The 56,352-nt window shown below is 61.4% G+C and carries 53 protein-coding genes, 1 pseudogene and 1 riboswitch (1 of these 55 cut by a window edge); of the genes and pseudogenes, 25 read left to right on the top strand and 29 right to left on the bottom strand.

What is annotated here, in order from left to right; genetic code table 11:
• Positions 1–624, top strand: the 3' portion of a protein-coding gene (locus AFERRID_RS10695) for an MFS transporter (protein WP_232027521.1). Its footprint begins 711 nt before the window's first position; the window shows 624 of its 1,335 coding nt (coding positions 712–1,335); its start codon lies beyond the left edge, outside the window; it ends in the stop codon at positions 622–624.
• Between the two features lie 128 nt (positions 625–752).
• On the opposite strand, the gene hflD is transcribed toward AFERRID_RS10695, so the two are convergent.
• Genes hflD through gluQRS form a run of 5 tightly spaced genes read right to left on the bottom strand, consistent with a single transcriptional unit; the run spans position 753 to position 6,474 of the window.
• Positions 753–1,418, bottom strand: a complete 666-nt coding sequence (hflD, locus tag AFERRID_RS10700) for a high frequency lysogenization protein HflD (RefSeq protein ID WP_113526707.1) — start codon at positions 1,416–1,418, stop codon at positions 753–755.
• A 40-nt stretch (positions 1,419–1,458) separates the two neighbouring features.
• A complete protein-coding gene (gene glnD / locus AFERRID_RS10705; RefSeq protein WP_126605175.1) occupies positions 1,459–4,044 on the bottom strand; it encodes a [protein-PII] uridylyltransferase in 2,586 nt (861 codons plus the stop codon).
• A gap of 2 nt (positions 4,045–4,046) precedes the next feature.
• Positions 4,047–4,856, bottom strand: coding sequence for a type I methionyl aminopeptidase (gene map / locus AFERRID_RS10710; RefSeq protein WP_126605176.1), 810 nt, complete (start codon positions 4,854–4,856; stop codon positions 4,047–4,049).
• An 18-nt stretch (positions 4,857–4,874) separates the two neighbouring features.
• On the bottom strand, positions 4,875–5,573 hold the full coding sequence (gene sfsA / locus AFERRID_RS10715) for a DNA/RNA nuclease SfsA (RefSeq protein WP_113526704.1): 699 nt from the start codon (positions 5,571–5,573) through the stop codon (positions 4,875–4,877).
• 10 nt (positions 5,574–5,583) lie between these two features.
• Positions 5,584–6,474 carry a tRNA glutamyl-Q(34) synthetase GluQRS gene (gene gluQRS / locus AFERRID_RS10720; RefSeq protein WP_113526703.1) on the bottom strand — a complete coding sequence of 297 codons (891 nt, stop codon included), beginning with the start codon at positions 6,472–6,474 and terminating at the stop codon, positions 5,584–5,586.
• Positions 6,475–6,535: 61 nt separating this feature from the next.
• On the opposite strand from gluQRS, the gene thiL reads away from it, so the two are divergent.
• From thiL to alaS, 6 genes are all read left to right on the top strand, one after another.
• Positions 6,536–7,558 carry a thiamine-phosphate kinase gene (gene thiL, locus AFERRID_RS10725; protein WP_126605177.1) on the top strand — a complete coding sequence of 341 codons (1,023 nt, stop codon included), beginning with the start codon at positions 6,536–6,538 and terminating at the stop codon, positions 7,556–7,558.
• Positions 7,548–8,033: a phosphatidylglycerophosphatase A family protein gene (locus AFERRID_RS10730; RefSeq protein ID WP_113526701.1), complete on the top strand. Its 486-nt coding sequence runs from the start codon at positions 7,548–7,550 to the stop codon at positions 8,031–8,033. Before thiL ends, AFERRID_RS10730 begins: the two co-directional genes overlap by 11 nt.
• Positions 8,030–8,875 carry a CinA family protein gene (locus AFERRID_RS10735; protein WP_126605178.1) on the top strand — a complete coding sequence of 282 codons (846 nt, stop codon included), beginning with the start codon at positions 8,030–8,032 and terminating at the stop codon, positions 8,873–8,875. Before AFERRID_RS10730 ends, AFERRID_RS10735 begins: the two co-directional genes overlap by 4 nt.
• A gap of 159 nt (positions 8,876–9,034) precedes the next feature.
• Complete coding sequence (gene recA / locus AFERRID_RS10740) at positions 9,035–10,072, top strand: recombinase RecA (protein ID WP_012536446.1); 1,038 nt, start codon at positions 9,035–9,037, stop codon at positions 10,070–10,072.
• A complete protein-coding gene (locus AFERRID_RS10745) occupies positions 10,073–10,525 on the top strand; it encodes a regulatory protein RecX (protein WP_113526699.1) in 453 nt (150 codons plus the stop codon). It abuts the gene before it with no gap.
• 69 nt (positions 10,526–10,594) lie between these two features.
• The gene (gene alaS, locus AFERRID_RS10750) at positions 10,595–13,228 is read left to right on the top strand and encodes an alanine--tRNA ligase (RefSeq protein WP_126605179.1); all 2,634 of its coding nucleotides are present in this window, start codon (positions 10,595–10,597) and stop codon (positions 13,226–13,228) included.
• A 23-nt stretch (positions 13,229–13,251) separates the two neighbouring features.
• On the opposite strand, the gene AFERRID_RS10755 is transcribed toward alaS, so the two are convergent.
• The 10 genes from AFERRID_RS10755 to AFERRID_RS15695 all read right to left on the bottom strand — a co-directional run bounded on the left by AFERRID_RS10755 (position 13,252) and on the right by AFERRID_RS15695 (position 23,911).
• Entirely contained in the window at positions 13,252–13,830 is a 579-nt protein-coding gene (locus AFERRID_RS10755; RefSeq protein WP_126605180.1) for a hypothetical protein, read from the bottom strand.
• A complete protein-coding gene (locus tag AFERRID_RS10760) occupies positions 13,827–14,345 on the bottom strand; it encodes a hydrogenase maturation protease (RefSeq protein ID WP_113526696.1) in 519 nt (172 codons plus the stop codon). The genes AFERRID_RS10755 and AFERRID_RS10760 overlap by 4 nt, the downstream gene beginning before the upstream one ends.
• The gene (locus AFERRID_RS10765; protein WP_113526695.1) at positions 14,342–15,640 is read right to left on the bottom strand and encodes a Ni/Fe hydrogenase subunit alpha; all 1,299 of its coding nucleotides are present in this window, start codon (positions 15,638–15,640) and stop codon (positions 14,342–14,344) included. Before AFERRID_RS10765 ends, AFERRID_RS10760 begins: the two co-directional genes overlap by 4 nt.
• A complete protein-coding gene (locus tag AFERRID_RS10770; RefSeq protein ID WP_126605181.1) occupies positions 15,624–16,421 on the bottom strand; it encodes an NADH-quinone oxidoreductase subunit B family protein in 798 nt (265 codons plus the stop codon). Before AFERRID_RS10770 ends, AFERRID_RS10765 begins: the two co-directional genes overlap by 17 nt.
• A 4-nt stretch (positions 16,422–16,425) precedes the next feature.
• A complete protein-coding gene (locus tag AFERRID_RS10775; RefSeq protein WP_113526693.1) occupies positions 16,426–17,256 on the bottom strand; it encodes an FAD/NAD(P)-binding protein in 831 nt (276 codons plus the stop codon).
• Positions 17,249–18,355 (bottom strand): 4Fe-4S dicluster domain-containing protein, encoded by a 1,107-nt coding sequence (locus AFERRID_RS10780; RefSeq protein WP_126605182.1) that lies wholly within the window; start codon positions 18,353–18,355, stop codon positions 17,249–17,251. The genes AFERRID_RS10775 and AFERRID_RS10780 overlap by 8 nt, the downstream gene beginning before the upstream one ends.
• Positions 18,356–18,431: 76 nt before the next feature.
• Complete coding sequence (locus AFERRID_RS10785; protein ID WP_232027523.1) at positions 18,432–20,096, bottom strand: lytic transglycosylase domain-containing protein; 1,665 nt, start codon at positions 20,094–20,096, stop codon at positions 18,432–18,434.
• Positions 19,991–20,407 carry an outer membrane protein assembly factor BamD gene (locus AFERRID_RS15685; protein ID WP_232027525.1) on the bottom strand — a complete coding sequence of 139 codons (417 nt, stop codon included), beginning with the start codon at positions 20,405–20,407 and terminating at the stop codon, positions 19,991–19,993. The genes AFERRID_RS10785 and AFERRID_RS15685 overlap by 106 nt, the downstream gene beginning before the upstream one ends.
• Before the next feature lie 163 nt (positions 20,408–20,570).
• Positions 20,571–22,382: a DEAD/DEAH box helicase gene (locus AFERRID_RS15690; protein ID WP_232027527.1), complete on the bottom strand. Its 1,812-nt coding sequence runs from the start codon at positions 22,380–22,382 to the stop codon at positions 20,571–20,573.
• Positions 22,286–23,911, bottom strand: coding sequence for an SWIM zinc finger family protein (locus AFERRID_RS15695; protein WP_232027529.1), 1,626 nt, complete (start codon positions 23,909–23,911; stop codon positions 22,286–22,288). The genes AFERRID_RS15690 and AFERRID_RS15695 overlap by 97 nt, the downstream gene beginning before the upstream one ends.
• Before the next feature lie 179 nt (positions 23,912–24,090).
• On the opposite strand from AFERRID_RS15695, the gene AFERRID_RS10795 reads away from it, so the two are divergent.
• Together AFERRID_RS10795 and AFERRID_RS10800 are read left to right on the top strand one after the other, a co-directional pair.
• On the top strand, positions 24,091–25,542 hold the full coding sequence (locus tag AFERRID_RS10795) for a phosphomannomutase (protein ID WP_113526689.1): 1,452 nt from the start codon (positions 24,091–24,093) through the stop codon (positions 25,540–25,542).
• On the top strand, positions 25,526–25,834 hold the full coding sequence (locus tag AFERRID_RS10800; protein WP_113526688.1) for a hypothetical protein: 309 nt from the start codon (positions 25,526–25,528) through the stop codon (positions 25,832–25,834). Before AFERRID_RS10795 ends, AFERRID_RS10800 begins: the two co-directional genes overlap by 17 nt.
• 12 nt (positions 25,835–25,846) lie before the next feature.
• On the opposite strand, the gene AFERRID_RS16235 is transcribed toward AFERRID_RS10800, so the two are convergent.
• Both AFERRID_RS16235 and AFERRID_RS10805 read right to left on the bottom strand, forming a co-directional pair.
• On the bottom strand, positions 25,847–26,245 hold the full coding sequence (locus AFERRID_RS16235; protein ID WP_407923808.1) for an ATP-binding cassette domain-containing protein: 399 nt from the start codon (positions 26,243–26,245) through the stop codon (positions 25,847–25,849).
• Entirely contained in the window at positions 26,242–27,438 is a 1,197-nt protein-coding gene (locus AFERRID_RS10805) for an ATP-binding cassette domain-containing protein (protein ID WP_407923809.1), read from the bottom strand. Before AFERRID_RS10805 ends, AFERRID_RS16235 begins: the two co-directional genes overlap by 4 nt.
• Before the next feature lie 149 nt (positions 27,439–27,587).
• Positions 27,588–27,681: riboswitch (TPP riboswitch) on the top strand.
• Between the two features lie 73 nt (positions 27,682–27,754).
• Between AFERRID_RS10805 and thiC the strand changes: the two genes are divergently transcribed.
• Entirely contained in the window at positions 27,755–29,638 is a 1,884-nt protein-coding gene (gene thiC, locus AFERRID_RS10810; RefSeq protein ID WP_113526686.1) for a phosphomethylpyrimidine synthase ThiC, read from the top strand.
• Positions 29,639–29,659: 21 nt separating this feature from the next.
• Here the strand turns inward: thiC and AFERRID_RS10815 are convergent, their stop codons facing one another.
• The 7 genes from AFERRID_RS10815 to AFERRID_RS10845 all read right to left on the bottom strand — a co-directional run bounded on the left by AFERRID_RS10815 (position 29,660) and on the right by AFERRID_RS10845 (position 36,773).
• The gene (locus tag AFERRID_RS10815) at positions 29,660–30,124 is read right to left on the bottom strand and encodes a hypothetical protein (RefSeq protein ID WP_113526685.1); all 465 of its coding nucleotides are present in this window, start codon (positions 30,122–30,124) and stop codon (positions 29,660–29,662) included.
• Between the two features lie 4 nt (positions 30,125–30,128).
• The gene (locus AFERRID_RS10820; RefSeq protein WP_126605183.1) at positions 30,129–31,376 is read right to left on the bottom strand and encodes an FAD-dependent oxidoreductase; all 1,248 of its coding nucleotides are present in this window, start codon (positions 31,374–31,376) and stop codon (positions 30,129–30,131) included.
• 28 nt (positions 31,377–31,404) lie between these two features.
• Positions 31,405–32,802, bottom strand: a complete 1,398-nt coding sequence (locus AFERRID_RS10825; RefSeq protein ID WP_225982013.1) for an aldehyde dehydrogenase family protein — start codon at positions 32,800–32,802, stop codon at positions 31,405–31,407.
• A 182-nt stretch (positions 32,803–32,984) separates the two neighbouring features.
• The gene (locus tag AFERRID_RS10830) at positions 32,985–33,188 is read right to left on the bottom strand and encodes a hypothetical protein (protein WP_009563880.1); all 204 of its coding nucleotides are present in this window, start codon (positions 33,186–33,188) and stop codon (positions 32,985–32,987) included.
• 12 nt (positions 33,189–33,200) lie between these two features.
• Positions 33,201–34,334 (bottom strand): cytochrome d ubiquinol oxidase subunit II, encoded by a 1,134-nt coding sequence (gene cydB / locus AFERRID_RS10835; protein ID WP_113526682.1) that lies wholly within the window; start codon positions 34,332–34,334, stop codon positions 33,201–33,203.
• Positions 34,335–34,393: 59 nt separating this feature from the next.
• On the bottom strand, positions 34,394–36,028 hold the full coding sequence (locus tag AFERRID_RS10840) for a cytochrome ubiquinol oxidase subunit I (RefSeq protein WP_113526681.1): 1,635 nt from the start codon (positions 36,026–36,028) through the stop codon (positions 34,394–34,396).
• Between the two features lie 10 nt (positions 36,029–36,038).
• Entirely contained in the window at positions 36,039–36,773 is a 735-nt protein-coding gene (locus AFERRID_RS10845) for an MBL fold metallo-hydrolase (RefSeq protein ID WP_113526680.1), read from the bottom strand.
• Between the two features lie 304 nt (positions 36,774–37,077).
• Here AFERRID_RS10845 and AFERRID_RS10850 point away from each other — a divergent pair, with 304 nt between their 5' ends.
• Both AFERRID_RS10850 and AFERRID_RS10855 read left to right on the top strand, forming a co-directional pair.
• Complete coding sequence (locus AFERRID_RS10850; RefSeq protein WP_126605184.1) at positions 37,078–38,433, top strand: sigma-54 interaction domain-containing protein; 1,356 nt, start codon at positions 37,078–37,080, stop codon at positions 38,431–38,433.
• Positions 38,417–39,073 (top strand): alpha/beta hydrolase, encoded by a 657-nt coding sequence (locus tag AFERRID_RS10855; protein ID WP_126605185.1) that lies wholly within the window; start codon positions 38,417–38,419, stop codon positions 39,071–39,073. Before AFERRID_RS10850 ends, AFERRID_RS10855 begins: the two co-directional genes overlap by 17 nt.
• Here AFERRID_RS10855 and AFERRID_RS10860 read toward each other — a convergent pair.
• Complete coding sequence (locus tag AFERRID_RS10860) at positions 39,070–40,488, bottom strand: dihydrolipoyl dehydrogenase family protein (RefSeq protein ID WP_113526677.1); 1,419 nt, start codon at positions 40,486–40,488, stop codon at positions 39,070–39,072. The genes AFERRID_RS10855 and AFERRID_RS10860 overlap by 4 nt on opposite strands.
• Before the next feature lie 403 nt (positions 40,489–40,891).
• On the opposite strand from AFERRID_RS10860, the gene AFERRID_RS10865 reads away from it, so the two are divergent.
• The 3 genes from AFERRID_RS10865 to mdoH are packed head-to-tail and all read left to right on the top strand — an operon-like array spanning position 40,892 to position 45,017.
• Positions 40,892–42,433, top strand: a complete 1,542-nt coding sequence (locus AFERRID_RS10865) for a glucan biosynthesis protein (RefSeq protein WP_113526676.1) — start codon at positions 40,892–40,894, stop codon at positions 42,431–42,433.
• On the top strand, positions 42,433–42,936 hold the full coding sequence (locus tag AFERRID_RS10870) for a hypothetical protein (RefSeq protein WP_113526675.1): 504 nt from the start codon (positions 42,433–42,435) through the stop codon (positions 42,934–42,936). The genes AFERRID_RS10865 and AFERRID_RS10870 overlap by 1 nt, the downstream gene beginning before the upstream one ends.
• A gap of 2 nt (positions 42,937–42,938) precedes the next feature.
• Entirely contained in the window at positions 42,939–45,017 is a 2,079-nt protein-coding gene (gene mdoH / locus AFERRID_RS10875; RefSeq protein WP_113526674.1) for a glucans biosynthesis glucosyltransferase MdoH, read from the top strand.
• An 18-nt stretch (positions 45,018–45,035) separates the two neighbouring features.
• Here mdoH and AFERRID_RS10880 read toward each other — a convergent pair whose 3' ends face one another.
• Positions 45,036–46,052, bottom strand: a complete 1,017-nt coding sequence (locus AFERRID_RS10880) for a complex I NDUFA9 subunit family protein (RefSeq protein ID WP_113526673.1) — start codon at positions 46,050–46,052, stop codon at positions 45,036–45,038.
• Positions 46,053–46,177: 125 nt separating this feature from the next.
• Between AFERRID_RS10880 and AFERRID_RS10885 the strand changes: the two genes are divergently transcribed.
• Positions 46,178–46,627 carry a DUF423 domain-containing protein gene (locus AFERRID_RS10885; RefSeq protein WP_113526672.1) on the top strand — a complete coding sequence of 150 codons (450 nt, stop codon included), beginning with the start codon at positions 46,178–46,180 and terminating at the stop codon, positions 46,625–46,627.
• Entirely contained in the window at positions 46,608–47,009 is a 402-nt protein-coding gene (locus AFERRID_RS10890) for a hypothetical protein (protein ID WP_126605186.1), read from the top strand. Before AFERRID_RS10885 ends, AFERRID_RS10890 begins: the two co-directional genes overlap by 20 nt.
• Before the next feature lie 89 nt (positions 47,010–47,098).
• Here AFERRID_RS10890 and sohB read toward each other — a convergent pair whose 3' ends face one another.
• Complete coding sequence (gene sohB, locus AFERRID_RS10895; RefSeq protein ID WP_113526670.1) at positions 47,099–48,103, bottom strand: protease SohB; 1,005 nt, start codon at positions 48,101–48,103, stop codon at positions 47,099–47,101.
• Positions 48,104–48,210: 107 nt separating this feature from the next.
• Here sohB and AFERRID_RS10900 point away from each other — a divergent pair, with 107 nt between their 5' ends.
• The 8 genes and pseudogenes from AFERRID_RS10900 to gcvPB all read left to right on the top strand — a co-directional run bounded on the left by AFERRID_RS10900 (position 48,211) and on the right by gcvPB (position 54,068).
• Complete coding sequence (locus AFERRID_RS10900) at positions 48,211–48,453, top strand: MoaD/ThiS family protein (protein ID WP_113526669.1); 243 nt, start codon at positions 48,211–48,213, stop codon at positions 48,451–48,453.
• A gap of 2 nt (positions 48,454–48,455) precedes the next feature.
• On the top strand, positions 48,456–48,950 hold the full coding sequence (locus tag AFERRID_RS10905; RefSeq protein WP_113526668.1) for a molybdenum cofactor biosynthesis protein MoaE: 495 nt from the start codon (positions 48,456–48,458) through the stop codon (positions 48,948–48,950).
• A gap of 6 nt (positions 48,951–48,956) precedes the next feature.
• Positions 48,957–49,442, top strand: coding sequence for a YajQ family cyclic di-GMP-binding protein (locus AFERRID_RS10910; protein ID WP_113526667.1), 486 nt, complete (start codon positions 48,957–48,959; stop codon positions 49,440–49,442).
• A 17-nt stretch (positions 49,443–49,459) separates the two neighbouring features.
• The gene (locus tag AFERRID_RS10915) at positions 49,460–49,789 is read left to right on the top strand and encodes a roadblock/LC7 domain-containing protein (protein ID WP_113526666.1); all 330 of its coding nucleotides are present in this window, start codon (positions 49,460–49,462) and stop codon (positions 49,787–49,789) included.
• Positions 49,786–50,913, top strand: coding sequence for a glycine cleavage system aminomethyltransferase GcvT (gcvT, locus tag AFERRID_RS10920; protein ID WP_126605187.1), 1,128 nt, complete (start codon positions 49,786–49,788; stop codon positions 50,911–50,913). The genes AFERRID_RS10915 and gcvT overlap by 4 nt, the downstream gene beginning before the upstream one ends.
• Positions 50,910–51,293, top strand: coding sequence for a glycine cleavage system protein GcvH (gene gcvH / locus AFERRID_RS10925; RefSeq protein ID WP_126605188.1), 384 nt, complete (start codon positions 50,910–50,912; stop codon positions 51,291–51,293). The genes gcvT and gcvH overlap by 4 nt, the downstream gene beginning before the upstream one ends.
• A gap of 44 nt (positions 51,294–51,337) precedes the next feature.
• Positions 51,338–52,641 (top strand): annotated as a pseudogene (gene gcvPA / locus AFERRID_RS10930) (aminomethyl-transferring glycine dehydrogenase subunit GcvPA).
• Positions 52,638–54,068 carry an aminomethyl-transferring glycine dehydrogenase subunit GcvPB gene (gene gcvPB, locus AFERRID_RS10935; RefSeq protein WP_126605189.1) on the top strand — a complete coding sequence of 477 codons (1,431 nt, stop codon included), beginning with the start codon at positions 52,638–52,640 and terminating at the stop codon, positions 54,066–54,068. The pseudogene gcvPA and the gene gcvPB overlap by 4 nt, the downstream one beginning before the upstream one ends.
• A gap of 12 nt (positions 54,069–54,080) precedes the next feature.
• Here the strand turns inward: gcvPB and AFERRID_RS10940 are convergent, their stop codons facing one another.
• Entirely contained in the window at positions 54,081–55,769 is a 1,689-nt protein-coding gene (locus AFERRID_RS10940) for an ABC transporter ATP-binding protein (protein ID WP_126605190.1), read from the bottom strand.
• On the bottom strand, positions 55,766–56,089 hold the full coding sequence (gene fdxA / locus AFERRID_RS10945; protein ID WP_113526660.1) for a ferredoxin FdxA: 324 nt from the start codon (positions 56,087–56,089) through the stop codon (positions 55,766–55,768). Before fdxA ends, AFERRID_RS10940 begins: the two co-directional genes overlap by 4 nt.
• Positions 56,090–56,352: the final 263 nt, after the last annotated feature.

A 56,352-nucleotide genomic window follows, 5' to 3' on the forward strand; every position in this document is an offset into this window, starting at 1 on the left:
GGACCATGGCTTCTTCTCGCCGCGGGGCTGAGCGCGTTCGGCGGATTTATACGGTCTGAGCGGCATCATCCGGAACCTCTGTTGCCGCTCGCTTTTTTTCGTTTCAGAACGTTTTCGCTGAGCGTAATCATCTCTTTTTTTGTCGGGGTGGCGATGCTCGGCTCCGTCAGCTTTCTGCCCATTTATTTGCAGGACGTGCGTGGTTTCTCGCCGACTGCCTCCGGTCTGGAACTGCTATTTTTGCTCCTGGGCATGCTGGCCATGTCGGTGCTGACCGGGCGCCGGATCAGCCGGACTCAGCGTTATCGGGAGTTTCCCATCGCCGGCGCCCTGCTCATCACCCTGGCGCTTGGGCTGCTTTCCATGCTCGGGCAGCATATGCCCATGTGGCGCATCGACGCGGTACTGGTGCTGCTGGGACTGGGGCTGGGCACGACCATGCAGGTGCTGGTGCTCTCCGCCCAGCTTGCGGTGCCGCATCGCCACCTGGGGGTGGCGACGTCCACCGTCACCTTGTTCCGTTCCATGGGCGGCACTCTGGGGGTTGCGGCTTTCGGCGCCGTGTTTTCTGCCTTTTTGGCGGGGGATCTCACGGTGATGTCCAGGAGGGGGCGCCTGCCCTGATCGTCCAGACGCTGCATACGGACTTTTTGATCGCAGCGCTGTTCAGCTTTGCCGCATCGGTCTGTGCGTGGTTTTTGGAGGATATGCACGTGCTCGTCAAGCGCCGGGATGCCCTCGATCGAGGGTGATCACCGAGTAAGCTGAGGATGGGTGGCGAGTAATTCTTCCGCTTCCCGGCAGAGCGCGCGCCGCTCGAGGATGGTGGCGGGCAGACGGCCGCCCGCCTGCCGCCACAGGACGGCCGCACGGACGCCGCTGAGGAGGAGGGTACGGATGCGTGCGGCATCGTCCGGGTCGCTCAGGAAACGGCTCTCTCCGCTGACGATGATGCGCGGGCGGAGAATGCCGATGGCCTCGGTGTAAGTCTGGGCGAGCCCGGCAACGATGCTGCGTTGCATCGGATCAGCAAAGTGGGCGATCTGGCGTTGGGCCTGCTCGACGCCTTCCTGAACGCGCCGGGTGGCCGAGGCGTTTTTGAGCAGGTGCTTGCCGAGGGTGGTCAGCGCCATGCTGTAGCGCAGCAGTTCGGCCTCCCGGGCGTTGCCGGGACCGCGTTGCAGCAGCGGGCAGAGCAGCGCCAGAGAGTGACGCAGGCTGTCGACATCGCCCAGGGCGCGCAGGCTGTCCTTGCTGTCCAGCGTCAGAACGCTCCTGATGCAGGTCTGCAGGAGGTCTCCGGGTTGTGCGCCATTACGCGCGATGTCTTGCACCAGCAGGGCGCTGCGCAGGACACCGGCGAGGCCCAGGGCGCGGTCACGCCGCCGCCGGGCGTCAGGGAGAAGGAATGACCACATGGGTTTACGCCTGTCGTAGGAGAAGGGGGCAATTCATCGTTTAAGCGGGTTCACCATTCAAAATGTCGCCCAAGGCATGAATCAGCGCGCCGACCTGGGTTTCGGTCAGTTTGCGCCCCCGCTCGTTGAGAATGAAAAAGGTGTCTTCCACTCGCTCACCGAAGGTGGAGACTTTGGCGCCGTGGATATTGATGTGCAATGCGCGCAGCGTCTCGCCGACCTGATAGAGCAGGCCGAGGTGATCTGCAGCGCGGACTTCCAGCAGGGTATAGCGGGGCAGGACGCCATTGTCCACGCGGATCTCGGCGGGAACGTGTGCAAAAAAACGGTGGCGCGGATCGCAATGGCGCAACCCAAAACGGGGTTTGCGCACGGCTTTCCCTTCAAGAACAGCGCGGAGTTCGGCAGCCAGGTCGGCATGGGCCTGGGCGCTGTGGGCGAAAGCGTGGCTATTGTCGATGACCAGGAAGGTGTCGATGGCGCGACCATCCTCGCTGGTATCGATCCGGGCGTCGAGGATGTTCAGGGATTGCCGGTCGAGGGCACCGGTAATCTGCTGGAAAAGTCCCGGTCGGTCCGGGCCGTAAATCAGGACCTCACTGCCCTCGGGCGCGTGGGACCGCACCGCGACCAACGCTTTCCGGCTTTTGTGGGCAAGTATCTCCCGGCAATGCCAGAGTAGTTCGTCTTCTGTGTAACGCAGAAAATACGGGCCCGAAAGCTGCTGCCAGAGGGCGTGTACACGTGGATGGTCGGTACTGATGATTTTCTGCAGAACAGCCTGCTGCTTATCGGAGATGATCTGCGGAAGGTCCCGGGTCTGGCGGTCTTTCCGCTGAAGTTCCGTGGCCGTCGCCCGGTATAGTGTACTGAGCAGCAGTCCCTTCCAGTCATTCCAGAGTTCCGGGTTGGTGGCACGCATGTCGGCGACGGTGAGGAGCAGCAGATAGGCAAGATGGCGTTCATCCCGGACCAGTTGGGCAAAGTCGCCGATGACCTGAGGGTCTTCAAGGTCGCGGCGCTGGGAGACAGCGGACATTCGCAGATGTTGTTCCACCAGCCAGACGACCAGGTCTGTATCGCAGGGCGACAATCGCAGACGCCGGGCAAAACGCCGGGCTTCCTGAGCGCCGATTTTGGAGTGATCGCCGCCGCGGCCTTTGCCGATATCGTGGAAGAGACCGGCCAGCACCAATAACTCCGGTTTTTCCACCTGCCGCCGGGCGGCTTCGGCGACGGGCAGGAGTGGTGCCTCGCCAGTCCAGATCTGACCGAGGTTGCGGAGCAGAAAAAGGGTATGCTGGTCGACGGTATACGCATGGAAGAGATCGTGCTGAATACGTCCGGTGATACGTCCGAAGGCAGGGAGTATGCGTGCCAGCAGACCACATTGCTGCATCATGGCGAGGCTGCGATAGGCGCCGTCGGGCTGGGCGAGAATGGCGAGAAGTTGCTTCTGCGCGACGGGATCTTGGTCCAGATCCCGCGGGTGAATGGCGTTCCGCAAGGCGTACAGATGGCGTTGCGTCTGTGCGTCGAGGGTGCGCCACCGGGGGTCTTCCGCCAGGCTACGGAACAGGCTCAGAATATGCCGGAGCAATTGTACATCATTGCGATGCAACGTGGGCCGGGACAGGGCCACGCGCTGGTCGGTAACCTCCAGCGCTGGGGTGCGTGCGGCCAGATGCTGCGCGATGTTTTCCTGGGCAATGGCGGCGATACGCAGAATATCGGCGAAGGCGCGATAGAGTTTCTGCATCAATTGTTCGACGGCGGTACGTCCCGGCCGATCGGTGTAGCCTAGTTGCCGCGCCAGAGGTGCCTGTAGATCGAGGCGCAGACGGTCTTCGTGGCGTCCGGTGGCGTGGTGCAGGGCGATCCGCAGGCGGGAGAGCAGGGCCTGGGCGCGCAGGAGCTGACGATATTCCTCGCCGGTAATGATGTCCTCATCGCGCAGGCGACGCAGACTGCCCTCCCCGAAAACACTGGCCGCGAGCCATTGCAGATGATGGATATTGCGTAGCGCACCGGGACCTTCCTTGAGGTTGGGTTCGAGGTGAAAGGCCGTGTCGCTGCAGCGGGCGTGTCGGTTTTCTTGCTCCGCCAGTTTGGCAGCGAAAAAAAGCGAGGGAGGCCAGGGGGGATTTTCCCGTAACGCGTCGCTCAGTTGTTGCAATAATGGGTGCGATCCGGCCAGATAACGGGATTCCAGCAGGGTGGTGGCGATACCCAGATCCTGACGCGCCTCCTGCAGGCATTCGTCCACGCTGCGGACGCTGTGCCCCACCTGCATCTGCAGGTCCCAGAGGCAGGTCAGGAAGCCTTCGATGAAGCCCTTTTGTACCGTCGTGAGCGTCGGTGGGGTCAGAATCAGGAGATCGATGTCGGAGCGGGGGAAGAGGGTGCCGCGCCCGTAACCGCCTACGGCCGCCAGGGCGAGTTCTTGCGCCGTCGCCGCATCTGCACCCGATGTGCTCTGCCAGAGCCTGCGCAGGGTACTGTCCACCGCGCGGCAGCGCTGGTGGAGCAGAGCGCTGGCACTCTGCTGTGGCGAGGGGGCGGCTGGCGAAGACCGAACTTCGCCCAACGCAGCGGGCGTCCGGGACTGCGCGGGGTGGATCGTCATTGTCAGACGGGGTCGCCGGGCAGTTGGGTCAGTATTTCATAACCATCATCGGTGACCAGAATGGTATGCTCCCACTGGGCGGAGGCACTGTGATCCTTGGTAACGATGGTCCAGCCGTCGGGCAGGGCCTTGATGTAGCGTTTGCCGGCATTGACCATGGGTTCGATGGTAAAAGTCATGCCCGGCACCAATTCAATGCCTTCACCAGGATTGCCATAATGCAGCACCTGCGGCTCATCGTGGAATTTGCGGCCGATGCCGTGCCCGCAGAACTCCCGGACGATGGAACAGTGCTGCGCCTCGGCGTAGGACTGTATGGCATGACCGATATCGCCCAGGGTTGCGCCGGGTCGCACCTGCTGAATGCCACGCACCATGGCTTCATGAGCCACTTCCATCACCCGACGCGAACGCAACGGCACCTCACCGACGGTGAACATTTTGCTGCTGTCTCCGTGATAGCCATCCTTGATGACCGTGACGTCAATGTTGAGCATGTCGCCATCCCTGATGACGCGCTCGCCGGGAATACCGTGACAGATCACATGGTTGAGGGAGATGCAGACGGATTTGGGAAAGGGTGGATATTCCGGGCTGGGCTGATAGTGGAGCGGCGCGGGAATGCCCTGCAGATCGTTGACGATATAGTCGTGGCAGATGCGGTCCAGTTCATCGGTGGTAACGCCGGCTTTGACATGGGGGCCGATCATCTTCAGCACCATGGCCGTGAGCTGGCCCGCCACCCGCATTTTTTCCACTTCTTCTGCGGTCTTGATGCTGTCCTGGGGGGACGTTTTGCTGCGTTGTAACATGCTGTTCTCCTGAAGCGGCTAAAAGAGAAGCGGTTCCGCCACACTGAGGCTTATTTTATCAGGACTGAGGTGGGTCCGGTAGGCCAGAATTTCCACACCGTCGGTGCGTGCCCGGCGCAGTGCCTTCCCATAGGCCGGATCAATGGCGTCTGCGGGCGCAAAACCCCGACCGTCTTCCCGGCCGATCAGGAAAAGCATCACCGCCCGCCCGCCGCCGCGGACCACCTCCGTCAATGCCCCCAGGTGACGCAGGGCGCGGCTGCTGACGGCGTCGGGGAAGCGGATCACACCGTCTTCCTCCAGCAGGGTGCAGGATTTTACCTCTACGTAGCAGGGCGGCCGACCCTCGGAACTGAGCAGGACATCCACCCGTTCATGGCTGCCGTAAGGCACTTCGCGGCGCAGTTGTGCGTAGTTTCGCAAGGCGGGTATATCGCCCGCAGCGATAGCCTCGGCGACCACGGCATTGGGGCGCTGGGTGTTGATGCAGACCCAGCTGGCGCCGCTCCAGTAGAGTTCCCAGGTCCAGGGAAGTTTGCGTTTAGGGTTGCCGCTCAGGGAGATCAGGATGGGCTGGCCGGGTTCGGCGCAACTGCGCATGCTCCCGGAATTGGGGCAGTGCACAGTGATGATCTCGCCGCTGGCCAATGCGCAGTCGGCAAGAAAGCGCTTGTAGCGGCGGATCAGGGTGGCAGGGGTGAGGGACGGCAGATTCATGATGCTCAGCCTAGCGCTGTTCGACGGTGGGGGCCAGTGGGGTAATGCGATAAAGGAGTTGCCCCTCGGCCATCCGGCTGAGCGCCCAGTCGCGCCATTCTGCGGCAGGGCCGCCATGCAATCCGGCTGGCGTCATCCAGCCGAGCAGTCGCAAGGTCTCCTCCCAGGCCTGGCTGGGTTCGCCCGCCCAGGCGGGGCTGCCGAGGCTTTTGGACAGCTTGCGACCGTCGGCGTTACAGAGCAGGGGCAGGTGCCCATATTGCGGGGAGGGCAGGTCCAGCGCGCTTTGCAGATAACGTTGCGTACCAGTGAGGGCACGCAGATCGCCGCCGCGGATCACTTCGCTGATGCCCTGCTCTCCGTCGTCCACGACAGAGGCCAGGATATAGGCGAAGTAGCCGTCGGCACGCAGCAGGATGGGGTCACCCTGTGCTGCGGGCGTATCTTGCCAGCCGTGGAAACGATCCTCCCAGAGGGGCAAGGTGTCCGGCACCCGCAGACGCCAGGAGCGGGCCCGCCGTCCGGATGCCAGGCCTTGCCGGCAGACGCCCGGATAGCGCTCGCCGAAGCCTCGGATGTCCCGGCGGGTGCAGGCACAGGGGTAGGCCATGCCCTTGGATTGCAAAGCTGTCAGCGCTTGCTGATAGATCGCCTTGCGCGGAGACTGGGTCAGCACCGGTCCGTCCCAGTCCAGCGCCATGGCCTCCAGTTGCCGGAGAATGGCGTCGGCGGCACCCGCTCGCACGCGGCCCTCATCCACATCCTCCAGGCGTAGCCGCCAGCACCCGCCCTGACTACGGGCGCTGAGATAACTGCCGACGGCAGCAATGAGTGATCCCGCATGGAGCGGGCCGCTGGGGGAGGGCGCAAAGCGTCCGGTGACGGCGGGGGTACTGGGCATGGCTTCCTTCAGGTGGTGACCTTGCTATAGTAGCGCAAGCAGTGGCCAAGACGGAGTGAACATGGCGGGCGGAGAGTTTGCGTTCATCGAGCGGTTGCGGTGCCGACTGGGCAAGACGGCCAGTGGTGTGCGGCTAGGTATCGGTGATGACGCCGCCTGGTTGGACCCAGCGGGTCGCCAACTGGTGGCGACCATGGATACCCTGGTCGCCGGTCGTCACTTTTTCCCCGAGGTCAGCCCGGAAGACCTCGCCTGGAAAGCCCTTGCGGTGAATCTCAGTGACTTGGCCGCCATGGGTGCGGAAGCGCGTTGGTGTCTGCTCAGCCTGGCCCTGCCGCGGCGGGAGGAAGGCTATGGGGAGTGGTTGGAAGCATTCGCAACGGGTTGGAGCGCGCTCGCCGACCGGCATGACGTTACCCTGGTCGGCGGCGATACAGTGGCTACGGATGGGCCGCTGACCGTCTCCGTAACCGCATTGGGACTTTCCGGCCATGGGGTGATGCGCCGTGACGCGGCACGACCGGGAGACGTGATCTGGGTTACCGGCACTCTTGGCGATGCGGCCGCCGCCCTGGACCTGGCTTTGCTGGAACGTGACCAGGAGAGGCAGGCAGTTCCCTGCTCAGCACCACAGCGGGACGCATTGGAGGCACGACGGCTGCGTCCCACGCCCCGTCTCGAATTCGGCGCGGCGGCGCTGGCGGGTGGTGTACTTTGTGCCGTGGATTGTTCCGACGGCTTTCTGGCCGACCTTGGCCATATTCTGAAGGCTTCGGGTGTCCATGCGCAGGTCGCCCTGGATGCGCTACCCTTGAGCCCGGATCTCGCGGATCTGGCGCGGACCGACCCGGAACGCCTGCGACGCTGGCCCCTCACCGGTGGTGATGATTATGAACTGATCCTCTGTGCCGCTCCTGCCTTATCGACGGCAATGCAGGAGGCCGCCCGGTCGCTCTCCCTGCGCTTGACGGCGGTGGGCAGCATCCTGCCAGCGACCCCCGATGCCCGTGCCGCGGTCACCCTGACCTGGCGGGATGAACCGCTGTCGCTGCCCTTTTCCTGGGGGCATGTCCATGCACTCTAGGCCCTGGTATCACTGGCTGGCGTTGGGCGGCGGCAGCGGCCTGTCGCCCATTCTGCCCGGCACCATGGGTACCATCGCTGCCATTCCCTTGTATCTGCTGCTGGCCCTCGTGGTGCAGAACAATGTGGTTTATACGTTGGTGTTGGTGGCGATCATCGCCGTAGGACCATGGCTCTGCGGGCAAACCGCGCGGGAGATGCAAAATGGCGGCGGCATGCGGGCCCTGGACCCGCCGGCCATCGTCTGGGATGAATGGGCGGGCCTGTTGCTCACCCTCTGGCTGGTGCCTTTCAGCTGGTGGACGCTACTCGCCGGGTTCCTGCTCTTCCGCTTTTTTGACATGCTCAAACCTTGGCCGATTTCCTGGCTGGATAAACATATTCATGGAGGCACGGGAATCATGCTCGATGATTTGGCTGCGGCGATCCCGGCACTGATTCTTCTGCGACTCATGCTGTGGGGAGGCTGGTTATGACGGATGACCCTACGGACCGTCTGCGGATATTCTTGCCCATGCGCCCCGCGGCCTTGCCCGATGCCCAGCGTCTGGCGGCCTGGGCCACGCGGGCCGGGATGGAGGTTCGGGTGGAACTCGTCGCCACATTGCCCGATTGTTCCGCCACGGCGCTGGCCATTGGCGAGTTTGTGAACGCCGCGGACTGGATAACATCATCATCCCGCACCCATCTGCCGGCCGGCGACTGGGCCTCGTTGCGTGATTGGGCAAGCCCGTATCTGCCCGTTTGCGACGTGCCTTTTAGCCTTTTCAACGACAACGGCACCACGCCGGAAGTTTTGCCGGGCGAGTATTGGGTCGAGGCCGGAACACCGTGCGCCATGTCGCTGCACATGGCGCCGCCGGAATGGTCCTTACTCCAGCGCGCCAGTGCGCGGGACACCCGGCTCGCCCTGGCGGAGTCTTGTACCGGCGGCGATTTGGCCGCGCGGATCACCGCCCTGCCCGGCTCCTCGGCGCTGCTGCGCCACGGGTTTGTCACCTACAGTAATGAAGCGAAAATTCGGTTGCTGAAGGTGCAGGAAGCGACCCTCGCGCGGGTCGGGGCCGTAGCGGAGGAGACCGCCCTGGAAATGCTCGCCGGTGCATTGCGCGAAGCGGACATCGCCGCGGCGATCACCGGCATCGCCGGGCCGGGAGGCGCCGTGCCCGGCAAGCCGGTGGGTACCGTCTGTATTGCCTGGGGGGCACGGGGCATGGAACTGCAGGTGCGGACCGGTCACTTTCACGGAGACCGTTGGTCGGTGCAGTATGCGGCGGGTTCGGTAGCCCTGGGCGGATTGCTGGGGTTGTTGCGGTAACCATCGGCCGTTTGCCCCGCCCGCCCGCTCAGGTAGAATGCCGGGAAAGGTTGTTCCGATGACCCAGCAGTACCGGATCATCAGGCCCTGCCGCGCGCTACTACAATAAGGTGTTTTGCAAGGACGGGTTACCCCTTGATTCTGGAGAAGGAAAATATTATGGATGAACAGCGCAGCAAGGCCCTTTCGGCGGCCCTGTCACAGATTGATAAACAGTTTGGTAAAGGCGCCGTCATGCGTCTTGGTGATCATAATGCCATCAAGGACATCGAGGTCTACTCCACCGGTTCGCTGGGTCTGGATCTGGCGCTGGGTGTTGGCGGCCTGCCCCGAGGCCGGGTGGTAGAGATCTACGGGCCGGAATCTTCCGGTAAGACGACTCTCACCCTGCATGCCATAGCCAGTTGTCAGGCTGCAGGCGGCACCGCCGCCTTTATTGATGCCGAGCACGCGCTCGACCCGGGCTATGCCCACAAGCTCGGCGTCGATCTCGAAAACCTCCTGATCTCCCAGCCCGATACCGGCGAGCAGGCTCTGGAAATCGCTGACATGCTGGTGCGTTCCGGGGCGGTGGACCTCATCGTCATCGACTCCGTGGCCGCGCTGACCCCCAAAGCGGAAATCGAAGGCGACATGGGCGATTCCCACGTCGGTCTGCAGGCGCGTCTGATGAGTCAGGCGTTGCGCAAGCTCACCGCCAATATCTCCCGGACCAACACCCTGGTCATTTTCATCAACCAGATTCGCATGAAAATCGGGGTGATGTATGGCAGTCCGGAAACCACCACCGGTGGTAACGCCCTTAAATTCTACGCCTCCGTGCGTCTGGATATCCGCCGCATCGGCGCGATCAAGAAGAGCGACGAAGTGGTGGGTAACGATACCCGCGTCAAGGTGGTCAAGAATAAGGTCGCACCACCTTTCCGCGAAGCCGAATTTGCCATCTATTACGGTGAAGGCATCTCCCGACTGTCGGAACTGGTGGACCTCGGTGTGAAGTTCGACATCGTCGAAAAAAGCGGCGCCTGGTACAGTTACCAGGGCGAGCGTATTGGTCAGGGCAAGGACAATGCCCGCCAGTACCTCAAGGAGCATCCGGAACTGGCGGCCAATATCGAGCAGCGGATACGGGCAGCGGCAGCAGGACACCCTTTGGCCTTTGCCGAAGAGGTGGCAGAGCCCGCAGCGGTCGGCTAGTTGACGGCAGAACGCGGCGATCCCACCGCGCTGGCGCTACGGTTGCTGGCGCGCCGGGAGTATGGACGCCGGGAGTTGCGTGACAAACTGCTCCGTGCGGGATATGACGCGGGGGACGTGGCGCTGGCGCTGGAGGCGCTCGTCGCTGCCGGCTATCAGGATGATGCGCGTTATGCGGAAATGCTCACCCGTACCCGCGTGCGTCAGGGGCACGGGCCGTTGCGCTTGCGTCAGGACTTGCAGCGGGCAGGGGTGGAGGCTACCGCAGCCCTGGAGATTGACTGGCTGCAGCAAGCGCAAGCCGTCTGTCAGAAGCGTTTCGGCGACACGCCGCCGACGGACGCCAGAGATTATGCCCGGCGCGCTCGCTTTCTGGCGGGACGGGGATTTACCGGAGAGACGATTCGCCGAGTGCTGGGCGCCGGTAGAGAAAGGGATTTCTCTGCCGATTGACAGCGGGTGAGGGGCGGAGAAACCCCGCCCGGAGACAAAAACATTTTATCTTTACACAACGGAAGACCGATGCAAGCGCAAGCCATTCGCCAAGCTTTTCTGGAGTATTTTGTGGAACAGGGGCATCAGATCGTGCCCTCCAGTCCCCTGATTCCCCGTAACGATCCGACCCTGCTGTTTACCAATGCCGGTATGGTGCCCTTCAAGGACGTGTTTCTTGGCCTGGAAACCCGTCCCTACCGGCGCGCCGTTTCCTCGCAGCGTTGCATGCGTGCGGGTGGCAAGCACAATGATCTGGAAAATGTCGGTTACACGGCGCGGCACCATACCTTCTTCGAGATGCTGGGCAACTTCTCCTTTGGAGACTATTTCAAGCGTGAAGTGATCGGTTTCGCCTGGCGTTTCCTCACCGAACGTCTGGGCCTGCCGCCGGAAAAGCTCTGGATTACGGTATACGAAGAGGATGATGAGGCGGCCGACATCTGGCTGAACGAGATCGGTATCGATCCTGCGCGCCTCTCCCGCTGTGGCGAGAAGGACAACTTCTGGAGCATGGGCGACACCGGTCCCTGCGGCCCCTGTTCGGAGATTTTCTATGACCACGGCCCCCATATTCCCGGAGGCCCTCCGGGTAGTCCGGAGGAGGATGGCGATCGCTATATCGAAATCTGGAATCTGGTCTTCATGCAGTTTGACCGGGACAGCAGCGGCACCCTGACCCCGCTGCCAAAACCCTCCGTCGATACCGGCATGGGTCTGGAGCGTCTCGCGGCCGTGCTCCAGGGCGTACATAACAACTATGACACCGATCTCTTCAAGCCGCTGATTGCCGCAGCAGCCGCCATCAGCGGCAAAACGTATGGGAGCGATGCGGCGACGGACATCAGTTTGCGGGTGCTGGCGGATCACATCCGCGCCTGCAGTTTTCTTATCACCGATGGCGTCCTGCCCGCCAACGAGGGCCGCGGCTATGTGCTGCGCCGCATCATCCGCCGCGCCGTGCGTCATGGCCGCAAGCTGGGCATGGAGACGGTGTTTTTCCATCAACTGGTGGCGCCGCTGGTGGCGGAGATGGGCAGCGCTTTTCCTGAACTCACGCGGGCACAGCATGAAGTCGAGCGTGCTCTGGAGCGTGAGGAAACCCGATTCCGGGAAACGCTGGAGCGCGGACTCAGTCTGCTGGAGGAGGCTATTGCGGATCTTGCAGCGGGTGCCGCCATCCCCGGCGAGATCATTTTCCGGCTCGCGGATACCTTTGGCTTCCCTGTCGATCTAACCGCTGATATCGCCCGCGAGCGCGATCTGATCATGGATATGGCGGGCTACGAGGCGGCTATGGCGGAGCAGCGCAGCCGCTCCCGTGCCGCCTGGGCGGGCAGCGGTGAGGTCAAAACCGAGCGGGTGTACCACGATCTGGCCATGCGGCTGCCGGTTACCGAGTTCACCGGCTATTCGGCCTGTGCCGATGAGGGGAAGGTTGTGGCGCTGATCCGCGATGGTGAAGAGGTGGCCTTCCTCGAAGCGGGGGATATGGGTGTGGTTATTCTCGACCGGACGCCCTTTTATGGGGAGTCCGGTGGGCAGGCGGGAGACCGTGGCGAACTCCAGTCGAATGATGCCCTGTTCGCCGTGACTGACACCCAAAAGCCCATGGGTCACCTGCATGTGCATTTGGGGCGCGTGGAATCCGGGCGCCTGCAGATCGGCGATATGGTGGTTGCCAGCGTCGACGAAGTGGCCAGACGGGCGACGGCCGCACATCACTCCGCGACCCACCTGCTCCATGCCGCCCTGCGCAACATTCTTGGCAGCCATGTGCAGCAGAAGGGTTCGCTGGTCAACCCGGAGCGGCTGCGTTTCGACTTCAGTCAGCCGGAACCGGTGACGGCCGCACAGTTGCGGGAAATCGAGCGCGTGGTCAACGCCGCTATCCGTAATAATGTCGGCGCCGAAACCCGGATCCTGCCGGTCGCCGAGGCACAGGCCCTGGGTGCCATGGCCCTCTTTGGCGAGAAGTACGGAGACGAGGTGCGGGTGGTGCGCATGGGTGACTTCTCCATGGAACTCTGTGGTGGCACCCATGTGGAGGCGCTGGGCGATATCGGTGTTTTCAAGATCCTCAGCGAAAGCGGTGTGGCAGCGGGTATCCGGCGTATCGAAGCAGTCACCGGCGCGGTAGCGCTGGAGGCCATTCAGCGTGATGAAGAACGCCTGCAAGCGGCGGCGGGACTGTTGAAAGTTGCCCCTGCAGAACTGGACCAGCGTCTGGCGCAAACCCTGGAGCGCCTGCGCCAGTTAGAAAAAGAGCTGGAAAAGGTCAAGCGGGATGAAGCCGTCAGAGCGGGTGCCGGTCTTGCCGCAGAGGCCGAGGATGTGGGCGGAGTACCGGTATTGATCAGGCGCCTGGAGGGGATGGATGGCAAAGCCTTGCGCGATGCCCTGGATCGCCTGCGCAGTCAGTTACCGGATGGCGTCATCGTCCTTGCGGGTGTGGAAGGGGAGAAAGTGGCGTTGATTGCCGGAGTCGGCAAAGGATTGACTGGACGGGTTCACGCCGGAGAACTGGTAAATATGGTGGCACAACCGTTGGGCGGCAAAGGGGGTGGGCGTCCGGAACTGGCGCAGGCCGGGGCCGGCAATCCGGCGGCCTTGGATGCCGCCCTCAATGCCGCCCGCGACTGGGTCAGAGGCAAACTCGGCTAGTTTCGACCCTGCCACGATCCTTGTCAGTGAGGACCGTGGCCTTGGTCGTGACCGTTATGTCCCCGACCCGGTCCACCACGATCCTCCGGTCGCTGCGCAGGTCCGTGGCCTTCCGGTCCCCGAAAGGTGCCGGGTGGCCGCTGCTCCGGCCCACGATACTGTGGTTGCGGACGTTCCGCCGGACGGAAATGGCGCCACTGCGGGTCGCGATAATGGCGACGGGCATCGCGCTGGACGTTTTGCCAGTCGCGATAATTCCAGTGACGGAGCGCGGGTGGCGGCGCGGCGATGGGGCGCCATGGTCCGCGATAGCCCGGCCCGGCCCACCAGCGGTTACCGTAATAGTAATAGTAGCTTGAGCCCAGATAGAAAATGGGCTGAGGCACGCCATAGGCGGCATAAACTCCGAGGTTGCTCAACCAGATCATCAGGGGTGGCGTGGCGATCGCCATCGGCGGATAGCCCGGTGCCGCATAGATGGGTGGTGCCCCGACATTCAACTGTATGTCTACGGGGGATGCGCTGGCCCCGGTGACTGCCGTTCCGGCATACAGGATGGCGCCGGATACCAACCAGGCGATGTGACGCTGTTTCCCATTCATAAGGATGCTCCTCCAGACTTTTGTTTGGACCACATTGCTAAAGGTACCACCCCGGGTTCCTTCATGCACACCCGGATATCGTCGATGATCGTCGGCCAAAGAAGGGCCGCCAGTTCGCCGGGCGGCGGAAGGGAGGCTACATGGCCCGTTTCGATCCCGTAAATAAGCACCCGGGACGGCAGATCCTCCAGGGCGCGACCCAAGGCCAGGGCCTCGGCCACACCGAAGCCATGGCTCGACAGCAGCCCGGTGCTGTCGTCCAGTTCCAGCATATCCAGGCGCCGCACTGTGCCGGGCAGCGCGCCGCTGCGCATGGTGTCCAGGAGAATGGCCAGACGCGCGCCGCGCATGGCCGTGAGCAGGAGGCTGCCGGGGCGATCGCAGAGCGTGACGTGGACCACTCCCGCGGGGAAATGCCTGGGCAGGCCCGCCTGTTCCAGGGCCTCCGCGAGCCGCCAACCCAGATCGTCGCCCGCGACGGGCGAACCGATGCCGAGGATGCGGACCGGGTTCACCGCCGTTCCACCCGAACCTTCAGGAAATGGGTGGCGCAAGAGATGCAGGGATCGTAGTTGCGGATCACCATTTCGGCATGTTGGCGCAGGGTCTCGTCGTCCCGGTCCAGACCCAGGGTCTCCAGGGAGCGACGCAGGTCCGCCTCGATACGCGCCTGGTTCTGGCTGGTGGGCGGGACGATGCGGGCATGCAGCACCTGACCTGCGGCATCCAGATCGTAGCGGTGCCAGAGTAGACCGCGGGGGGCCTCCGTGCACCCGTACCCAATGCCGGAGCGCGGCACAGCGGGGACGAAGGGCGCCTCTGGCTCGGCGTAATCTTCCAGCAGGCGGCTGGCCTCCAGAAGGGCATAATGGATCTCTGCCGCCCGCGCGACAATGCTGTGGAACATGTTGCGGCTGGGAAAAGCGATGCCGGTACGCCCCAGGGCCTCCCGGACGGGTGTATGCAGGCGATCCAGATTGAGGTTGAGCCGCGCAAGGGGACCCACCAGGTAGGGGCGTCCGTCCAGCGCCGCATAGAGGGCGGTGGAGTGGGGTTCCTGATGCTCCCGGAAATGGCTTTCGTAGTCGGCGATGGGAATGTCCAGGCCGTCACTGGAGACGATGCGCCCCTCGTTCATGGGGTACTCATCCCGGTGGCGCAGGGCGACGCTGACAAAGTCCTGAGGGTCGTCGGGCAGGTTCAACGCGGCGGTCCAGGCCACCAGGGCCTCGGCCCCCGGCAGAGCGGCCCGCACCTGCTCCCGGAGTACCGCCACCTCCGCCCGGTTAGGCGCACGGTGAAAGCCCCCCACCCGGGCGCCCACGGGATGCACCGAGCGACCGCCGAAAAAGCGGATGATCTCATTGCCCAATGCCTGGAGGGCGAGCCCCCGGCGCACGACGTCGGGATACGCGCGCGCCATCTCGGAGACGCTGCTATAACCCAGGAAATCGGGCGCTGCCAGCAGATGGATGTGCAGGCTGTGGCTCTGTATCCACTCGCCGCAGTAGAACACCCGACGCATGGCCCGCACCCAGGGACCTGGTGCCAGGCCGAAGACGCCCTCGATGGCATGCACGGCGCTCATCTGATAGGCCACTGGGCAGATGCCGCAGATGCGTGCCACCATGTCCGGGATCTCCTGGTATTCCCGGTCTTCCAGGAACTTCTCGAAGAGTCGCGGCGGCTCGAAAATGCGCAGGCGCAGGGTTTGAATGCGCCCGTCATGCACTTCCAGGTCGAGGGCACCTTCCCCTTCCACCCGTGCCAGGACGGGCACGCAGAGGCTGATCTCACGGCTTTGAGTCATGGGCCTGCTCCCGCCAATGGCGGCCCGCCTCGGCAAAGGCCGGGGCGCCGCTGTTGATGAAGAGGAAACGCCGTGCGACGGCCTCCGGCACCAGGCCGAGTCCCTCCAACCGCCGCCCCAATGCCATGGCGTTGGGGTTTTCCGCCGGTCCATAGCAGGCGTAGCAATCGCGTCCGAAACGGGGGCACAGCGCCCCGCAGCCGGTGCGCGTCACCGGCCCCATGCACGGCAGTCCCTTGGCCACCAGTACGCAGACTGCCTGATGGCGTTTACACTCCAGGCAGACCTTGTCCTTTTCGAGCGCGGGTACGACCCCGAAAAGGAGGGCGCGCACCGCCCCCAGGACTTGGCGCCCGTTCACCGGGCAGCCCCACAGTTCCATATCCACCGGGACATGGGCGGCGATGGGGGTAGAGGTGGCCAGGCTATGGATGTGTTCGGGCTGGGCGTAGATCTCCGCAATCCAGCCGGGGCCGTCGGCCAGGTTGCGCAAGGCCTGGAGGCCGCCGGCGGTGGCGCAGGCGCCGATGGTGATGAGCCACCGGCTGTTTTTGCGGATTTTCTGGATGCGCTCCTCATCCTCGGACGTGGAGATGCTTCCCTCCACGAAGGCAATATCCACGACCGCATCCGGGTCCACGGGGCCGGCCTCGGCGAAGTGGACGATCTCCACCAGTTCGGCAAGCCGCAGCAGGTCTTCCCCCAGATTCAGGAAGGCCAACTGACAACCGTCGCAGGAACTGAACTTGTGCACCGCGAGGCGCGGTTTGCCAGTGGCCATGACGTCAAAACCCTCGCTCGCCCAGCAGGGCCTGGATCTCTGGGTAGGGGAAGACCGGGCCATCCCGGCAGACGAAGTTTCTCCCCATCTGACAATGGCCGCAATGACCGACGGCGCAGTGCATGCTGCGCTCCATGCTGAGCCACAAGTCCTCCCCCGCCACGCCGCGCCGCAGCAGCTCCTGCACGGCCGCCCGCATCATGGGTTCGGGGCCGCACATCATCACCAGTGCACCGGGATCGAACTGGGCGCGGTCGAAGAGAACCGTTACCGGCCCCACCTGTCCGAACCAGCCGGGGCTGCCCACGTCCGCCGCCAGTCCCACCTGGACATCGGGTAGCCGACTCCAGGCTTCGTACTGGTCGCGCCAGATGAGGTCGTCGGTATGCTTGACCCCTTGCAGGATGGTGAGGCGCCCAAAGCGTTCCCGCCGCCGCAGGATGTAGTGGATGACCGACACCACCGGCGCGCAGCCCAGCCCCCCGGTAAGGAGCACGATGTCCCTGCCTTCGGCCGGTTTCAGGGGCCAGCCCCGGCCGTAAGGCCCACGCAGGCCCAGGCGGGCGCCTTTCCCCAGGCGTGTCAGCCCTTGGGTGACCAGGCCTACGGCACGGATGGTATGGTCGATGAGGTGCCCATCTTCTGGATCGGAGACGATGGAAATGGGCACCTCGCCCACCCCGTACAGATAAACCATGTTGAACTGGCCCGGCTGAAAGCGATAGCTGGCCTGCATTTCCGGGTCGGTGAAGGCGAGGCGCAGGGTGAAGATGGTGGGGGATTCCTGAATGCGCTCCAGGATCTCGACCTCGTGGGGAAGGTAAGGATCAGGCATGATCCCCTCCACAGACGGCCGCCGCTTCCACGCTGATGTCGATGCCCGCCGGACACCAGGCGATGCAGCGTCCGCAGCCCACGCAGCCGGAGCGGCCATACTGGTCGTGCCAGCTCCCGAGCTTGTGGGTCAGCCACTGGCGGTAGCGCTGGCGGGTGTCGGCGCGGATGACGATGCCGTGGATAGCGCTGTGGCCTTCGGTGAAACAGGAGTCCCATTGCCGGGAATGGGTACTGCTCCGACCGTCCAGGGCAGGCTCCTCCGTCTCAGCGTGGCAGAAACAGGTGGGGCAGACGGAGCTGCAGTTGGTGCAGGACAGGCAGCGTTGGGCCACATCGTCCCAGCGGGGATGGTGCAGGTTGGCAAAGAGGTCATCCCGCAGATTGCGGGACGGCAGGGCGCGTTGCTGCGCCTGGGCGGCAGCAACGATCTCCCCGTCGGCGGCGGTCTGCTGGGCGGGATCCAGGGCCTGGAGGGGCAGTTGCCCGAGCAGTGCCTCGCCCTTGGGGCTTCCCGCCGTCGCAATGAAGCCCTCGTCGAGTTCCGCCAGGGCCAGGTCGAAACCCGACTCAGCCCGCGGCCCGTCGCCGGTGGATGCGCAGAAACAGGTGGCAGCGGGATGGGTGCAATGCACCGCCACCAGAAAAAGGTTCCTGCGCCGGGCTCCGTAATGGGGATCCGGGAAAGGCCCTTCCAGGAAGTGCCGGTCCTGCAGACGCAGGGCCGCGAGATCGCAGGCGCGCACCCCGATGACGGCGGTGGGCGGGGCTTCCGGTATCTCGGGGTGAAAGGTGATACATCCGTCACTCTCCGCAGCGCTGGTCCAGAGGACCTCGCGGGGGGCGAAAAGCAGCGGCTTGAGGGCCTGGGGACCGTTGGCCCAAGCGAAACAGCGTGGGTTCTCGTCGCGGTGGAGCCGATACGCACCCGGCTGCTGATGATCGTGGACCCCCCGCGGCAGATCGTCGATGCTGCCCAACTCTTCGTAGACAATGGCGCCGTCCCGCACCTTGGGACCCAGGCAGCGGTAGCCTGCCGCAGTCAAGGCAGCCAGCAGGTGCTGTAAGCGGGGGCGAGGAAGAAAACCGGGTGCGGCCATGGTGATGCAGACTCCCTGTCGCCGGTAGATGACAACATAGTATAGACGGAGTGCGCCGCATGAACCGCCAAGCAGATTACGGGTTGGTGCCGAGGCGCCACTCGGGCCATATGGTTTGCGGCTTGCGGTCGAGAATGGCGGCGTAGACAACCGTGTTGGTCAGTACGCTTTGCACATAGTGGCGGGTTTGCCGAAAGGGGATGTTCGCGGTGAAAATCGGACCCGCCCATGGGCCTGGTGGCGGTGTCCAGCGACCTAGCCAGCGTTGCGGTGCGCCGGGTCCGGCGTTGTAGGCCGCCGCAGCCAGCAGCTCGGAGCCACCAAAATGCTGTTGCTGAAGGCTCAGATAGTGCGAACCCAGGGTCAGGTTGCCGTCGATGCTGTGCAGATCGGCGGTGGCGGCGCCGGCGACATGGGTTTGCAGCCACCGGGCGGTGGCGGGCATCACCTGCATCAGGCCTTGCGCGCCGACGTCGGAGTGGATGCCGAACGCAAAACCCGATTCCTGTCGGATCAGGCCGGCAAGAAAGGCGCGGCGCAAGCCGGTTTGGGCTGCGGCGGCGCTGATTTCCTGTGCATAGGGAAGCACATAGCCTTGTCGCCAGTCTTTTCCACTGCGAATCAGGCTGCTGGCATGGATACCCAGCAGCCACGCCTCATGCTGAAAGGCCGTCCGGGCTGCGGCCTCGATTTCCGCTGGCCCGTTCAACCCCTTCAAAAACTGGTCCCATTCGGCAAGGGCGTCGAAATAGAGTCCGAGATGATAGAGTGTGATCGCGGTCCGCCCGGGAGCATTATTCACGGGAGTAACGCTCACTTCGATGGGTGCGGGCGGGTCGCCGGACTTCAGGATCAGTGGTTTGTTGAGCGTCGCCATGGCCAGTTGCCCGTAATAAGTCCACGGGGATTCCAGAGCCGCGAGCGCGGCATAGGCGGCTTGCGTCTGCCCATGCTGGAGTTGTGCGATCGCGGACCAGAATTGCCATTGCCGCTGCTGCCGTTGAACGGCACCCATCTGCCGGGTGGCCTGCTCCACCATGTTCCAGTCACCGTTGCGCAATGCTGTACGGACCATCCAGGCCAGCAGTCGGGGCCGGGGGTGGAACTGCGGATCGGCCGCGTAGGCCTGGGCATACCAGTGTCCGGATTCGGAACGAAAGGATAGCGTGGCATGATAGGCAGCGTTGTACAGCAGCAGAGATTTATCGGCAGAATCCAGGACATCCAGGGTTTGCACAAACCGTGCGGCGTCTGCGGGATGGATGGCAGCGAGGCGCAGGAGGGCGAGCACCAGTAAATGGGCCTGACCGGCTGGCCAGTTGCCGGTACCATATTGCTGAATCTGCTGAGAGATCCACGTAGCCGGTGTCGTTACCGTCTGCGCAAGCTGGCCGGATTGCGGCGGAGGCAAAAACGATGCAAAGCGCAGCGCGGCGCTGAAGGCCGAGGCCTCGTACATTTGCTGCAGGCGATGCCACAGCTCGGACGTCGTGATTTGCCCTTGTGCCAGATAGACACGCGCCATGGCGTTGCAGGCCTGATCGTTCGCCGGAGCACTGCTCCAGAGGAAATAGGGGGCAACTACCATGCTGGTGCGCAGCAGCGGGTCGCGCGCAGCATCGCAGCGCAAGGAGATCAAATCAGGAGGGCTGCCAGCCTGATACACTTGGGTGAAGTCCGGCCAGTCCTTGCGGCGCGCGAGTTCCAGCAGCCATTGCCGGCGCAGCAGATGGTGCGCCACCCCCCCGGATAGTGCAGGGTATAGCGCTGGTATTGGCGCTGGGTCATGATGTTGAGGCGGGGTTGCAGAGCCCAGTACCCTACCCATGGTCCCATGTAGGTATTTTCCAATTCAGGCAGTGCATCGGCGGCAGGGCGGTAATCGCCCTGAGCGAAAGCGGTTGCTGCCGAGTTCAGGAGTTGTTCCTGAGCGGCACTGAGGATGCCCGCCGTCGCTACGGATGTTCCGCAACCCATCCACAGCACCAGCGACACCAGGACCGCCGCGGGACGGGAGGAGCGTACTCTCAGGGTCGCCTTAAACGCGGCCATCGGCGCTGCTGCCTGATGAACGTCGCAGGGCGGCACCCCCGACGATGAAATGGTGCCATCGGTCCGCTGTCTGTGCTGTCTGCATACGCCTTGACCCCCCGGAGCTTGCTGAAGAACATCATGCCACCAAGTGTGCCGTTCAGGAAGCACTGCGGCTTCTACCTCAGCGCAAGACTTCCGGTAGCGGCGCGAGCAGCGAAGCCAGATCGTCGGGGCCGAAACGGAGCTTTTCTTTTTGCGTTTTCTCCAGCACGCCGGCGGCGAGAATGGCCTTTTTCTCCTGCAGGGCCAGGATTTTTTCTTCAATGCTCCCGGCAACGATCAGCTTGTAAACAAAAACCTGACGTTTCTGGCCGATGCGGTGAGCGCGATCAGTGGCCTGATTTTCGGCGGCGGGGTTCCACCACGGGTCATAGTGAATCACGGTGTCCGCTGCCGTGAGGTTGAGACCGACGCCGCCCGCCTTGAGGCTGATCAGAAAGAGTGGCACTTCACCGCGCTGAAAGCGGTCGATGGGCGTCTTGCGATCCTGGGTGCTGCCAGTGAGCAGCACGTAAGGGATATGCATCTTGTCGAGGCCTGCACTGATCAGGGCGAGCATCTCGGTGAATTGCGAAAACAGCAGAATCTGGCGACCTTCCGCCAGCAACTCCGGAATCATCCCCATGAGCAGGGCGAGCTTGGCGCTGTCCTGTACCTTTCGCGCCTTTTCACTCTTGAGCAGGCGCGGGTCACAGCAGACTTGGCGGAGTTTGAGCATCGCGTCCAGGATGACGATCTGGCTGCGCTGAAAACCCTTGGCGGCGATTTCCTGGCGGATCCGTTCGTCCATGGCGCTGCGTACCGTCTCATAAAGATCGCGCTGCGCCCCTTCGATATCCATGGGGCGGATAATGATGGTCTTCTCGGGGAGTTCCTTGGCGACATCCTCCTTGCGCCGACGCAGAATGAAGGGGCGCACCCGACGGGCCAATAAATCCAGACGCTCAGCATCTCCGTGGCGCTCGATGGGGCCGCGCCAGACCCGTTGGAAACTGCGCCGGTCGCCGAGAAAGCCCGGCAGAAAGAAGTCGAATTGTGCCCAGAGTTCGCCGAGATGATTTTCAAGGGGGGTGCCAGTGAGGGCAAGCCGATGCCGGGTTGGAATCTCACGGATGGCTTCGGCGGCGCGGCCCTGCGCGTTCTTGACCATCTGTGCCTCATCGAGAATCAGCAAATGAAAGTGCTGATTTCTGAGCGTTTCGACGTCCCGCCAGATCAGCGGGTAGGTAGTGAGAATCAGGTCATTGTCAGGTATCTGGGCGAAACGGCTGCTGCGCTCTTTGCCGTGCAGGGAGAGCACTCGCAGGTCAGGAGTGAAGCGTGCCGCCTCTTCCCGCCAGTTGTGAATCAGTGAAGTGGGCATGACGATCAGGGCGGGATCCGTCAGGCGGCCACTTTCTTTTTCCAGCAGCAGATGGGCGAGGGTCTGGGCGGTTTTGCCGAGACCCATATCGTCCGCGAGAATGCCGCCCAAATGATGCTCGCGCAGGAATTGCAGCCAGGCAAGCCCGTCCTGTTGATAGGCGCGCAGGGGGAGGGCAAAACCTGTGGGCAGTGGGACGGGGGGGATCTCTCCGTTTTGGGGCAAAGATCTAGCCAGCGCACGCACGGCATCCATCCCCTCACTGCGCCACTGGCTGTCGTCCACCAACCGGGCGAGGCGGGGCGCGTCAAAGGCGGACATCCGCAAAGGCCCCCCGGCGTCCAGGCTGAACAGATCGATAAGGGTCCCGACCAGAGGTTTCAGGCGATCCGCCGTGGTCTGGATGGGCACGCCCGCCGGGGTGTGCAGATGGATATACTCATCATCGGGAATGGTACCCAGACCGCCTGGATTCAGCCAGCGCGAATCACGGGCGAAGAGGGTGCCGAGCAGGGGGGCAGCGCCAGCCGCTTGCCGTCCACCACGATGCCGACATCGAGGCCCAGCCACCCTTCCTCGGCACCATCCACCTGTACATCCCATTCATCCACCTGCAGGAAGTAGTGACGGAAGCCATCGGGCCAGCGCACCTCCCAACCCTGCTCGCGGAGGGTCTCGACGCCCGTTGACATGAACCCGTTCCAGTCGGCTTCGCTGTCCAGCCCGTAGATGAGATGAGGCAGCGGCGACAGACTGTGGAAAAGGCCGGCACTGGCCGCTTTCAGGCCTGTTTTTCCGAGTGCCTGCAGTGCCTGTTTTTCGGCTGTCCTGTCGCGTTTTATCCGAACCATCTCACCATTGTCGAGGGTCTGGATGGCACTGTCGTCATCCACGGCAACGCGTGCGGGACCATACACCAATGTGGGCTGCGCATAATCAAAGCGGCAGGTAGGACTCCATTGGCCGGGATAGTTGCGGTGCGCCTGAATACCGAGGAGGGCCAGAGTGTCGCACCAAAGCAGCGCTTGCAGAGGCGCTTCGATCTCCCGTAAGCCCTGTCCGGGGTCGGCCACGGGCGCGGGGAGACCAGGCACCGCTTGCTCCAGCATCTCGCGCAAAAGAATGGCTTCTTGCGCATTGAGGGGCGGGGCTTGCAGCAGATCGCGCAGGACCGTGGTCGGCAGGTCCGTCTCGATCGGGCCGATGTCCCCCGTTTCCCCATCCAGGTACCAGGTCGCATCCAGGTGCAGGAAGCTGGTAGCGGGCGGGGTGGTTTCCAGTGTCGGATATTGTTCCCCGCCCCTGCTGATCTTCCAGACCAGCATGCCAGGCCGGTTATCACCGAGTCGCAGGGACGGATTGGCTGGCGAATTGGCGAAGAGGCGTCCGGTACCGGCGAGTATGGCGAGAGCTGCGGCACCGTGGCGGGGGCCGAGATCGAATTCGCCGGTCTGGCTGGCATAGGGGTCTTCCAACAGCAGACGGCGCAGGGCACGCTGGTCCGCCTCGTCGATGAAGCTCGGCGGGCGGCGCAGGGCGCCTTCGAAATTGTACCAGGGGGTGAGACCGGTACATTCTCCGTTTTTGTTCAGGCGGGCCTTACGACAACTGAGAACTGGACCGTGATGATGTCGGCTGTTCAGTTCCAGCAGCCAGTACAGGGTATGAGTGGTAGTCGGCGGCTTGGGTTTGGGCGGATCCAGATGCGAGCGCAGCTCGCTCAGCCATTGCATCACATGCGGACGCAAAGCCGGGGCCGGCGTCGGCGCCGTGTGGCTACGACCGGCCAGCAGCGCGAGGAGCACCGCGGTGACGTGTTTGCAGCGACTGCCTACCGGGCAGGTACACAGGGTTACCAGATGCCCTTGGCTGAGGTGGATGTCTACCCGGTATGGCGTACGTGCCGTGCCCTGCACCAGGGCACTGAGGTCGGTGCTGCCACGCTGCTCCAGATGGCTGATGGACTTCTGGTAAGGTTGGGCTTTGCGAATCTCCAGATCCCCCACCCATCTGCGGATATCTTCGTAACCGTACGTCCCCAGCGTGGGCATCGCACTGGCATCGCGGTGCCAGTTCATCCAGTCATTATTGGTAGGCATGGGTGTGCTCGGTGTTTTGATGATATCGGGAAATGCACCGGGGCGATGCCGCCGTGCAAACCGCCTATGGTACACAGTCGGGGGGTAGGAGGGGAAGCGGTTCGGGGTGGTCTACCGGTATCCTCGCCAGCGCCTTGCCGTTATCATGAGCGGAACGGCACACATGGAGAGGGCAGAAGATGGTGGCTTTTGGCACGAGTGGGTTGCGGGGTCTGGTGGTGGATCTGTCGGATAAGGTCGTTTATGTGCATACCCAGGCCTTTCTGCGCTATCTTGCGGAAATCGGCGAGTTTCACGCCGGGGATGCGGTGATACTGGGCGGCGACCTGCGACCCAGCACGCCGCGGATGCTGGCCGCGGCCTGGGCCGCGGTCCTCGCGGGGGGCGGGCAGCCCCGTTTCGCCGGATACCTTCCCTCGCCGGCGTTGGCGTTTGCGGGATTGGCGGTGGGAGTACCATCCCTGATGGTCACTGGCAGTCATATTCCGTTTGATCGCAATGGCATCAAATTCAACCGCCCCCATGGGGAATTGATGAAGGCCGATGAGGCCGGGATCCTGCGTCAGGATATGACGGTGGATACGGCCCTTTTCGACGCCGCGGACGCGCTGCGCAAGCCAGCCGTTTTGCCCGCCGCCGACCCGCACTGGCTGGCGCTCTATCAGCAGCGTTACCTGGACTTTTTCGGCACGGACAGTCTTGCCGGATGGCGACTGGGCGTCTACCAGCACTCCGGCGTCGCCCGTGACCTGCTGGTGACACTGCTGGAGTCGCTGGGTGCGGAGGTGCTGCCCCTGGGCCGCTCCGCGGATTTTGTGGCCCTGGATACCGAGGCCCTGCGCCCCGAAGACACGGTTCTGGCGCAGCGCGCAGTGGCTGAGTACCATCTCGATGCGCTCCTGACCACGGACGGCGACGCCGACCGTCCCATGATTGCTGATCATGAGGGCCGCTGGTGGCGTGGCGACGTGCTGGGGATACTAACTGCCCATGCCTTGGGCGCCCATACGGTAGTCACGCCGGTAAGTAGCAACACGGCGCTGGAGTTGTCCGGCTTTTTTCCGGAAATCCTGCGCACCAGGATCGGTTCCCCTTATGTCATCGAGGCGATGCAGGCCGCGTTGCAGGAGGGATTGATGCCCGTCTGCGGGTATGAGGCCAACGGCGGTTTTCTGCTGGGCAGCCCGCTTACCCGTGATGGCCGCACCCTGGCGCCCCTTCCCACCCGCGACGCCATCCTGCCCATGCTGACGGTGCTTGCGGCGGCGCAGGATCGTGGCGTCCCCCTGGCAGCCTTGCTGGCCGATCTGCCACCCCGTCATACCGCCAGTGACCGTTTGCAGAACTTTCCATCGGCGCTGAGCCGGCGCCACCTGGATACTTTTCGCGGTGACGACAAGGCGGCCAATCTCGTGGCCTTCAATACGGCCTTTGGAGAAATTGCGGGTGCCGCGCAGCACATGGATCTGACGGACGGCATCCGGGTGACCCTCGCGCCGGGCGGCATCATTCATCTGCGACCTTCCGGCAATGCGCCGGAACTGCGCTGCTATACGGAGGCCGATAGCCCGGAGCAAGCCGAGACCATGCTGCGGAAGGCCTTAGAGGTCATGAATGGCTGGCGGGCCTGAGCGGCGGATGCGGCGCATCTTTTTTCCGCGCATCTGGTGGGTGTACATCGGCACCGGGCTGCTTATTGCGGATCTGCTGCTGATGGTGCTGCGCTATCTGGGCGTGGTGTTCAAAACCAACGCCGTGGCGGAAATGGCGGTCCACCACGGCACCGATGCCCAGGCGCAAAGTCTGCTGCGTCTGGCAGACGTGCTGAATGCGGTTCACTGGAAATGGATCGGCGAAATTTTTCTGGTCGGAATTGTTTTGCTGCTTATCGGTATATGGAAACCCTTTTACCGGAAAAAATAAACCCGCCGATCTTCACCCCATGCCCTGGCTGCGCAGATAATCCTCATAGGTGCCCTTGAAGTCCTGAATGCCCCGCGGAGTGAATTCGATGATGCGGGTGGCCAGGGAAGACACAAACTCTCGGTCATGGCTGACAAAAAGTAAGGTTCCGTCGTATTTCTCCAGGGCCGAATTGAGAGACTCGATGGATTCCATATCCAGGTGGTTGGTCGGCTCATCGAGAATCAGCACATTGGGTTTCTGCAGGGTGAGTTTGCCGAAGAGCATTCGCCCCTTTTCGCCACCGGAGAGCACCTTGACCGAACGATTGACCTGGTCCTGCCCGAAGAGTAGGCGGCCCAGCACGCCGCGGATCACCTGGTCATCATCGCGCTCACCGCGCCACTGGCACATCCAGTCGAAAAGCGTCATATCCTCCGCAAATTCGGGGCATAATCCTGGGCGAAGTAACCGATACGCGCATTCTCCGCCCATTTTATTTCGCCGGCATCGGTGGTCAATTCGCCCACCAGGCAACGCAACAAGGTGGTTTTGCCCAGACCATTGGAGCCGATAATCGCAACCCGTTCGCCCGCTTCGACATGCAAGCGCAGTTTATGAAACAGGCGCAGATCGCCAAAGGATTTGCTCAGGTCCTTCCCATCCAGGGCATTGCGATAGAGTTTGCGTTCCTGATGAAAGACCAGATAGGGATTTTGCCGACTGGAAGGCTTCACTTCTTCAAGCTGGATTTTCTCTAACTGACGGGCGCGGGAAGTCGCCTGCTTGGCCTTGGAGGCATTGGCGGAGAAGCGACTCACAAAGCCTTGCAACTCGGCCATCTTCTCCTTTTTCTTGTCATTGTCGGCGAGCAATTGATCCCGCACCAGGGTTGAAGCCTGCATATATTCATCATAATTGCCGGGATAAATGCGTAACTCGCCATAATCCAGGTCAGCCATGTGGGTACAGACGCTATTCAGAAAATGGCGGTCATGGGAGATGATGATGACGGTGCTGTTGATGTTGCTGATGAGTTCTTCCAGCCACTGGATGGTATGAATGTCGAGGTTATTGGTCGGCTCGTCCAGCAGCAGAATATCGGGGTCGGCGAAAAGCGCCTGCGCCAGCAATACTCGCAGTTTCCAGCCGGGGGATACCGCCGACATCAATCCGCTGTGCTGCGCCAGCGGAATACCCACACCACTCAGCAACTCCCCGGCCCGGGACTCGGCCGCGTAGCCGCCCAACTCGGCAAACTCCACCTCCACATGCGCCACCGCCATCCCTTCTTCGTCGGTCATCTCCGGCAGGGCATAGAGGCGATCGCGTTCCTGCTTGATGCGCCAGAGCTCGGCGTGACCCATGATCACCGTGTCCAGTACGGTACAGTCTTCAAAGGCAAACTGATCCTGCCGCAGTTTGCCGAGACGCTCGCCGCTGCTCAGGCTGACGTGTCCGGAGCTGGGCTCCAGATCGCCGCCGAGAATCTTCATCAGCGTCGTCTTGCCGCTGCCGTTGGCACCGATAAGGCCATAGCGGTTGCCATTGCCAAACTCGACGGAGACGTTTTCAAAGAGGGCCTTGGCCCCGAATTGCATGGTGAGGTTGGCGGTGCTGAGCAAGATTGACTCCGAAAGGGCGGCAAACGAGGGCTGATAACGGGCGCGATGATAGCACTGATTCGCTTGGCGCGTCCTACCCTTCGTGGCGTAAGGTGGTGGACTAACTTGACAGATTCACTCAGCTTCCCGTACCTTGCCCAGTGAATCGTTATAAACGCTAGGGGCGTCCACGTCGTGGGCTGAGAGGTACCCTTGGAACCTGATCCGGGTCATGCCGGCGTAGGGAAGCGCGACTGCAGCATGCCTGTCCGCATCTTCCGCCCGCATCCTGATTTTGTTCCGCAGCAATCGGATAAATTTTTAGGAGGAATGACTGATGGCTACCCGTCCCACGGATATGGTGAATACTATGCAGGACGCAGCGGTAACCTGCGGCCCGATTCCCGGCTCACACAAGCGTTACCTCGGTGGCGTGCGTTTCCCGGAATTGCGCATCCCCTTGCGGGAGATTCCGCAGAACGACTCCCGGAGGCGGGACGGCAGCCTCGAAGTCAATCCCGCCATCCCGGTCTATGATTGCAGCGGTCCCTACACCGACCCCGACGTGGTCATCGATATTCATGCGGGCCTGCCCGCGATGCGCTGGCAATGGTCGCCGACGGATACCGCCATAGAAAGCCGCCCCGAGCCCAGTTCCGCCTACGGTCGCGCCCGTCTGGCGGATGTCCGCACGGCGGATCTGCGTTTTCATCATCGCCGCGAGATTCGCCGGGCGGCCAACGGCGGCAACGTCTCCCAGATGCACTATGCGCGGCGCGGTATCATTACCCCTGAGATGGAGTTCGTCGCCATCCGTGAGAATCAGGGTTTGGAGCAACTGCGTGCCAGCCATCCGGCGCTGTTCCGCGCCCATCGCGGCGAGTCCTTCGGCGCGCAGATCCCCGATACCGTTACCCCGGAATTCGTGCGCGACGAAATCGCCCGGGGCCGCGCCATCATCCCCGCCAATATCAATCACCCGGAACTGGAGCCGATGATTATCGGCCGCAATTTCCTGGTGAAGATCAATGCCAATATCGGCAACTCCGCGGTCAGCTCGTCCATTGCCGAAGAAGTGGAAAAAATGGTCTGGTCGATTCGTTGGGGCGCCGACACGGTCATGGATTTATCCACCGGTAGGCACATTCACGAAACCCGCGAATGGATTATCCGCAATAGTCCGGTACCCATCGGGACCGTGCCGATTTATCAGGCCCTGGAAAAGGTCGATGGGAAGGCCGAAGACCTCACCTGGGATTTGTTCCGGGATACGCTTGTGGAGCAGGCGGAGCAGGGCGTCGATTATTTTACCATCCATGCCGGTGTGCTGCTGCGTTATGTCCCGCTGACGGCGAATCGTCTTACCGGCATCGTGTCGCGCGGCGGTTCCATCATGGCCAAATGGTGCCTCGCGCACCATCAGGAGAGCTTTCTCTATACCCATTTTGAAGAAATCTGCGAGATCATGAAGGCCTACGACGTGAGCTTCTCCCTCGGCGATGGCCTGCGTCCCGGCGCGCTGGCCGACGCCAATGACGAGGCACAGTTCGCCGAGCTGCACACCCTGGGTGAACTCACCAGGGTCGCCTGGAAGCACGATGTGCAGGCCATGATCGAAGGCCCCGGCCACGTCCCCATGCAACTCATCAAGGCCAATATGGAGGAGGAGCTACAGCACTGTTTCGAGGCCCCGTTCTACACTCTTGGACCGCTGACCACGGATATTGCCCCCGGCTATGACCACATTACCAGCGCCATCGGCGCCGCCCAGATCGGCTGGTACGGCACCGCCATGCTCTGCTACGTCACGCCCAAGGAGCATCTTGGCCTGCCGGATAAAAATGACGTGCGGGAAGGGGCCATCACTTACAAGATTGCCGCCCATGCCGCCGACCTGGCCAAGGGGCATCCCGGCGCACAAGTGCGGGATAACGCCCTGTCCAAGGCGCGTTTTGAGTTCCGCTGGGAAGACCAGTTTCACCTTGGACTGGACCCTGAAAAAGCGCGGGAATATCACGATGAGACCTTACCCCAGGAAGGCGCCAAGGCGGCGCACTTCTGTTCCATGTGCGGTCCCCATTTCTGCTCCATGAAAATCTCCCAGGATTTGCAGGAATACGCGCAAACCAAGGGTGAAGACATCGAGACGGCCCGACTGGAAGGTCTGCAGGAAAAGGCAGAGGATTTCAAGCGGCTGGGGAAGAATGTCTACCTCAGATAACCGTGTCGGGATCCAGGACTGTCAGCCAAATATTCCCCATACCCCCGCCAGGATGGCGGGGATGGCCAGCGCCAGATTGATACCAGAAATCAGCCTGATCTGTCCGGCGGCCCGGGCGGCCAACGGCCAGTCGCCAGCGGCGATGGCCCGCCCCATGCGCAGGAATGGCACGAAGAATACAAACAGGGCTAGTATCACCATCAGGGTGCCGAGTGTCACCATGATCCGCATCGCCGTAGGGAGCGCGGTAAATCCGCCGTATACATACACCATCCAGTAGCCGGTAATCACCAGTGCCGCACCAGCCACCCATACCCAGGCAAAGAAGGGGCGAAAAATCTGGTAGAGTAATTTGCTGCGTTCTGCCTCGCTGGCTATGTTACGGCGCAGAACCGGAACGATAAAAATATCGAGCAGAAAAATTCCGCCAATCCAGGAAACCACTGCGGTGATATGGAAAAACTGCAATACCGTAAGCACGCTCATTCATTCACCCAAGTAATATGCGGCCCAAATACTTCGCCAGGGATAATACCGTCAGCGTCGGGGGTAAACCCCAGGATTCGGGGATCACCGACGCATCACAGACATGGAGATTGAGGACGCGACAGGATAGCCGCTCATCCAGCAGTTCGCCCAGACGCACGCTGCCGCCGGGGTGCGCGGCCAGCCAGGGCGAGAAGAATACCCGTCTACCGCCCGCCGCCCGGAGGATATCGGCAGCCAGTCCCACGCCGTTGTGCATGCGATTTTTATCGGCTGCGGAAAAATGTCGCCAGACGCGCCCGTCGGCGTTGATTTCACCACTGATTTCATCGCGGATTTTGACCATGATCATCATACTATGCCGGTAATGCGCAAGCATGTCGACTCTGCCGGCTGCCCACGCAAAAGCGCGATAAAAATTGGGTGGAACGGTCATATCCGTCAGCATGTAACCGGCTTCCCGATCTACAAACCCCGCCGACATGGGGAGTTCTGTCTCCCGGTGCCCGTCTTCCTGGTTCAGCGCCACACCAATGCGCAAAGGATCGCAGAAAAATCCCCGCCCCGCCTCGCGGATCCCGCTGCGCTGCAAAATTACGGGGCTTGCCACACCACCCGCCGACAGAATGACCGTCCCCCCCATGAACCGGCGTAACTGCCCGTTCTGAAGGGCCTCCACGCCCACCGCGCGCCCACCCTGAAAAAGCACCCTGTTCACCTGGATACCGGTCTCCAGTTTGCCGCCCAGTTGCTTTGCCTGCGCCAGCAGCGACGCCGCAGACCAGAAAGCTGCTGGTGGGCAGCCCCCATGGCCGCAGAGTTCCTGATAAATCATTTTCGGCAGCGCCCGCCAGGGAAGTCTCAAAGCGCGTGCCGCGCTGGCGATGTGTTGTACTGCGGGACCCAGAAGCGGCGCCTCCAGGGGCTGGTGCGGTAGTTCTGCAAGGACAGCCGCCAAATCCTGCGCCATTTCCACGCCATAGCGGGAAAACATCTCCAGGGGAGGAGAGACGGCCGTGTGGTAGAAAACGGTGGAACCACCCCCAACCCGCATGCCACGGAGCAGGGCAACCCCCGGCGCGACATATAATGCCTCCTTGCGGCGCCAGAGCTTCCATAAATTCGGCGCTGACGCCGGGGTTTCTCCGCCCCGTTCCAGAATCCGCACGCTAGCCCCGGCGCGCGCCAGGTCTCTGGCCAGCATGGCGCCGGCAGGTCCGGAGCCGGCAATGATCACATCGGATGCGGACATTTTGGTGAGTATTCTCCGAAGATGAACGTTATCCCCAGCGTGACAGCCAGGCGATGAGCAACTGCGTCCAGCGTCCGTAAGGGGGGCGCACCCATTCGCAGGCGCTCAGACGATTCTGCCTGAAGACGCCCTGGTAGTGCGAGAGGCGTTGAAACCCATAAATACCACGATACTGGCCTATACCGCTCAGCCCGATACCGCCGAAAGGAATACCGGGTTGTGCGACATGGAAAATGGTGTCGTTGATGGTGAGGCCCCCTGCGGCAATTCCCTTGCAGTGCCGCAGGGCGCGCCGCTGATCTCGGTCGAAATAATACAGCGCCAGAGGGGCGGGGTGGTCCCGCACATAATCCAGCGCCTCCTGGATGTCATCGTAGGTCAGAATCACCAGGATCGGCCCGAAGGTTTCTTCTTCCAGGATTTTCATGCCGGGCCGCACATTCCAGAGCAGTGTGGGCGGGAAGGGCCGCTGTGCGCCATCGGGCCATGCGGGTGCTGGCGAGGGCTGCCATAGTAGCGCTCCTTTCCCCCGGGCATCCTGCAGCAGGCCATCCAGACGTTCCCACAGCCGCCCGTTGGGGATGCTGGTATAGTCCGGGTTGTCTGCCCAGTGGGGATAGAGCGATAAGGTGGCCGACTGCGCCCGCGCGATAAAAGCATCACACTGATCCGTCGCCACCAGGCAATAGTCGGGGGCGATGCAGGTTTGCCCGGCATTCACCAGCTTGCCCGCCATGATGGATCGGGCCGCGGCGGCCAGGGGATAGTCACGCTGGATAATGGCCGGACTCTTGCCGCTCATGGACAGTGTCACGGGCACCAGATTCCGCGCGGCGGCACGGGCGATCACCCGCCCGGTACGGGTGGCTCCCGAAAAAATCAGGTGATCGAAAGGCAGCCCGGGGAACGCGTGATCCACATCCGGTGATCCCTGGACCAGCGCAATGGTATCCTCAGAGGTCACATCGCGCAGGGTCTGTGCCAATAACGTCATAGCCTGAGGCGCCAGACGCGGCCCTTTGAGAATCGCCCGATTCCCTGCGGCGATAGCGGAGATCAACGGCAGCAGGGTCAGGAGCAAGGGATAATTCCAGGCGCCGATAATGCCGACGACACCCACGGGTTGCGGAATGATCAGGCTGCGGGCCGGCAGGAATGGCCAGCGGGTATGCACGGCGCGTGGACGCACCCAGTTCCTGAGATGCCCGAGCACGTAGGCGATCTCCGCCTGCAGGGGATAGATTTCATAGATTTCCGTTTCGCGGAGGTGGCGTCTGCCGAAATCCCGGGCGATGGCTTCGCTGAGCGCCGTGCCGTGTTGCCGCAGCATCTGCGCCAGGGCCCGCAGCAGCGCTTGGCGTTGCCGGTAGTTGAGGGCGCCATTTTCCCGAAGCGCCGATTTTTGCGCAGCCAGCAATTCGTCCACAGTGCGCAATGGAATTCCTTATGAATAAAAAGGGGCCCGAAGGCCCCCGTGACGATACCACGTTTAGCGGAACCGTTTTCTGGTGTAAAGGTAAGCAAAACCTGCCAGACTAAAGTAAACGAACGGCAGAAAGAAGATGAAATCTTCCAGATCTACATAATGCATAGACATCTCCTTGTTTCCTAATGAGTGGAACCCTGCTTTCGCTGCTGTTCTTCATCCTGTCTGTCAAACATGATAGCACCTGCAGCAGAGATAAGGACAATCATGGTGGTACCCACCAGCCAAGCAAAGTACCAGGGGCCGTAGTCACCGGTAATCACCGCCAGAAAAAGGGACAACACCATGACGGCCGCCAACCCGATAAATGTGAGCAAATTTTTCATGTTCGCCTCCTCTTAATAAGCGTGGTCGTCTTGCGTGTCGGGCGCCGCCACCTTACCGCGCATCACCCGGAAACACCAAGTGGTGTAACTGATGATGATGGGCAGGAAAATCAGGCCGAAGATGGTCATCCAGACCAGATTGTACTCGCTGCCGGTGCCGTTCCAGACCGTGAGGCTCTGGTCCGGGTTGTCCGTGGAAGGCATCAGGAAGGGGAACATGGAAGTGCCCACCGCACCGATCACGCCGATCCATGCCACTGCACCCATCCACCAGCCGAGAACGGGCTTGTTGGCGCGCAGTGCGAGCACACCCAGGACCATGCCAGCCAAACCCAGCAAGGGCACCAGCCAGAGAATGGGGTGGGCGGCATAGTTGGCCATCCACGCCCCGTTCGCGAGGGCGACCGTCTGGCCGCTGACCGGGTTCGCGGGCATGCCCGGATCACCGCTGATCAGTTGGAAGCCCTTCATGCCGGACACCATGAAGCCACCGATAACGAAGATCACCAGCGCCGCAATACCGCCGACGCTGGCGTAATTCCGTGCCCGGTCATACAGCGCACCGCTACCGCGTATCATGAGCATGGTGCCGCCCTGATAGATGGCCAGGCTCAGCGACAGCACGCCGCAGAGAATCGCAAAAGGATTCAGCAGATACCAGATGAAAGATTCGGTCTGGTAATACTGGCCGTCCCAGCCGAAGTGAAAGCCGACGCCTTCCAGAATATTCCCCATGGCAGCCCCGTAAACAATCATGGGCAGGGCACCGGAAATGAGAAAGACCCAGTCCCAGGAATCGCGCCAGCGATGACTGGGCACCTTGGAACGGTATTCAAAGGCGACGGGACGCATGATCATGCTGAACAGCAGGAGAATCATGACGATGTAGAAGACCGAAAAAGACGTCGCATAGAGGCTTGGAAAGGCCGCGAAAATCGCGCCACCGCCAAGAATGAACCACACCTGGTTACCATCCCAGTGCGGGCCAACGATGTTCAGCGCTTCGCGGCGTTCGCCGTCGGTTTTGCCGACAAAGCGCATCAGAGCGCCAACGCCCATATCCATACCGACCATGATAGCGAGGCCCATCAACAGGATTCCCAGAATCAGGAACCAGAATATCTTTAAATATACGTAAGCATCCATCTTGTGCTCTCCATTCAGTCGGGGGGTAAATCAACCCCCCTTGATTCATCACGCTGGCGTTACTTGCGATCCATGCTGGGTTTGGCAAACACCGGCTGACCCGCCATGCCGCCACCCGCAGGCGCAGAACCGTGATCATGATGATCATCCTGCGGACCCAGACGGGCGTATTTGAACATCAGGTAGAGCTCCGCCGCGATGAAAGAGCTATACAGCAGGGTGAACCCGATAAGCGAGAACACCATGTAGCCGACGCTGTGGGTGGAGGCGGAGACGAAGGTAGGTAGCCAGCCAAATACCGTCCATGGCTGACGACCATTTTCGGCGGTGATCCAACCGAACTCACAAGCTACCCAAGGCAAGGGAATACTCCACATCGCCAGTTTCAGCAGGGTGGGGTGTTTCTCGATTTCGTTCTTCAGGCTGAAATAAGCCGCGAAAGCGAAGAGCACCAGCATGAAGAAGCCTGCAGCGACCATCAGGCGGAAGGCCCAGAACTCCACCCAGACATTGGGGATGGTATCCTTCGCCGTCTTGTCCAGAACGCTGGGCAGATTGGTGGCGTTGATCTTCTTGAGGTCCTGATCAGGCGCAAACCGCATGGCCAGGAAACCATAACCCATGTCGTTTTCGTACTGCTTGAAGGTGGCCAGTGCCTGGGTATTGCTGTGATCCAGGTTGTACTCCTTCAGTGCGATCATCGCCTTGATGCCATTGGCAATTTTTGGCTTGGCTTCCTGCTCCAGCTGGATGATGCCGGGAATGACCGTCGTCTCGGAGTGGGTCAGCAGCGGCGTAAGGATATACGGGATGGAAACCTCGAAGAGATTCTTCTGTTCGCTACGGCTGGGGATGGCGATGAGGTTCCAGGACGCGGACACCGTGTTGTAATCCGTGTTCCAGATGGCTTCCATGGCCGCCAGCTTGGTGGGTTGTTTCTGGCCATCAAGGTAGCCCAGGGCGTCACCCAGGGTAATTACGCCGATACTGGAAACCACGCCGAAGAGGGTGGCGATCCGGAAGGAGCGCAACGCCAAATCTTTCCGCTTGTTGGTCAGCATGTAATAAGCGCTGACGCCCATGACGAACATGGAGCCGGTTACAAAACCCGCGATGGAGGTATGGACAAACTTGGCCTGCGCATCCGGATTGAAGATCAGGTCGATAAAGCTGGAAAATTGCATCCGCATGGTATTGGGATCAAAGGTGCCGCCCCGCGGGTCCTGCATAAAACCGTTGGCGATGAGAATCCACAATGCAGAAAGGTTGGATCCAAGAGCCACCAGATAGGTGACCACGAGGTGCGCCTTGCGGCTTATGCGCTCCCAGCCGAAGAACATCACACCGACAAAGGTGGATTCCATGAAGAAGGCCATCAGCCCCTCGATGGCCAGCGGGGTACCGAAAATATCGCCCACGAAGTGGGAGTACATGGACCAGTTGGTCCCGAATTCAAACTCCATGGTCAGGCCGGTAGCGACGCCCAGGGCAAAGTTGATGCCGAAGAGTTTGCCCCAGAACTGCGTCATTTCTTTATATATCTGTTTGCCGGTGATGACATACACCGTTTCCATGGTGGCCAGAATAAAGGTCATACCCAGGGTGAGTGGTACAAATAAGAAGTGGTAGAGGGCGGTCAGCGCGAACTGCAGGCGCGATAGCTCCACCACCGTGGGATTGATCAACATGTCCATGAATTACCTCCTACAAAGAAGCCGGAATATTCCGACCGGGCATGTAATGGTGCACATCTTCCTCCTGTGCCCCTATTTTGTTTACATCACTTTTACGGGTTACTTCTACTGAAGACTTCTCCGGCAGCAAGAGCGCACAACTGCGTAAGAACGCGCTCTTGCCCCGTTGATTGTTGAACCAGTTGTCCTTGCGGCGGAGTTCCTCGATGCTGGTGAGGCGCCGGCCTTTGCTTTCCAGACCGGGATAGATCAGGGTTTCCCCAGGGAAACTGAGTAAACTTTGGGTGATGCTGTGATAAAGGGTTTGCGGATCGCTCTGGCTGGTACAGGGTGCCGCGCCGGTGGCCAGCAGAGTCATCCCGGTGAACAGGCGATCTTCCCACCAATAGGTGACCGCGCAGGGGCTGAGCCCCGGCGTGTGCAGTACCCGCAGACTTTCTTCTCCGAAATAGAGGACATCACCATGCCGCAGGCGCAGGTCGATGTGCTCATCGGCGATGCTCTCGTGGGCGACGATCCGGGCGCCACTGTGTTCCTTCAATACGGTAGCCGCGGCGATATGGACGGGTTCATGGTGGGTCTGCAGTATATACCGTAGATCGAGGCCACGCTCGATCATGAACGCCTCCAGCGTGTCGACGTGTGCCGGCATGGGGTCGATGATGACGGTCTCGCGGGTAACGGGGTCGCCCAGCAGATAGCTCAGGTGGCCGCCCTTGGGGGTGCATAGTTGTCTGAAGATCATATCGCCCGTCCCTGTCGAGTATTTGGACATCAGAGTATCAGCAATCTCTGTGCCATTATTTGATAATAGTCTGTTATCATCGCATCCTTTGAAAGAATAAGGATAAACAGGCCGCTGTATTTTATTTATAGGGCTGTTCATGTGCTGCACCGTCGCTGTCGTGCCCTGAATCTCCGCGCAGGTGCCAAAAATGGCAGTTGCGGATTGGCAGGCGCTGTTATAATTGACATGCGCGTGGTGAGGAGTGAGGATGTGCCCGTTGCACCGATCGCGGGTCCGTGTGCGGGGCGTGTGGAGGAGGGATATGACGGATTTGCTCAGGCAGTTGCGGGCGGAAATGACATCGTTGCTGGATTGTTTCAGCGCTCCGGCTGTGCTGCTGTGTGCAGATTACTCCGTCCTCGCCGCCAACCAGGCTTATCGGCGGGTCTTCGGCGACGGCAAGCCCCTGCAGGGGCGGCGCTGTTACGAAATCATGGAGGACGCCGGCTACTCCTGTCGTCAGGGAGGCAATCATTGCCCCCTCGACGCCTGCCAAAGCTCCGGTACCGGCCAGCATGTGGTGCATAGCAATACCTCCGGAAACGCACAGATCGATCTCTACCCTATCCGTAATGATAGCGCTAAAGTCGTCTACTTTCTTGAACTGCTGACCCTCGTGCCGCAATCGACGGCGCTGCCTGCCCCCGCCATGGTCGGCAACTCTCCCGCCTGGCGGGACGTGGCCAGGCTTATCCGCCGGGCGGCGCCCAGTGATGCCGCCGTATTGCTGCTCGGCGAGTCCGGTACGGGTAAGGAACTGGCCGCTGCGGCCGTACATCAGGCTAGTCACTGTCGGAACGGGCCTTTCGTAGCGGTGGATTGTTCCGGCTTGTCCGAAACCCTTTTTGAGAGCGAGCTCTTCGGTCATGAAAAAGGGGCATTTACGGGCGCGCATTCGCGCAAAACCGGTCTGGTGGAGGCGGCCGATGGGGGCACTCTTTTTCTCGACGAAGTCGGTGATATTCCGCTCAGTCTACAGGTGAAACTCCTGCGCCTGCTGGAAACGGGACATTTCCGGCGGGTAGGGGGCGTGGAGCCGATTCGTTCGCAGTTCCGCCTGGTCTCGGCTACTCACCGCCCGCTTGAAAAAATGGTCGCGGAGGAGCGCTTCCGGCAGGATTTGTATTACCGTCTGAATACATTTCCTGTCACGCTGCCCGCGTTGCGGGAGCGCCTGGAGGATGTGCCCTTGCTGGCGGAAGTCATCCTGCAGCGGCTGCCGGTGGCCAGGGGGCTGCACCTTCACGCCGATACGCTGGAACTGCTGCGCCGTTATAACTACCCCGGCAACATTCGTGAACTGCGCAACATTCTCGAGCGTGCGGCGCTACTGGCCGACGATGTCTGGATTCTTCCGGAACACCTGCCTGCAAACCTTCAGCATCTGCCAGTGCAGGAATCCGGCCCGGCTCCGTCTTTGACGGGACGGCAGCCCATACCCGGTGTTGGCGAAATCATTCCATTGGCGGATCTGGAAGCACAATACCTGCGCTGGGCGCGGGGAAATTACGGTGGCGATCGCCGCGGCCTGGCGCAGCGCCTGGGGGTAAGCGAGCGAACCTTGTACCGCAAGCTGGACGCACTGAGGAGTAATACCGGGCATGCCATTGAGTCCTGACATCTGGCCGGAGGGTCTGTTGACCCGCCCCGGTTGCCAAGTGGGAGCGCCTTGCATTGTGCTCCTGCACGGTCTCGGTGCCTCCATGGAAGACCTCGCCGGGGTGGCGGATATGGTGGACCCGGAGAGTCGGTTCCGCTGGCTGTTTCCTAATGCGCCGGTGCGCCCGGTGCGCGTCAACGGGAACCGGCCGATGCGGGCCTGGTATGACGTTTATGGTTTCGGCGGGCAGTCTGCCGAAGACGCCGAGGGATTACAGGACATGGCGTCGCGGCTCGGCGCACTGCTGGATCACGAGGCTGGCAGCGCACCGTCCGTCATTCTGGGTGGATTCTCCCAGGGGGGCGCCATGTCGCTCTACACCGCGCTACATGCAGGCCATGCGGCCCGCGCGGTGCTGGCCCTCAGTGCCTACCTGCCGTTGCGTGCCCGCCTGCCGGCGGCTACGCCCGAGTCGCCACCGGTATTCTGGGCGCACGGGCAGCAAGATGGCGTCCTGCCTATTTCCTATATGGAGATCGCCCGGCAGCTACTGACCGCATCGGGCTATGCGGTCAGTACCCACCGCTACCCCATGGGCCACACCCTTTGTGAAGACGAACTGCTGGATTTGCGTAACTTTCTGTATACCCTCGATTAATCAGAGGGCCCAAAAATCTGTTCTTCGAGACCCCAACGCGCCGCCAGTGTTTCGGTGGCATTTACCAGTTCTTCTGCGCGGGAAGGGTGGTTGGTGCGAGTTTCGACGATCCTGCGCAGCATCCCGTCGTGGTCGCCGCCGTTGGCAAGCAAATGAATCAATTCGCCGGCATCCCGACCGACTATTTCACCGCCAAGCAGTTCGCCGCTATCCATATCAGCCAGAAGGCGGACAAAGCCAACGCTGTCGTCCTGCCCCAGTGCGCGCGGTGAAGTCTCAAAAGCCGCAAAACCGACCGCGGGTTCAAAACCTGCATCCTCGGCCGCTTCGTCATCCATACCGATACGCGCGAGCTCCACTGCGGAATATACCAGTTCCGGCACCCAGAGCGGGTCGCGTTCCTGCTTTTCGGCGCTGAGCAGGTTGTGGATGACTATCCGAGCGTCGTTGAGGGCCTGGTTGGCATTCATGATCGGTCCGACAGCGTCGCCAATGGCATAGATGCCAGCCTCTCCGGTCTCCAGGGTGGCGTCAGTCTGCACAAATCCATGATCGTCCAGGGTGATACGGGTGTTTTCCAGACCCAATCCTTCGGTGTAGGCATGACGTCCGGTGGCGAGCAGTACCCAATCGCCATGGACCGACTTCCCCTGGTCGTCGAAGACCGTTACGCCCTCGGTCGTCGTCTCCATGCGGTGGATCCTGAACCCGGACTGGGGATGGATACCGAGTCCGGCCAGCGCTGCATGGAGTGTATCCTTAGCCTGCGGCGAATACCGGGTATGGGCGAGAGGCGTGGCGTGCACCAGCCATTCCACCTGTTTGCCGAGCTGAGTAAAAATATACGCGAACTCGGTGCCGATAACCCCTCCACCCACCAGGATCACCCGGTCTCCGTGCGGGACGCCGTTGTCATAGAGCATGTCGCTGGTCAGTACTTTGCCGGCTGCCGGAACGATCCCCCGGGGCAAGGATGGCGTCGATCCGGTGGCGATGATGCTGGTTTCCGTATGGATTTCCACCACTCCGCCGACCCCTTCAACGGCGATGCGCCGGGCATCCAGGAAGCTGCCCGTGCCATCGTAAAGATGTATCCCGAGGCGCTTGAGGTAGTCCAGATAGCTGCCACGGACAGTCTCGACCACATCGTGCTGATGCTGCCAGGCTAGCGCCATATTTCCCCTCAGCGCCAGACCCACCACCCCCCGCTTTTGGAAATGCCGACTTTGCTCTATCCATTTTGCCGTTTCATGCCAGTCCTTTTTAGGAACACAGCCCCGATTGAGACAGGTTCCTCCCCAGGTCTTTCTCTCAATAATCGCGGTTCTTTTACCGCGCAGAGCCGCCAGAACTGCCGCACGATAACCGCCGGGGCCACTGCCGATAATGGTGACATCATAGTTGTCCATACTCATAACACTTTCCTAGTCAATGTAATAGAAGTCATTCGTAAAGTTATTGATCATGTTGACGGTCGCGCGCTATTGCGTCGGTTATTCAATTCCATGGCGGAGCGAGCGCAGGTTGATGAATTATTTTGTTGTTTATCAGCGACTGTTACCCCCTAGCTATTTTATGGTCGAAAGGCATCATTTATAGAACTCGTCTATGGGTGTCTGGCGATACTATAATACTTTCAGTGCGCTATGAAGTATGTCTTGAATCCGTGCGCGAGAGATGCGATACGGTGCGGTGGATTCTCTGGTCATCTTCCCGATGACGTCGGGCACAAGCGACAAAAACAAGCCCCAAGAAATAATTAAAGTTGAAAAATTAGTATGTTGCAACTGTGGCATAGGTATTGCTTCCTGTTCTGTCATGAATATTTATCATCGTCATCATCTGTCACTGAAGCCGCTTTCCGCCGTCCTGCTTGGGCTGGCCGGGTTGGCGGCAACGCTGCCCGCATACGCCGACGAGTTCGGCATGGCTACGGTGGAGGCCAAGGCCAAATTGCTGGTGGACCGCACCTACAACCCGAAGCCCTTGCCTATCCCGGCCTTTCTCAAAGATCTCACGCCCGACCAGTATGCCCAGATTCAGGATGTTTCACCGCTCTGGAGAGGCGACAACTTGCCGTACGAGGCACAGTTTTATCTGCCTGGCTCCTGGTTCCACCGCCCAGTGGTTATCCGCAGCGTTGTGGACGGTGCGGTGCGGCCAGTTCCCTTTAAGCTGGAGCACTTCAGTTTCGGCAAACTGAACGTACCCAAAGATATACCCGGCGCACTCGGCTATGCAGGTTTCCGTCTGCTCGCGCCGCTCGACAATCCACCGCATCACAACGAGTTCATCTCCTTTCTCGGTGCGACCTATTTCCGCGCTGTTGGCAAAGGTGCCATCTACGGGACCTCGGCCCGTGGGCTCGGGATCGACACGGCTCAGCCTTCCGGCGAAATCTTCCCCTACTTCAAGGAATTCTGGCTGGAGCGTCCCAAACCCGGTGCGACCACGATGGTGGTTTATGCGTTGATGGACAGCTCCGTCGCGACGGGGGCCTATCGCTTCACTATCCAGCAGGGTGACAGCACCACGGTCCATGTGGAGGCCACCATCTACCTACGCAAGCCGGTACAGGTACTGGAACTGGCGCCCCTGACCAGCATGTACTGGCACGGGCATGGACGCGGCGTCATCGCGGGTGACTGGCACCCGGCCCAGCACGATTCCAGCGACCTGGTGATGGCCAACGGTAATGGTGAATGGACGACCAGGCCCATCAACAACCCGCTATACGTACAGACCACGACCTACACGATGGATCATCCTGTCGGGTTCGGCCTGATTCAGCAGGATCGCCGGTTCTCCGCTTACCAGGGCATCGAAACCCAGTACCAACGGCGCCCCAGCGTCTGGGTGCAGCCCGATGGTGACTGGGGCAAGGGGCAGCTTCGTCTGGTGGAACTGCCCACCAACAATCGGGATATGGATAATATTGGCGCATTCTGGGTGCCGGAACATGAACCTGCACCCAAAACGCCCCTGCACTTCGCTTATACCCTGCGCTTTTTCCTCGATAATCACGGTCTGATCCCGCTACCCCATCCGGTGGGCACCTATCTGGGCGACGATCCAAAAGTGCCCGGCGCACGGACGGTGGTAATCGATTTCGGGGGCGGTGCGCTCACCAAACTGCAGGACAATGCGCCCGTGCAGGTCCATCTTGACGCTGCCGACGGTGCGAAAATTCTCAGCCAGAAACTGGAATGGGAAAAGGATGGCCATTTCTGGCGAGTGATCGCCGTCATTCAGCCGCAACCGGATTTACCCAGTAATGTACGGTGTTTTTTAACCCTGAACCATCAGGTGATGAGCAATACCTGGACCTATCTTTTACACGCGGCAAAGGAGCAGATGTAATGTTTAAGGATGAATCAAGCTACAGTGTCAATCCCGCGGGTGATCTGCTGGCGGGTTGGACAGCGGAGGCCATGGTCGTCGCAAACAATGCCCCGGTGCTGGCCCGCGTGGAGCAGTACATGGCCCGCCTGTCATTGACGGATGCCCAGCGGCTGTGGGTTCGCGGGCAGGTAGTGGCGCAACTGCGCGGCGCGGATATGGAAGGTGAGGCGCTTTATGCCCGGGCCTTCGCCGGCCTACAGTTGGCCCTGGCGACGCTGGGGGACGGCGACGAGCTGGATGTGCGACTGGATCTTTCCCTCCATCTGCCCGTGGGCGACGCCCATGATGGCAAGCCCTGCCGCTGGTTGCAGCGTCAGGTAGGCCCGGCCATCGTGCGTTCCAGCATGGCCTCGCGACCCTTGAACCGCTCCTGGGGCGCAGCCTTGATGCGCCTCGCCCGGTCCCTGCTCAACCACCACACGATCCGCGCGCATCCGCGCGTACTGCCTGGAGAAGCCTGAATATGGGTTTTGGCGGCGCCCGGCCATGGGAAGCCATCGGCCGGTACCGGCGCTACTGGCTCAGCACTTTCATCGTTCTTCCGGCGTGCGGCGCTGGCCTGACACTGGACCAGGTATTGACAGACCGCCTGCCCTTCTGGCTGGAACTGCCGACGTTGATCATCTTTGTATTACTGTTCGCCTGGATATCCGCAGGCTTCTGGACGGCGCTGGTAGGGTTCGTTCTGCTCATGCGTGGACGTGCTGATACCACACCCGGCAGCCCCGAACTGCACCTGGCCGAGCCGCGTCTGCAGAGCCGGGTGGCGGTACTCATGCCGATTTACAATGAAGAAGTGGAGCGGGTCGCCGCAGGTCTCCAGGCCACCTATAAATCCATACAGAAGACCGGTGCACTCGCCCATTTCGAATTTTTCCTGTTGAGCGATACTCGCGACCCTGCCATCTGGCTGCGAGAAGAGCTGGTGTGGTCGGCGCTTTGCGAGTCTTTGGACGCTTTTGGGCGCATCCATTACCGGCGGCGGCCCATCAATAACAAGGCCAAGAGCGGGAATGTGGCAGATTTTTGCCGCCGCTGGGGTAAGGGTTACGAATACATGGTGGTACTCGACGCCGACAGTGTGATGAACGGCGAGACGCTGTACCGGATGCTGGAGATGATGGAGGGTAATCCTCAGGTCGGCATCATTCAAACCCAGCCGGTGGCGGTCAATCGCGAAACCCTGTATGCGCGCCTGCAACAGTTCGCGCAGCATCTATATGGCCCGATTTTCAGCGTCGGCCTGCGCTTCTGGCAGTTGGGCGACGGCCATTATATCGGCCATAACGCCATGCTTCGAATCGCTCCCTTCTCCCAATATTGCGCCCTGCCGGTGTTGCCGGGGCGGGCCCCTCTCGGCGGCCCGCTACTGAGCCACGATTTTGTCGAGGCCGCGCTCATGGCCAAAAGCGGCTGGGAAGTCTGGTTTGTGCCCAGCCTGTCCGGGAGTTATGAAGAAGTACCTCCGACCCTGATCGATGATCTCAAACGCGACCGCCGCTGGGCGCAGGGTAATCTTCAACATCTGCGCCTGCTGGCAGGGGAGGGCCTGCGCCCGGCGCATCGCTTTCTTTTTGTCAACGGCGCCATGTCTTTTTTGGCGGCGCCCTTGTGGGGCCTGTTTTTGATCCTGGGTGCGCTGGGCTCGCTCCACTGGGCCAATACCGCCAGTGACGGCAGCGTCATCACCCCGCTCGACTGGGACTGGCTGGTCAGTCCCATGCCCTTCTGGCTGTTTGGGATGACGGCGATTTTACTGCTGTCGCCAAAATTCATGGCGGTGCTCTGGGCGTTGCGTCAGCGCGGCCGAAAAGAGCAATTCGGCGGCGCATTCCATCTGGTGATCGGCATGTTTTTGGAGAGTATATTTTCGATACTCATGGCGCCGATCCGTATGGCCTTTCACAGCCAGTTCGTGATTCAGACCCTGATGGGGCGCGGCGTGGGCTGGGGCGCGCAAGTCCGTGGCGATCAGGAGACGTCCTGGCGGGATGCGCTACGTTATTTTGGCTGGTGTTCGGCGCTGGGTTTGATTCTGGCAGGAATACTCTATCCCTTTCTGGGGGCGTGGCACTTCGCCTGGCTGGTACCCATACTCGGGGGGCTGGCGTCAGCGGTGCCCCTGGCGGCCTGGACGAGTCGTCCCGCGCTGGGGCGCTGGACCCAGCGGCATCATCTTTTTGTCATCCCCGAAGAAGTACATGTCCCGCCGGAATTACAATCGCTCAGCGCGGATAGGATGGCCTATATGCCCCACATAGAGGGGGACCCCTTTGTTCAGGTGGTGGTGGACCCCCGTTTCAACGCGATACATACCGCCTTGCAGCGTAACCGCACCGCCGCCTGGCCACGTGCGGCGAAACTCTGCCACAAGGCGCTGGAAGAGGGTCCGCAAGGGCTCAGCAACCGTGAGCGCAACATACTGCTGACCGATCGCAACTCCATGCTCGCGCTGCATCGTGCGGTCTGGTCCACGGCCGATCGGACGCGTCTGGCGGCCTGGGGGTTGCAGAGCGAGGCGCAGGTGTTGTCCGACGCGTGATCGCGATTCGGCCGAGGCTCAGGAACGCCGGTTGCGGATTTCCGCCAGACGCTCCGCGCGGGCACCTTTTCCGCCCAGGTAGCCGGGTACGATACTCTCGACCGTGGTGGCCTGTATCTGGAAACGGTCGGCCAGATCATTTCTGGTACAGACGCTGTCGACGGACAGGGAGAGCAGATTATCGCGGGTGAGTACCTTGCCCGGCAGCCTTTCCATGATGCTGGCCTGAAGATTGCCGGCGAAGTCACCGAGGGGCACGATGACGCGATGGGTGCCGATCAGACTCTGGGTATAGGCCACCAGTTCACCGAGGGTATAGACTTTCGGACCACAAAGATCATAGGCCTGACCGTAGGTTTTTTCGTCATCCATGGATTGCACGTAGGCGCTGACCACATCTTCAATCCAGACCGGCTGCATTCTGGCTTTCGACCGAGCCAGCGGAATGAAAAAGGGGATGCGGCGCAATAACCCGGCGAAGCGGTTGAAAAAGCTGTCACCTTCACCAAAAATCACCGCTGGGCGAAAAGAAGTGGTTTTTAGCCCATGGCTCCAGAGCGGCATGGGCTCTTCCAGATCATCAAAGTGTCCTGTTTCCGCCCTATTCCCGCCCGACTGACGGACGACTGCCTCACCAGCCCCCTTGGAGCGCAGGTAGGCGCTGGGTCCGGTGGGACTGGCTCCCAATGCACTCATGTGGAGCAGACGGGGGATGCCCAGATCATTGCAGGCGCCAACCACCAAGCGCGGGAGTTCGACGTGGTTCCTGTCGAAATCGCCTTGATGGCGTTCATTGAGGATGCCCACGAGATTGATGACGACATCTCGTCCTGCGAACTGTTTTTTTAACGCGACAGGGTCATGGACATCGGCCTCGATCAACTCCACACCGGGGAGCACCAGCAGATTTTCACGGTGGCGTTCGCGGTTGCGCGTCAGGATGCGCACGGCGTGCCCTTTCTGGCTCAACCGCTCTGCCAAGTGCCGCCCCACGAAGCCCGTGCCCCCCAGCAGACAAATTTTGTGAAGTGTCATGACTCCTCCAGACTGATACCTGCCAGCATAGCACAGGCTTATGAACGGCGGGGCGGATGGGCCATATTTGTTCGAGGCCCTCCACATAGGCTATAAACCGGAATGGTATTCGAGGGAGGAATGACATGACGGGATGTTCGGCAGGGCGGAAACGCGGGATGCGGGCAGGAGCGTATTTTGCCATGCTCGGGGCGCTGGTGATGGCCCTGGCGGTGATCGCCGGCGCGGCAGGAGATCATCTGGTGGCGGTGCGGGTAGGTGGCCGTGCGCTGCATATTTACGACATTGCGAATCGCTTTCAGATTTATCACGGGCTTGGGCTGCTGCTCATCGGCGTGTTGATCCGCCAGTACGGCAGGCGGCGCCTGCTCTGCGCGGCGGGACTGCTGATGGTCCTGGGCGTTCTGCTGTTTTGCGGCGGACTCTATCTGCTGGTGCTGACCGGCTATTCGTTCTGGGCATTTTTCGCCCCCATAGGCGGGACGGCGCTGATTTTTTCCTGGCTCCTACTGGCGCTAGGTGTCTGGCGGGCCTCCAAAACGCAGGGGAATGGTGATGCTGATTGCAACGGGTAACGCATACGGAAAATATCTGGATTTTGCCGATGCCGAAGTGGGGGACAGGTTCTGGGTTGTGGAGCATGTGCCTTATAGTGGGACGGTAAAATCCGTGCGGGCCTATAGTGTGACGGAGATCAACTCAAAAACCGTGCTGTGCCATGCCGAAGAAGGCAAGGCGCTCAAATTGAAACGCGCTTTGCCTCAGGAAAACTGCTACCTGGATACCGATCCATATTTCCAGAATATTGCCCGCACCATGCAGATATCTACGCAGGTACAGGAGGTGAAAAAACTGGTAAAAGAACATGAAATCATGGACTTTGACCAGGAAGTCATCGACGCGGTCATGGCGTGGCAGAAAAGGGTGTCGGCGCGGAAGGGCGCAGCACAAGGATAGCCGAGCTTATGCTGACATGGATGGAACAGTCTGGTCCATTTGCAATGGGGGTTGCGCCGTGCGGACCGGCGGGACTGGAACGAGGTATTTCAGGAGATGGGTGGCTGCCAGAGTTTATCCCAGCTTTGCTGGGCGGCGAGACCGAGGCGTTGGGGGAGGGTCTTTTGGCGCTGGTAATGGAGGGCGAGCACTTTGCCCTGTCGCACCGCTTCCAGGATGATCTCGTCGCTGGTGGCGAGATCATCCACCAGTCCGAGCTGGTGGGCCTTGTTGCCCAGCCAGGCTTCGCCGGTGGCGACTTGTTCCAAATCCAGTTGCGGACGGTATTGCCGGACGAAGTCGCGGAACTGGGCGTGGGTTTCTTCCAGTTCTTCGCGCAGCTTGGCGCGGCCGGTTTCGGTATTCTCTCCGAACAGGGTGACGGTGCGCTTGAATTTGCCGGCGGTGAATTGTTCCCAGTCGATGTTGCGATCCTGCAGCCAGCGGTGGAAGTTGGGGATTTGGGCGACGACGCCGATGGAGCCGATGAGGGCGAAGGGGCTGGCGACGATACGGTCAGCGGTGACCGCCATCATGTAGCCGCCGCTGGCGGCGACGGCGTCGACCAGCACCGTGAGATGAATCTTGGCGGCGCGCAGACGTAATAACTGGGCCGAGGCGAGACCATAGGTGTTGACCATGCCGCCGCCGCTTTCCAGGCGCAGCAGGACGGTGTCGCCGGGTTTGGCGGCCTGGATGATGGCGGAGATTTCTTCGCGCAGGGCACTGACGGCGGAGGCGCGGATGTCGCCCTTGAAGTCGAGCAGATAGGTGCAGCTTTCGGCAAGGGGGTCGTTGGCCCTGTCTTTGCGGTCTTTCTTGAGGGTCTTTCGATGGATTTTCAGGGCTTTTTTGTCCAACCGGTATTGCTGGACGTTTTCGCCCGATTGTTCTAATTGCTTGCGCAGGTCGGTGACCTGCACCTGCCCGGACGCGGGGCTTTTGCGTTTGTTTAGGGCGATGGCGGCGATGCCGCCCACGACGATGAGCAGCGCGACCACGATGGTGGCGGTGTCGGCGAGGAAGAGCAGGTAATGGCTGAAGAAGGTTTCCATGGCGCCAAGATAGGCGGAAAGGCGATAGCTGTAAAGATTTGGGGTATGGTTGAACCCTGGGTGCTGGGGGCGTTATCATTTTACCTCTTGCCGAGGTGCCTCCTTTCATGATCCATGTGAAGTTTTTTGCCAGCGTGCGCGAGCGTATCGGGATCGGGGAAATATCTCTGCCGATGCCTGAAGGTGGTGCCACCGTGGCGGATGTCCTGGCGCTGGCGGAGGATGAAGCCGGCGTGGTGCTGCAGGGCGCTCATCTGCTGGCGGCGGTCAACCTACGGCACGTGCCTTTCTCCGATGTGGTTCGCGATGGCGATGAGGTGGCGTTTTTTCCTCCAGTAACAGGTGGTTAGCTGTGCTCGTTAAAGTTCAGCAGGAAGACTTTGATCCAATGGCGGAGATGGCGGCCTTTCCGGCGGATGCCATCGCCGGAGCGGGCGGCTCGGTCACCTTTATCGGGACGGTGCGCGATTATAGCGAGGCGACGGATATCCTGGCCATGGAGATCGAGCACTATCCGGGGATGACGGAGCGCGAGCTGGAACGCATCAGCGCGGAGGCCGCGCGGCGCTACGATATCCTCGACAGCCTGATCATGCATCGTTACGGGCGTCTGGCGCCACAGGACAATATCGTGATGGTGGCGGTCTGGTCGCGGCACCGGGCGGCGGCCTTTGACGCCTGTCGCTTTCTGATCGATGTATTGAAAACCAGCGCACCCTTTTGGAAAAAAGAGATCACCCCGGAGGGAGCGCGCTGGGTGACCGATTGTCCCGGCTGCCGGGCCGGGAGCCGCGAGGGGCATACCCATGCGCCCCATGTTTCCCATTCCCATACACAGTTGAAGTGAGATTTTATGCCGAGTTTTGATGTGGTATCCGAAGTGGATATGCAGGAAGTGGATAATGCCCTGCATACAACGGTGAAGGAAATCACCACCCGTTATGACTTCAAGGGCAGCAAGGCGTCGATGGAGCGGAAAGAGAAGGAGATCATCCTCGTTGCCGAGGACGAGTATAAGCTGGGGCAGATGATCGACCTGCTCTCGGCGCGCCTGGTAAAGCGCGGGGTAGATTTGAAGGCCCTGGATGTGGGTAAGGTGGTCGCTGCGGCAGGCGGGATGGAGCGGCAGGTGCTGGGCCTGAAAGTGGGTCTGGAAACCGAAGTGTCCAAGCGCATGATCAAATTTCTGAAAGACGGGAAGTTCAAGGCCCAGGGCAGTATCCAGGGGGATCAGTTGCGGGTGTCGGGCAAGAGCCGGGACGAGTTGCAGGCGGCCATTGCCGCGCTGCGCGGTCACGATTTTGGTTTGCCGGTGCAGTTTACGAACTTTCGGGATTGAGGTTTGACGGGGGTAACATGGACAAGGTGGAATTGGCGGCACTGGTTGCCGGGATGGCAGGGGTAAGTGCGGCGGCGGTGATCAGCCGTGATGGGATTCCTTTACAGGTGGAAGGGATGTCCGAAGACGTGGCGGATACGTTGGCAGCGCTCGCTTCTGGCATGTGCGCACTGGCTAAACGCATGAACGAGGAGGGTAATGGTGTGCGTCATGTCCATGTGGTGCTGGCCGACCACGATATGGTGTTGCTGCCGACCATGTCAGGAGCCGTGCTGGTGGTGATGCGGCCGGGGCGGAACGACGAGTCGGGGTTTGATATATTGCGGACTGCGGCGGCGGCTTTATGACGAAGGTGTCGGCACAGCATACGGCACTTCACGACTGGCATGTGGCCCACGGCGCACGTATGGTGGATTTCGCTGGCTGGGAGATGCCTCTGAACTACGGCTCGCAACTGGCCGAGCATGAGGCGGTGCGGCGGGCGGCGGGACTGTTTGATGTCTCGCACATGCGGCCTCTGGATTTGAGCGGGCCAGATGCGCGGGTGCTGCTTCGATACGCGTTGGCCAACGATGTGGCAAAGCTGGACGCGGTGCCGGGCAAGGCGCTGTACAGCACGATGTTGCAGGGCGATGGTGGAATTATCGACGATCTGATCGTCTACCATCGTGGCGGAGGCCGGTATCGGATCGTGCTGAATGCGGGGGGGGCGGAGGCGGATACGGCGCACCTGCACGCCCTTGCGGATGCCCATGGCTGGCGCGTGACCCTGCAGAAGCGGCCAGATCTGGGGATTCTCGCGGTACAGGGCCCGACAGCGCGGGCGCTGGCGGCGACGGTGCTGGCGATTCCGGCGTTGGCGGATCTGGGCGTTTTTCACGCATTGGAACAGGGAGATTTTTTTGTCGGGCGAACCGGCTATACCGGCGAGGATGGCGTCGAAATCGTCGCCGCTAACGGGCTGTTAACGGACCTGGCAGACCGCTTGCTGGCGGCGGGTGTGTGCCCTGCGGGTCTGGCGGCGCGGGATAGTCTGCGTCTGGAGGCGGGGCTGGATCTGTACGGTCAAGATATGACGACGGCGGTTTCGCCTTATGCCAGTAATCTGGGCTGGACCGTGGACTTGCGGGCCGCAGACCGGGATTTTCTGGGCCGGGCGGCACTGGAGGCGGAGTTGGCGGCTGGTGACGGTGCCAGGCTCGTCGGTCTGGCGATGCGCGAGGGGATTCCCCGCCATGGCTATGTCGTCGAAAATGCCGCCGGACAGCCTTGCGGGGTGGTCACCAGCGGTATTTTTTCGCCCAGTTTGCAGTGTGGTATTGCCCTGGCCCGGGTGGATGCGGTGCTGGCGCCGGGGGCGCTATCTGCGGTGCTGGTGCGTGGGGTGCGGCGTCCGGCGCTGGTGATAAAACCGCCCTTCTGGCGCAACGGGGCGGCAACCTTTTCCTTTCCTGAGGAGCATGAAATATGAGCAAAATTCCGGAGACCTTGCGTTATAGCGATACCCATGAGTGGGTGGAAGACCTGGGAGGCAGACGCTACCGGGTGGGGATTACCGATCACGCCCAGGAATTGCTGGGGGATCTGGTGTTCGTAGAGGCCCCGGAGGTAGGTAAGGCGATTCGCGGTGGTGCAGTCTGCGGTGTGCTGGAGTCGGTCAAGGCGGCGGCGGATTTGTATGCGCCACTCGACGGCACGGTGGTGGAGCGTAACGACGGGCTGGGGGATAACCCGCAGTGGCTCAATGAAGATCCTTATGGCCAGGGCTGGATCATGGTGGTGGAAGCGGATGCATCCGCTGGTAACGGGCTGATGGATGCGGCGGCCTACGCCAAGATCGCGGAGGTCTGATCGTTATGCCCTATATTCCCCACGACGCAGCGGAGACGGCGGCGATGTTGGCCGCCGTCGGCGTTGAGCGTCTCGACCAGCTTTTCGATGAAATTCCCCCAGTCCTGCAAGCGCAGGATATGGCCTTGCCGGAAGGACTGTCGGAAATGGCGCTGCAGCGTGAACTGGAGGGAAGGGCGCTGGCCAACGCGCCACTGCGCTGCTTTGCGGGGGCGGGGCTTATGCCCATCATATCCCGGCCGTCGTCTGGGAAATTGCCGGGCGCGGCGAGTTTTATTCCGCTTATACGCCGTATCAGGCGGAAGCCAGCCAAGGTACACTGCAGCTCATTTACGAGTATCAGAGCTTCATCACCCGGCTGACCGGGCTGGAGGTGAGTAATGCCTCCCTCTATGACGGAGCCTCGGGCTTGGCCGAGGCCTGCCTGATGGCGTTACGCATTCAGGGCGGCGACAAATCCATCCTGGTGCCGGAGAACCTGCTGCCGGGCTGGCGGCGGGTGCTGGACAGCGTGCTTGGCTTGCAGAACATCCGTTTGGTGAGCGTGCCTTATGACCGTGCTACGGGCACCCTGATATTACCCGCAGATGCGGGAGATGCTGCGGCGCTGATCATTCTCCAGAGCAACGCCCTGGGTCTGCTGGAGCCGGTGGATGCGTTGACCGACTGGGCCCATGCCCATGGCCTGCTCGCCATAGCCGTGGTCAATCCGCTGGCGCTGGCGTTGCTGAAGGCGCCGGGGGTTTGGGGCACACAGGGTGCGGATATGGCGGTGGGGGAAGGGCAGCCGCTGGGGATTCCCCTGAGCGGCGGCGGACCTTACTTTGGTTTTCTGGCCTGCCGCAAGGCCCAAGTGCGCCAGTTGCCGGGACGCCTGGTGGCGAAAACCGTGGATGGCCAAGGCCGCGAGGGTTTTTGTCTGACCCTGCAGGCGCGGGAGCAGCATATTCGCCGCGGCAAGGCGACGAGCAACATCTGCACCAATCAGGGCCTGATGGTGACGGCGGCGACCATTCACATGGCGGCGCTGGGCGGGCACGGCTTGCAGCAGACGGCAGTGCGGTGCCATGAGCGTGCCGTGCGACTGCGGGAACTGTTGACGGGGGTGCCGGGGGTGAGTCTGCCTTATGGCGGGGCCTTTTTCCATGAATTTGTCGTGCGCTTGCCTCATGCTGCCGTGGCGGTACGGGATGCGCTGCTGGGCTATGGTTTGCTGGCGGGACTCCCCCTCTCGGATTGGGGAATGGGCGAAGCGGGCGATCTGCTGGTATGCACCACGGAACTGCTGGAAGAGGCGGATCTGTTGGCGTATCGCGGTGCCCTGACCGCTGTGCTGGAGACTTTATGAGCGATTCCATTTTCGATCACGATCATCATGCTCCGGCGCTGGCGTTGCCCTCCGATATTCCGGCGGCGCTACTGCGGAAGACACCCCTGAATCTGCCCAATCCGGCCGAACTGGAGGTGCTGCGCCACTACACCCAGTTGTCCCAGAAGAATTTTTCCATTGATACCCAGTTTTATCCGCTGGGTTCCTGCACCATGAAATATAATCCGCGGATTGCCCATACCATGGCCGCGCTGCCGGGCTTCGCGCGCCTGCATCCGGATACGCCGGCGCAGGGTATGCAGGGATTGTTGCAGGTGCTCTGGGAGTTGCAGGAATGGCTGGCGGCGACGACGGGCATGGCCGCGGTGAGCCTGACCCCGGCGGCGGGCGCCCAAGGCGAACTGGCCGGTGTCGCCATGATCCGCGCCTATCATGCGGCGCACGGCGACCATGGACGGCGGAAGATGCTGATTCCCACGGCGGCGCACGGCACCAATCCGGCCAGCGCCCGGATGGCAGGTTTTGACGTGGTGGAAATCCCTAATCGGGCCGACGGTGACCTGGATATGGCCTTTTTGGATCAGCATCTGGGGCCGGATATCGCAGGGATCATGTTGACCAACCCCTCCACCCTGGGGGTGTTCGAGCGTCGGATTACCGAAATTGCGGCACGCGTTCACGAGGCAGGGGGGCTGCTCTATTATGATGGCGCCAATCTCAATGCCATTCTCGGGCGGGTGCGGCCGGGGCAGATGGGTTTTGATGCGATGCATCTGAACCTGCACAAGACTTTTGCCACGCCTCATGGCGGCGGCGGGCCGGGTGCGGGTGCAGTAGCGGTACAGGAACGCCTGCGGCCTTTTCTGCCCCTGCCAGTGGTCGCGCGGGAAGCGGCAGGCGCGCTGCGCTGGCTGGATGAAGGGGATTTGCCGCAGAGCATTGGCCGGCTCAGCGCCCATGGCGGAAATATCGGCGTACTGCTGCGCGCCCACGCTTACCTGCGGCGTCTGGGGCGGTCGGGGGTGGGCCGGGTATCGGCTTATGCCGCGCTCAATGCCAATTATCTGCTCAGGGAGCTGCAGCGGGTGGGCTATCAGGCGGCCTTCCCGGAGCGGCGGGCCAGTCACGAGTTCATCCTGAGCGTCAGCGATCTGCAGAAAGCGACAGGTATACGGGCGCTGGATGTGGCCAAGCGCCTGCTGGATTTCGGGATTCACGCGCCGACCGTTTACTTTCCCCAACTGGTGCCGGAGTGCCTGCTGATCGAACCTACGGAGACCGAAAGCAAGGCGACCCTGGATCGTTTCGTGACGGTGATGGCGCAGATTCGCCGAGAGGCCCTGGAGCAGCCGGAACTCTTGCGGGAAGCACCTCACCATCTGCCGGTGGGGCGTCTGGATGAAGCCCTGGCGGCGCGGCGTCTGGATGTCGCGGAGGCTTTGTGACCGTCTGAACCCCTATGCAGCCCCTTCCCCCTGCTCATCCGCCACGATCCGGCCGCGTTCGAGGCGGATGACCTGATCGGCGAGGCGGGTGGTGCGCGGGCGGTGTGCGATGATGATGATGGTTTTGCGGCCGTGGAGAGCGCTGAGGGTCTCTGCGATGTGTTCTTCACTTTCGCTGTCGAGGTTGCTGGTGGCCTCGTCGAGGACCAGTACGGGGCGATCCAGATAGAGCGCGCGGGCGATGGCAAGCCGCTGGCGTTGTCCCCCGGAAAGATTGCCGCCATTACCCTTGATCAGCGTGTCCAGCCCGCCGGTCTTGGCCAGAAAATCCCAGGTATGGGCCTGCCGTGCGGCGGCCTCGGCGCGTTCGCGATCCGGTTGCGCGTCGGCGTAGGCGATATTGCTAAGGGCGCTGCCGGTGAAAAGTACAGGCTCCTGGGCTACAAAGGCGAAATAGCTGCGGTAATCGCCGGAAGGAAGTTCGCGGATGGATTGCCCCGCCACGGTGATGTCTCCCCCACTGGGCGGCAGAAGGCCGAGCATCACCCGCGCCAGACTGGTTTTTCCACCACCGCTAGGACCGACTATGGCGGTCGTGCTCAACGGTGGTATGGTGAACTGCAGTCCGCGCAAAATCGCTTCACCACTCATCTGCAGTTGGAGGTCGTGGCACTGCCAGGTGCCCCAGGGGCGCGGGATGGCGGAACGGGTACCGGATTCTGCGGGCTGATCCAGCCAGGCGAAAAGGCGATCTGCGGCCGAGAATCCCTGCTGCAGTTGATTGTTGGCCGAGGAAAGCTGGCGCAGCGGCTCGTAGACCATCCCGAGCGCTGTCAGGAAACTGAAAAAGGCTCCGGTCGTCATGCCGCCGTTCACCACCTGACTGCCGCCCAGATAGATGATGGCCCCGATGCCCAGTGCGGCGATCATTTCCATGATAGGGACGGTCGCCTTCTGGATACGGGCGATCTGCATCATCAGGTCGAAATAGCGTCGCGCCTGAACACCGAACCGTTGCGCCTCGAAGGCTTCACTGCCCTGACTTTTGATGACCTCGGCGCCACGCAGGCTCTGGGAGAACTGATCCATGATCTGGCCCATCTGCTCCTGCTGGCGCTCGCCGCGCTGGCGCAATTTATGCCCGAAACGAATCAGGGGATAAAATGCGATGGGCAGGGTGACGAAGCTGATGAGCGCCAGCTTCCAGCTCATGTAAAACACCACCGCCATCAGCGCGATGATCTGGAAGGTGGATAGAAAGAAGCGCGCCAGCACCGACAACCCCTGCTGCAACAAGGTCAGGTCCAGACTCATCCGGGACAGGGTGCTGCCGTGACTGTTATCGATCAGGACGCCGAGGGGCAGACGCAGGGTGTGGGCGAACAGACGTTCGCGCAGGTGTCGCAAAATGTCTTCTTCCACCCGGGCGAGGGTGATGGCCTGCAGGTAGTCGGCGCTCCCCTTGACCGCGTAGATCGCGATGACACCCAAGGGCAGCCAGATAAGCATGTCGGCGTTGCGGTCGATGAATATCCGGTCGAGGACCGGCTTGATCATGTAGGCCACTCCGCCCGTGGCCGCGCCCGAAATCACCATGAACAGCATGGCGACGGCGACGCGTCCCCGGTACGCGCGAACCAGGCTGAGCAGGCGGTAAAAGCTGGGAGAACGGAGCGCGGCGCGCGCGCCGGCGTCACTCACTCTTCGAGCAGTCCCCGTTTATCCTTGACGTTCAGCCAGGCATCGGCATCTTCCGGCGCGGCCTTTTTCTGGATGATGGCCGGCCAGATCTTGGCAAGACGGGCGTTGATTTCTTCAAATACTTTCTGACCATCCGGCAAGTCGTCATCGCGGAAAATGGCGCCCGCGGGACATTCCGGTTCGCAGAGGGTGCAATCGATGCACTCGTCGGGGTCGATGACCAGGAAATTCGGCCCTTCGCGGAAACAGTCCACCGGGCAGACGTCCACACAGTCCGTATATTTGCACTTGATACAAGATTCAGTCACCACATAAGTCATGGGGGCGGAGCTCCTCACGGTTGAGTCTGATGAATTATAGCCGGGTGTGCCGGCGGGTTGCGGGTCTATTCTAGCCTAAGGCGGCAGTGCTGCCCACTAGTTAGGGGGCGGATTCGGGAAAGGCAGACTAGCAGGAATAGCTGCCCCGGAGGTGGGTTGGAAAATAGATAAAATTAGACTAATATTACATGGCGTCGCAAGCTAAGGGCGTTTGGCAGGGTGCGAAAAACTTCTGCTATAGTGAAAACCCAGACTTTGTCCCG

Origin of the sequence: Acidithiobacillus ferridurans, assembly GCF_003966655.1 — a bacterium.
In the GTDB taxonomy this organism is placed as follows: Bacteria; Pseudomonadota; Gammaproteobacteria; order Acidithiobacillales; family Acidithiobacillaceae; genus Acidithiobacillus; species Acidithiobacillus ferridurans.

What these genes read in the sequence shown, in the direction of transcription:
- thiC (WP_113526686.1), top strand. Translation starts at nt 27,755, where the DNA reads ATGGCTACCCGTCCCACGGATATGGTGAATACTATGCAGGACGCAGCG.
- AFERRID_RS10890 (WP_126605186.1), top strand. Translation starts at nt 46,608, where the DNA reads ATGCTGATTGCAACGGGTAACGCATACGGAAAATATCTGGATTTTGCC.
- gcvH (WP_126605188.1), top strand. Translation starts at nt 50,910, where the DNA reads ATGAGCAAAATTCCGGAGACCTTGCGTTATAGCGATACCCATGAGTGG.
- AFERRID_RS10820 (WP_126605183.1), bottom strand. Translation starts at nt 31,376, where the DNA reads ATGTCCGCATCCGATGTGATCATTGCCGGCTCCGGACCTGCCGGCGCC.
- gcvPB (WP_126605189.1), top strand. Translation starts at nt 52,638, where the DNA reads ATGAGCGATTCCATTTTCGATCACGATCATCATGCTCCGGCGCTGGCG.
- AFERRID_RS10795 (WP_113526689.1), top strand. Translation starts at nt 24,091, where the DNA reads ATGGTGGCTTTTGGCACGAGTGGGTTGCGGGGTCTGGTGGTGGATCTG.
- AFERRID_RS10815 (WP_113526685.1), bottom strand. Translation starts at nt 30,124, where the DNA reads ATGAGCGTGCTTACGGTATTGCAGTTTTTCCATATCACCGCAGTGGTT.
- AFERRID_RS16235 (WP_407923808.1), bottom strand. Translation starts at nt 26,245, where the DNA reads ATGACGCTTTTCGACTGGATGTGCCAGTGGCGCGGTGAGCGCGATGAT.
- AFERRID_RS10735 (WP_126605178.1), top strand. Translation starts at nt 8,030, where the DNA reads ATGACGGATGACCCTACGGACCGTCTGCGGATATTCTTGCCCATGCGC.
- AFERRID_RS10900 (WP_113526669.1), top strand. Translation starts at nt 48,211, where the DNA reads ATGATCCATGTGAAGTTTTTTGCCAGCGTGCGCGAGCGTATCGGGATC.
- AFERRID_RS10780 (WP_126605182.1), bottom strand. Translation starts at nt 18,355, where the DNA reads ATGGCCGCACCCGGTTTTCTTCCTCGCCCCCGCTTACAGCACCTGCTG.
- recA (WP_012536446.1), top strand. Translation starts at nt 9,035, where the DNA reads ATGGATGAACAGCGCAGCAAGGCCCTTTCGGCGGCCCTGTCACAGATT.
- gcvT (WP_126605187.1), top strand. Translation starts at nt 49,786, where the DNA reads ATGACGAAGGTGTCGGCACAGCATACGGCACTTCACGACTGGCATGTG.
- AFERRID_RS10860 (WP_113526677.1), bottom strand. Translation starts at nt 40,488, where the DNA reads ATGAGTATGGACAACTATGATGTCACCATTATCGGCAGTGGCCCCGGC.
- AFERRID_RS10850 (WP_126605184.1), top strand. Translation starts at nt 37,078, where the DNA reads ATGACGGATTTGCTCAGGCAGTTGCGGGCGGAAATGACATCGTTGCTG.
- AFERRID_RS10840 (WP_113526681.1), bottom strand. Translation starts at nt 36,028, where the DNA reads ATGGACATGTTGATCAATCCCACGGTGGTGGAGCTATCGCGCCTGCAG.
- AFERRID_RS10730 (WP_113526701.1), top strand. Translation starts at nt 7,548, where the DNA reads ATGCACTCTAGGCCCTGGTATCACTGGCTGGCGTTGGGCGGCGGCAGC.
- AFERRID_RS10775 (WP_113526693.1), bottom strand. Translation starts at nt 17,256, where the DNA reads ATGCCTGATCCTTACCTTCCCCACGAGGTCGAGATCCTGGAGCGCATT.
- AFERRID_RS10885 (WP_113526672.1), top strand. Translation starts at nt 46,178, where the DNA reads ATGACGGGATGTTCGGCAGGGCGGAAACGCGGGATGCGGGCAGGAGCG.
- map (WP_126605176.1), bottom strand. Translation starts at nt 4,856, where the DNA reads ATGTTACAACGCAGCAAAACGTCCCCCCAGGACAGCATCAAGACCGCA.
- thiL (WP_126605177.1), top strand. Translation starts at nt 6,536, where the DNA reads ATGGCGGGCGGAGAGTTTGCGTTCATCGAGCGGTTGCGGTGCCGACTG.
- AFERRID_RS10870 (WP_113526675.1), top strand. Translation starts at nt 42,433, where the DNA reads ATGTTTAAGGATGAATCAAGCTACAGTGTCAATCCCGCGGGTGATCTG.
- fdxA (WP_113526660.1), bottom strand. Translation starts at nt 56,089, where the DNA reads ATGACTTATGTGGTGACTGAATCTTGTATCAAGTGCAAATATACGGAC.
- AFERRID_RS10845 (WP_113526680.1), bottom strand. Translation starts at nt 36,773, where the DNA reads ATGATCTTCAGACAACTATGCACCCCCAAGGGCGGCCACCTGAGCTAT.
- AFERRID_RS10915 (WP_113526666.1), top strand. Translation starts at nt 49,460, where the DNA reads ATGGACAAGGTGGAATTGGCGGCACTGGTTGCCGGGATGGCAGGGGTA.
- AFERRID_RS15685 (WP_232027525.1), bottom strand. Translation starts at nt 20,407, where the DNA reads ATGGCCGCGTTTAAGGCGACCCTGAGAGTACGCTCCTCCCGTCCCGCG.
- AFERRID_RS15695 (WP_232027529.1), bottom strand. Translation starts at nt 23,911, where the DNA reads ATGCCTACCAATAATGACTGGATGAACTGGCACCGCGATGCCAGTGCG.
- AFERRID_RS10755 (WP_126605180.1), bottom strand. Translation starts at nt 13,830, where the DNA reads ATGAATGGGAAACAGCGTCACATCGCCTGGTTGGTATCCGGCGCCATC.
- alaS (WP_126605179.1), top strand. Translation starts at nt 10,595, where the DNA reads ATGCAAGCGCAAGCCATTCGCCAAGCTTTTCTGGAGTATTTTGTGGAA.
- cydB (WP_113526682.1), bottom strand. Translation starts at nt 34,334, where the DNA reads ATGGATGCTTACGTATATTTAAAGATATTCTGGTTCCTGATTCTGGGA.
- AFERRID_RS10880 (WP_113526673.1), bottom strand. Translation starts at nt 46,052, where the DNA reads ATGACACTTCACAAAATTTGTCTGCTGGGGGGCACGGGCTTCGTGGGG.
- hflD (WP_113526707.1), bottom strand. Translation starts at nt 1,418, where the DNA reads ATGTGGTCATTCCTTCTCCCTGACGCCCGGCGGCGGCGTGACCGCGCC.
- AFERRID_RS10765 (WP_113526695.1), bottom strand. Translation starts at nt 15,640, where the DNA reads ATGACTCAAAGCCGTGAGATCAGCCTCTGCGTGCCCGTCCTGGCACGG.
- AFERRID_RS10830 (WP_009563880.1), bottom strand. Translation starts at nt 33,188, where the DNA reads ATGAAAAATTTGCTCACATTTATCGGGTTGGCGGCCGTCATGGTGTTG.
- AFERRID_RS10855 (WP_126605185.1), top strand. Translation starts at nt 38,417, where the DNA reads ATGCCATTGAGTCCTGACATCTGGCCGGAGGGTCTGTTGACCCGCCCC.
- sfsA (WP_113526704.1), bottom strand. Translation starts at nt 5,573, where the DNA reads ATGAATCTGCCGTCCCTCACCCCTGCCACCCTGATCCGCCGCTACAAG.
- gluQRS (WP_113526703.1), bottom strand. Translation starts at nt 6,474, where the DNA reads ATGCCCAGTACCCCCGCCGTCACCGGACGCTTTGCGCCCTCCCCCAGC.
- AFERRID_RS10770 (WP_126605181.1), bottom strand. Translation starts at nt 16,421, where the DNA reads ATGGCCACTGGCAAACCGCGCCTCGCGGTGCACAAGTTCAGTTCCTGC.
- AFERRID_RS10800 (WP_113526688.1), top strand. Translation starts at nt 25,526, where the DNA reads ATGGCTGGCGGGCCTGAGCGGCGGATGCGGCGCATCTTTTTTCCGCGC.
- glnD (WP_126605175.1), bottom strand. Translation starts at nt 4,044, where the DNA reads ATGACGATCCACCCCGCGCAGTCCCGGACGCCCGCTGCGTTGGGCGAA.
- sohB (WP_113526670.1), bottom strand. Translation starts at nt 48,103, where the DNA reads ATGGAAACCTTCTTCAGCCATTACCTGCTCTTCCTCGCCGACACCGCC.
- mdoH (WP_113526674.1), top strand. Translation starts at nt 42,939, where the DNA reads ATGGGTTTTGGCGGCGCCCGGCCATGGGAAGCCATCGGCCGGTACCGG.
- AFERRID_RS10910 (WP_113526667.1), top strand. Translation starts at nt 48,957, where the DNA reads ATGCCGAGTTTTGATGTGGTATCCGAAGTGGATATGCAGGAAGTGGAT.
- AFERRID_RS10865 (WP_113526676.1), top strand. Translation starts at nt 40,892, where the DNA reads ATGAATATTTATCATCGTCATCATCTGTCACTGAAGCCGCTTTCCGCC.